Raw genomic sequence first — 50,333 nt, forward strand, 5'->3', positions numbered from 1 at the left:
AAGAGTAGGTATGGAGGATGGTTGTACACCGGAAAAAATGGTCTCTTTCATGATCTTCCTCTTTCTAATGGCTTATATTTACATTAATAATTATAACCTATCTAAAATTAAATGCTAGCTTTTATGAAAAAAGATTGAGTGTTTTCACAAACTGGCAGTTTTTCATCAGTAATTCTAATAAATGTCACACACTAATCATTGATTATAGTTTGCTTTAAAGCATTTTTGTTGCTATAATTCTATATGTAGTACTAAATACTTTGTGAAACTCACTTATTGTATCGAATAGATTTGATTGTTAAATGATAAAATCTTAAGTTCAATAATTGAATATGTACGTGTCTTTAAGAGAGAAGAATGTTCACAAGAGAGGATGATCTTTTAATGGTAACATTATATGTAACTCCAAGTTGCACGTCATGTAGAAAAGCCCGTTCATGGCTAGAAGAAAATAATATTGCATTCGAAGAGCGCAATATTTTCACTGAACCTTTAACGATAAACGAAATAAAAGGTATTTTGCGAATGACAGAGGAAGGGACAGAGGATATCGTTTCAACTCGGTCAAAAGCCTATTCAGAATTAGATGTAGAAATCAGCGAATTACCTTTAAATGATTTTTTTGAGTTAGTTCAAAATCAACCAGGTTTGTTGCGTCGACCAATTATTTTAGATGATAAACGCATTCAGATTGGTTACAACGAGGATGAAATCAGACGTTTCTTGCCTCGAGAAGTAAGAGCTCGCGCATTGCGTCACGCTCGTGCTTTGGTAAATGAATAAACAAAAATTTGAGCCTTCGGGCTCTTTTTTTGAATAAATAGAATTGCATTGGATAAGCTTGCATAGACAATGTATTTTTGCTAAAATTACGGAACATGACATAATGCTTGGTATGTCTGTTTGTAAGTAGTATAATGGATAAGAAGGTGGAGGTGAATTGCTATGGAAATGGAGCATATAAATGATAACCTAATTAAAGTTCTAATTGGATCTGAGGATCTAGAAGAACGGGGTATCGACTTTTTAGACCTAATAGGGGACCAATCACGGATTGAAAAATTCTTTTACTCAATTTTAGAAGAAGTGGATATTGACCATCATTTTCACGATTCAGAAGCTGTGACATTCCAAGTGATTCCTAACAGCGAAGGCTTAGAATTGTATATTAGCCGTGCCAATGTTGAGGAACTTGATGAGGTTTGGGAAGATGAACTAACGAAGCGTCTTAAAGAACGCAAAGAAATGTCCCTGAAGGAATCCTCTAGTGAAAATATGATCGATTCAACTGCTGAATCGAATCAACAAGTAAGCTCCTCTACTAATAAGAAAACTAAGAAGACGGCGATTGAGACGATGATGAATTTATTTAATCCTAAGTCTGAGTCAAAAGATGAAGACTTATCACAAGAGCAACCTATTGAAGGAGTCATTCGTTTTAGTTCATTGGATAATTTTTTAAGACTAGCTCGTGAAATACCAAGCGAATTGCTAGTTTCAGATCTATATTATATGAATTCGCATTATTTCTTGATTCTCTATGATTTAGAACGAACAGTAAGTAAAGATAAACTTGCAACTAAGTTATTGACTCTCTTCGAGTTTGGAGAAATATCAATGGTCACTGCATCTGTTCTAGCAGAACACGGTGAGTTATTAAGAAAAGAAGATGCACTCTTCTTCTTTGGAAATCAATTTTAAATCAATTAAACACCTAACCCCCTTTAGATCTGTATTTCAGATTAAAGGGGGGTTATTAATGTACGCGGCAATAAATCAATTTGGTGAGTTAATCTATGCAAAAGAAGCAAAAAAGGATCAGATTTATGTTTGTCCGTACTGCTTAACTAAAGTAGTTTTAATTAATAAAGAAAAAGGGCGTTCTTACTTCCGACATTTAAAAGCTTGTTCATTAGATATTAAAAATGAGGGTACTTATTTAAAATTTGGTTTAAAAGAGACTCACAGAGGAGAAAGTAAAGAACATAAGCAGGCCAAAAATTTATTACGAGATAATTTCCGAAACTTTGGCTATGAATGTGCGCAAGAGGTTATTTTTGAAAAAATAAATCAGATTGCTGATCTTATGGTCGAAGATAGCTCCTGCGCTTGGATAGTTGAGTATCAAAAATCAGTCATTTCATCAATTGATATGGATAAAAGACAAAAAAATTATCAAGCACTCGGTTTTCAAGTTCAATGGTTAATTGATGATTATTATTTTAAACAACGGGGCTTAAGTACATGGGTTCGACGTTGTATCGCATATTCAAAGAAACTTGGTTATCACGTTTGGACTTTAGATTTAAATCAGTACGAATTAAAATGTTATCACCATATACCTTTAGTTTATAGTTTAAATAATTTAGATATTAAGCTTACAAGCTATTCTTATAAAGAAAATTGGCTATTGGCACTTAATGGAAGCTTAAAAGCAAAGAGCGATGTAAAAAATATTTATTTGAAAAGAAGCGAGTCTAGGAGTATTTCTCTAATTGACTATTCTTTTATTATTCAATCAATAAAATCCAATCTTTCTTATCGTGTTTTCTTAAACCAGCTCTACAACTATCAAATTAACTTGGAAGAAATACCCAGATGGGTTTTTAATAATTGGCAGGTGCAAGCGATGAAAGAGCCTGGCTGGCTGATTTGGATTTGGGCCTTTGAATCAATGTTATGGCTGAATAGAAATTTGAAAATCAACCCTGAAGGAGAGGGGTTAAACTTTTCTTCCTTTTCCTCGAGGATGAATGAACATTTAGATAACAACCACTTTAGTATGTTTCACTTTCCTTTAATGGGCCAATCTAAAACTATATTAGAAGAAACTTTATATATTCTTTATTATGTTCTAAAAAGATTAATGGAGTAAAAACGATTTGTTAGAGAGTCAGAAAAATTTTTTTAAATCATCTAATTAATTAATGATACCGTTCCCATTTAGGATCTAATTATGATAAACTAAGATTATCATAAGAAAAGGGAGTAATGTTATGTCTACACATAAAGCACGTAAGCGTTCTGAGATAGAAGAAAAATATACCTGGGATTTGTCATCCATGTATAAAGACCAAGAAGCTTTTGAATCGGATTTTACAAAGGCTCAACAAATGATTGGTGATTTGAAGGACTTAGAGGGCACGCTAGGTCGAAGTGCAGATCAGCTTGTTAAAGCGATTGAAACGATGAAAGAAACTGAGAGAATCGTTGAAAACTTATATGTTTATAGTCACTTAATCAGTGATCAAGATCAAACCGTTTCTGCTTCACAAAGCTTACAAGCGCGTACATTGCAATTAATTACTGAATTTGATGGAGCTACAGCTTTCTTTGATCCTGAGCTTTTAGCGATTGATGAGGAGAAACTACAGGAATTTATTAAGACCAATGAGTCATTAAAAAAATACCGTCAGTTTCTAGATAATGCAGTACGTTTTCGCCCACACACTTTAAGCCATGCAGAAGAGCTTTTGTTGGCTAAAGCGGGTGAAATTTTTGCCACACCAAGCAAAACATTTGGCTTATTGACTGATGCCGATTTGAGGTTTCCTACTATCAAGGATGAAGAAGGCCATGAAGTAGAGTTAACGCACTCGGTTTATGGAAAGATGCTTGAATCTTCTGACCGTCGCGTTAGAAAAGAAACTTTCCAAAAATATTATAGTATTTTCGACCAATTTAAAAATACATATGCTAGCTTAATTTCTAGTCAAATGAAAGCTCATAATTATCAAGCAAAAGTACGTCACTTTGACTCTGCTCGACAAGCTGCTCTTTTCCAAAACAATGTGCCAGAGTCAGTGTATGATACATTGTTAGAGGCTGTTCATTCACGTTTAAATCTTTTACATCGTTATGTAGCACTTCGTAAAGACTTACTAGGTGTTGAAGATTTAGAAATGTACGATATGTATACACCTTTATTAGGTGAAGCTCCAATTAAAGTGACTTATGAAGAGGCGCAGTCGATTATTTTGGAAGCTGTAAAACCAATGGGTGAAGACTATGTGGCAATAATGAAGGAAGCTTTTGCTGACCGTTGGATTGACCTTTATGAAAATATCGGTAAACGATCAGGAGCTTATTCTTCAGGAACCTATGATTCTAAGCCATATATTTTAATGAACTGGCAAGACTCAATTAATCACCTTTATACCTTAATTCATGAGCTAGGGCATTCTGCACACTCATACTTAAGTCGCAATAACCAAGAGCATATCTATTCTGGTTATTCTATTTTCTTAGCAGAAATTGCGTCGACTACTAATGAAAACTTATTAACTTATTACTTATTAGACAAATATAAAGATCCCGAAATTCGTCTATTCATCTTAAATCATTTCTTAGACGGAGCTAAAGGTACCGTCTTCCGACAAACACAGTTTGCTGAATTTGAACACTTTATGCATACTGCAGATGCTGAAGGCACACCTTTAACACAGGAGTTTCTTTCAGAAAATTATCGTGAGTTAAATGCTAAATACTACGGGGAGGCAGTTAATTCAGATTCTGAGATTGTGCTAGAGTGGTCACGTATTCCTCACTTCTACTATAATTATTATGTTTTTCAATATGCCACAGGATTCTCGGCAGCAACTTACTTTGCAGCTAAAATCTATCAAGGAGATAAAGAAGCTTTAGAGAATTACAAAGGTTTCTTAAAGTCAGGGTCTTCTAAATATGCTGTAGATACTATGAAAGACGCTGGCTTAGATATGACTCAAGCAAATTATATTTTAGCGACGCTTGATGTTTTTGAAGAAAGGCTCGATGAGTTTGAGTCAATCTTGAAAGAACACCGTTCATAATCAGAAAAGTTTTAAATAAATACCCCCCTCAATAGACGAATACCTATTGAGGGGGTTGTGTGTTTAGCAAGCTATTATTTTTTTGTGGGAAATAGGCCTCTAAGCGATAGATTGGGTGACCTTTGGCTGAGAATTTTTCCTCGTATTCAGTTTGTATGTTTCCTTGAAAATCGCTATGATGAAGATCTAACCATACTTGACGAAAAACGAAACCATATTGACTCATAGAAGCTAAAGAATACTGAAAGAGACTCATATTATCTGTCTTGAAATGAATATCCCCATCAAGTTTTAAAATTGTTTGGTATTGGCTTAAAAATTTAGGGGAAGTTAAACGTCGTTTAGTATGACGAGCCTTGGGCCAAGGATCAGAAAAGTTAAGATATACACGGTTGACTTCTCCATCACTAAAGAAATGGTTCAAATCGCCACCGTGGGCATTAATAATTTGTAAATTTTCTAGTTGGGTATTTAGTTGTAAATCCAGAATAGAAACAGCTACTGAAGTTTGTAATTCGATGGCAATATAGTTGATGTTAGGATGGGCTTTAGCCATTTCAACTATAAATTGTCCTTTACCTGATCCAACTTCAATATGAATGGGTTGATTTTTAGCAAAACGCTTTTGCCATTCCCCCTTAAAGTCTTGGGGATTTTGAGTAACATATTTTGGATAGGCCTTTAATTTATCAGCGGCCCATGGTTTATGACGTAATCTCATAGTCTCTCCTTTTTAATTTTCATAGATGTTTTTTAGCAAAACAACAGTTTCATTGACTTGATAATGACGATCTTCTGCATAATATTCTTTAATCAGATTAAGGCAAGCTAGGAGACTGTACCATTTTACCCGTTTTTGAAAGGAGTCAGTAATAGGAAATTCATAGAGATTAAACCATTGCATCCATTCTGTAGGTGAAAAATAATGACAAAGTAGATAGCAGATATCAAATAGTGGATCAGCAATTTTAACATTATCCCAATCGACTAAGTATAAATGTTGGTCATTTGTTAACAAAAAGTTATTATGATTAAGATCTCCGTGACAGATGCAGTAGTCTATCTCTAAAAAATCTCGATCAATCATGTGCTCCATCTGCTGGATAATATGATTAAAATAGCTGTGAAACTTTAATGAATGGGGTAGACCTTGATAATAATCCTTTATTAAATCTAGAGGAGACGACTCCTGAGCTTTTGCGCGTTTGAGTAGATTCAAAAGAGAATCGTTTTGGTGGATAGAGCGGATCAAACCAATGACTTCTTGGTTAGCCATATCCTGTTTATTTAATAATTGACCCTCCTCCCATTCTTGAGCAGTTAATATGTCTCCCGTATAAGTTCTTTGAGTCCATTTTAGTTTAGGGGTAATACCTTCAGCAGCTAAAGCAGCGATAAAGGGCGAGGTGTTACGTTTAAAAAAGACTTTTTCGTCTTTACTGACGCCCATATAAGCTTGACCAGTGTTTCCGCTCAATGGGGTTATTTGCCATTCTTCACTATCATGGTACATAACCTCGCTCCTTTCATTAAAGTGATACTCTTTATTCTAACATGCTAATCTTTTAGGTCAACAGCTTTTATTTTTGATTATAAATAATAATATATAGATTATTTTAAAAGTATAAATGGATTAGTAAAATTTGAACATAAGAAAAAGCACCTTAAAGTGCTTAGAAAATGTATGTAAGTTAAGCTTCGAAGGTATTTAAAATTTCTCCAGTATAGATATCTGCAACAAAGTGGTAGTGAACGATCTGGTCATTTTCCTTACGTGAGATGCCTCCTGTGTATACCAATGGACGGGAATTGTAGGTAGTATATTCAATAGGGTCATAATCGATCCAAGAACCTGTGATTTCTCCTTCAAGCGCGAAGGCTTCACGAATACTTTCTAATACCTTACCAGCGTTTAAGGGGCGATTTTCCTTATATAATAGCGTACCTGCAGCACCAATAACAATTCCAGATATCAACACAATTGTTCCTAGTAAGCTGTAATTTTTGTTTTGAGACATATCTTTCCTCCTATTTGTGATAAGTAATCTAATTTCTTATCGCTTTTGAAACTTATCTTGATCATACCATAAATTTTATTTAAAGAATACTTTTCAAACTTGTACGCCAATTGCTTTTAAAGTATTTTTGTGACAGAATAAAAGGAGAATAATAAGTCAAATAAAGATGAGGAGGGTGTGGCTTAGCCACAAATTTTATGAACGATCAAACTTTTGCCTTAATAAAAAAGTTAACTGAATTACAAGGAATCTCAGGTCACGAAAAACGTGTTAGAGACTTCATGCATCAAGAAATGTCTCCGCTTGTTGATGAAATACATCAGTCTAGTTTAGGAAATATCTTTGGTATCAAACATAGTAAGAAAGAGGGAGCACCTCGTTTAATGGTGGCAGCGCATATGGATGAAGTGGGCTTTATGGTTCGTGAAATTACCGATCGAGGCCTTTTCAGAGTAGTCCCAATTGGTGGATGGAACCCTTATGTGATTTCAGCCCAACGCTTTACGTTGCAAACTAAAAAAGGCGATTATCCGGTTGTATCTGGAGCAGTTCCTCCTCATCTCTTAAGAGAAAAAGGCGCTAAATCACAGCTTAAGGCTGATTCTATTCTTTTTGATGCAGGATTTACTTCTAAGGAAGAAGCAGAAGAATTTGGAGTGAGATTAGGCGATCCAATTGTACCCCAAGTGGAAACTATTAAGACAGCAAACGGTAAATCAATTCTGTCTAAAGCATGGGATAACCGTTATGGATGTACAGTTGTATTAGAAACGCTTCGTGAAATTCAAAATGAAGAACTCAATAATGAATTAATTATTGGAGCAAGTGTTCAAGAAGAAGTTGGTTTAAGAGGTATTAGAGGGGGCGTTCATGAATTCCAACCGGATCTTTTTGTAGCGGTGGACTGTTCACCAGCAAATGATATTGAAAAAGCGACTCAAAGTGAAGGGCAATTAGGTGGAGGGTTCTTACTGAGAATCCAAGATCCTGGTATGATTACTCACAAGGGCTTGCGCGAGTATATTGAAGATACTGCAAGCACCCATAATATTCCCTACCAATGTTTCTTCTCTAAAGGTGGTACTGATGCTGGAGCTGCTCATACTATGAATAAGGGTGTTCCTAGTGCAGTGATTGGAGTTCCAGCACGTTATATTCACGGCCATCAAACTTTATTTACTATCTCAGATTATGAAGCAGCCAAAGCAATGCTCTTGCATTTAGTACGTAATTTTGATCGCACGACTTATGAAACGATTATTAAATCATAAAAGGAGCAATTAAATGAAAAGTTTAGCATTTTATAATAAAGAAGGAATTGGCGATGTGCTTCTTTTAACTAATGGAATAACGGATGAAGATCATCTTAGCTACGAACGCAAAGGGGATGTTACCATAATTAGAGATCGGACAAATGATCAAGTGATGGGTATTAATATTCATCGTTTATCTAAGCATTTTAAAGTGGAGGGTCAAGGTCTTGTTAAATTAAATAAAGAACAAGAAATGCTGGTTAAAAACCTCATTAAAGAGGCAGGCTTTGATTTAGAGGTCGAAATCGATCGAGAAGAAAAATTTGTGGTTGGATTCGTTGAAGAATGTCAAGCTCACGAAGATTCTGACCATTTAAATATTACTCAAACACGAGTGAGCGAAGATGAAGTCTTACAAATTGTTTGTGGAGCAGCTAATATTGCGCAGGGTCAAAAAGTTTTAGTGGCCAAATCAGGTGCAGTGATGCCTTCGGGCGCAATTATATGGCCTGGTGAATTACGAGGCGTTCCTTCTAGAGGTATGATTTGTTCTACCCGAGAGCTTGGTTTAGAAGATATTCAAAATGATCCAGGCATCTGGGTATTGCCGAATCATTTTGAAGTAGGAACAAGTTTAGCAGAAGTAATTCAAAGCTATTAATTTAGAGAAAAATCACAAAGGAGATCGCTATGACTTCTGAATATAAAGGTCCAGCTTTCAAAAAAGGTCATCACTTAGCTGGAAACAAGAAAAGAAAATTTCATCTTGGTATGGGGAGTCATCGTAGTTCTGAACACGCTTTAGAAGAGCCCGCTTTTAAAAAGGTTCAAAAGAAGATAGAATCTAATAGAATGTCAGATAGACCTTCTGATCGGTGGTTTGAATCCGGTTCAGGAATATTAGAAAGCTTTTCAGACAAACCACTATCATCCTCTTATCAAACAGCTTATGGACGGGAAGCAAAGCATTACCGACTTGAAAAAGCTAGTCAAGCCATGCAAAGCAAGAAAACTTTAGATGAACAGTTTGAAAATGAGCCAAATGAGACAAAGTTTTCTTATGCTTATGATATTCCTTTCTTGCATAATAAAGATTATCGTAGGAATAATATGGAAAACAAATTGCAAAAGGATTATAATAACTCATTGTCTACAAGCGAAAGAGAAAAAACTAAACAAGGCAATCAAGTAATAGAAGAACGTTTAGCCAATATTGATCATTCCTTGAAAGCTGTTCAACGGATGCAAGAAGGGCAGCAAGAGTGTTGGACTATGAAAAAAGTTGACCGTCAGATACTCAAACGTTTAGTGAAAGACAAGCAATCCTTTCTCTTGTTTACTAAGGAGGATAATGAATAATGTTAGATAAAAATACTGTTTATCACTTTGTGGGAATAAAAGGCTCTGGTATGTCTGCCCTTGCTTTGGTTTTACATGGTGAAGGATACCATGTACAAGGTAGTGATGTAGCTACTTATTTCTTTACACAACAAGAATTAGAAAATCAATCCATCAAAATTCTAGAATTTTCAGCCGATAATATCCAAGCGAGGCAAACGATTATAGCAGGCAATGCATTTAATGATGAACACCCTGAGTTAGTGAAAGCGAGAGAATTAGGTCTACCTATTTATCGCTACCATACCTTTATTGGTGACTTATTAAAACAATACACTTCAATTGCTGTCACAGGTTCACACGGTAAGACTTCTACGACTGGTTTGCTGGCCCATACTTTAAAAAAACTAGCTCCTCTTTCTTATCTCATTGGTGATGGTACGGGTTTTGGCGATGAAGAATCTACCTACTTTGCCTTAGAGGCTTGTGAATATCGCCGTCATTTCATGGCCTATCAACCTGATTATGCGATTATCACCAATATTGATTTCGACCATCCAGACTATTATCAATCCATTGAAGATGTCTTTTCGGCCTTTAATGACTTTAGCCACCAAGCAAAAAAAGGAATTATCGCTTGGGGGGATGACCCATTTTTATCTAAATTGCAATCAAATGTTCCTGTCTATCGCTATGGCCTCAATGATAACCAAGAGTTTTATACTGATAATATTCAACGTACGCCAAAAGGCTCTGATTTTGACGTATATATTAAAGGAGAAAAATTTGGACACTTTCACCTTCCTGCTTATGGCGAGCATAATATTTTAAATGCCTTAGCGGTTATTACCTTACTCTATTTAGAAGGATTTAAGGCTAAAGACATTGCTGAACAAATGGCAAGCTTTCAGGGGGTAAAGCGTCGTTTTTCAGTAAGACAAGTTGAAGATTTAATTATTATTGATGACTATGCCCACCATCCAAGTGAGATAAAAGCAACAATTGATGCGGCTCAACAAAAATATCCTAATCGACGGGTAGTAGCAATCTTTCAACCCCATACTTTCAGTCGTACCGTAGCTTTGCTTAATGAATTTGCTGAAGCTTTATCAATTGCAGATCATGTTCATTTAGTTGATATTTTTACTTCAGCTAGAGAACAATCAGGTGATGTCAAAATTGAAGATTTAGCTAGAATGATTAATGAAAAAGTTGAAATTATTTCGAAAGATCATCTTTCACCGCTTATGGATTACAAAGATGAAGTCCTTTTATTCATGGGAGCGGGAGATATCGACCATTTAGCTCGTCAATTTGAAACAGCCTATGCGAGTCTTCATGTAAAAAATTTATAATGTAATTTGATTCTTAAAGCCAGCGAATTCGTTGGCTTTTTGCATAAATAAAGGAGTGACATAATGTCAAAACGTACCATACTTTTAATTGATGGATCGAGTTTAGCCTTTCGTTCTTTCTTTTCAATCCTTGATATTGAACGTTTTAAAAATCGATCAGGTCTTCATACTAATGCTCTTTTCACTTTTAAGAGAATGTTAGATAATGTCTTGAGTCAATTTAAGCCAACCCATGTTTTAGTGGCATTTGATAAGAGTGGTGGCACTTTTCGGACAGAAAAATATCAAGACTATAAAAGTGGACGCCAAAAGACACCTACTGAATTCAAAGAGCAGATGCCATATTTTCGTGTGCTGTTAGAAGCCTATGGGATTAAACATTATTCTTTAAGTAATTATGAAGCGGATGATATTATAGGAACTCTTGCTTATCAAGCAAACCAAGCAGATCAAGTTATTGTCCTATCTGGAGATAAAGATTTAACTCAATTAGCCAGTGATAAAACAACTGTGTATATTACGCGTAAAGGTGTTTCTGACCTAGAAGCATACACCCCTCAATCAATCCAAGAAAAATGGGGGATTGAGCCTTTACAAATTATTGACATGAAAGGTCTTATGGGGGATTCATCTGATAATTACCCAGGTATTACTAGAGTGGGTGAGAAGACAGCACTTAAATTACTTCATCAGTTTGGTTCAGTAGAAGCCATGTATGATCGCTTAGATGAGTTAAAAGCTTCTAAAATGAAAGAAAACATTATTAATGATGAAGCTAATGCAAGGATGAGTAAAGATTTAGCTCGTATTCTTCATGATGCACCGATAGAATTGACAATTGAGGAGACTCTTTTGCCCCAACCAGATTATCAAGCTTTAGCTGAGTTCTATCGTCAAATGGACTTTCAATCCTTCTTGAAAGACTTGCAAGTTGAGCAAGGGGAGTCGAGTACGATTAATCAAGCAGCAGAAGATTTACCTGAAATTTCCATCCAAGTAATCGATTCAGCAGACCGGATTGAACCCACTATCTTACCTGATCAAGCAGTGTATTACAGTGAAATCTTACAGGACAATTATCACTTTGCCCCTATTAAAGCGGTCGCTTGGTTAGACTTTAAACAGAATCAATTGTACATCCTTCCTGAAGACTTAGCTTTTAGCAGTCAAGTTTTTAAAGAGTGGTTAACTAACGAAGACAAGCAAAAAATCTTTTTTGATTATAAACGTGAAGCGGTCATAGCTTCCCGTTACGATACACAAATTAATGGCATAATGATGGATGTTTTGATTGCCACTTATTTAATTGATACAAAAAACAACCAAGAACTTGCGGATGTGGCTAATCTTTTAAATCTGCCAGTGACAGTGCAATACGATGAAACGATCTATGGTAAGGGAGCAAAAAGAGCTTTACCTGAAAATAAGGATCAGTTTTACCAACATTTAGCCAATAAATTACAAACTCTAAAAGCAGTTCAACAACCATTAGAAAATCGTTTAGAAGAACTAGAGATGACAGACCTCTATCATGAAATAGAGTTACCTTTGGCTCAAACCTTAGCCAAGATTGAAATCGGTGGCATAAAGGTTGATCGTTCAACTTTAGATGAAAAAAATGAGCAAGTTCTAATTCGTATGCAAAAAATGGAAGAAGAAATTCATAACATGGCTGGCTCAACTTTCAATGTGAATTCTCCTAAACAATTGGGTATTGTTCTTTTTGAAGATTTAGGCTTGCCTATTATCAAGAAAACTAAAACCGGGTATTCTACAGCAGCTGATGTTTTGGAAAAGTTGAAAGACAAGCATCCTATTGTCCCAGCTATTTTAGCCTATCGACAGATTGCAAAATTACAGTCGACCTATTTAGCAGGGCTTCCACCCTATATTAAAGAAGATGGTAAGATTCACACACGCTTTGTCCAAACTTTAACTCAAACAGGACGTCTTTCATCCACTGATCCTAACTTACAAAACATACCAATCCGAATCGAAGAAGGACGGCTAGTGCGTCAAGCTTTTGTACCAAGCAAGAAGGGCTGGAAGTTATTTGGGGCGGATTATTCACAAATTGAATTACGCGTTTTAGCTCATATTTCGCAAGATCAACACATGCAAGAAGCGTTTAGAAATAATGAAGATATCCACTCTGCTACGGCTAGAAGAGTCTTTAACCTAGAAGATGATCAGGCAGTAGGTGCAGACCACCGTCGCCAAGCCAAGGCAGTTAACTTTGGAATAGTATATGGAATTTCTGATTATGGTTTATCACAAAATTTAAACATTACCCGTAAAAAAGCCAAGGCTTTTATTGATCGTTACTTTGAAATGTTTCCGGGCATCAAAACATTTATGGAAACGATTGTGGAAGAAGCTAAAGAAAGAGGCTATGTAAAAACACTCTTCAATCGCCGACGTTATTTACCGGATATTCACGCTACCAATTTTAATGTTCGTTCCTTTGCAGAACGAACTGCTATGAACTCGCCAATTCAAGGAAGTGCGGCTGATATTATTAAAGTTGCCATGGTTAATTTAGATCAGCGCTTGAAAGAGGAAGACCTTCAATCACGCATGATTTTACAGATACATGACGAATTGATCCTTGAAGGACCAGAAGAAGAAATGTCGATCTTAGAAAAAATAGTTCCACAAGTGATGGAGGAGGCTGCTGATTTGAGTGTTCCACTAAAAGTAGACTATCATTATGGAGATTCTTGGTTAGAGCTTAAATAAATAGAAATAAACTCACAACAAAATGTCTTAGAACTTGAAAATTCTTAAGAATTTAACTTGTGAGTTTTTGATTTATCATATGTAAAAGTTTACTAATTTTTGTTATATTGAGAAACTTAAATTTTTCATTGACGCACTTTTAAAATTAATATAAAATAAAACTAGCCACTTTGAAAGCGTTATCAAACAGTGGTAAAATAAAAGGAGGTTTTTTATGATTACGAATGGATTTCACTTTATCGCCTTCATGTTACTTTTCATAGGTGTAATGGTTTGGCTTGAAAGCAAGTATAAGGATTCGAAGTTCTTTACTTATGTACCAGCACTGATAATAGTTTATTTTGGAACGATGTTATTTTCAACCTTTGGTTTTTGGCAAGGGGAGGAAGTCTTGGGTGCAAGGGGAGCGATTAAGGATGCTATTCTTCCAGCTATGATCTTTCTAATGCTTCTAAGAGCTGATTTAAGAGATATTGCCAAGTTAGGCTGGAAAATGATCCTATCATTTTTCTCAGCAACAATCACGATTACAATAGGTTTTGTAATCGCTTTCACCCTGTTCAAAGGCATCCTATCGCCGGATGCTCCGCTCACGCTTGGTGCCTTAGCAGGTAGTTGGGTAGGTGGCGTCCAAAATATGTCTGCTGTTATGGAATCATTAAATCTTAATAGTGAAAGTATGGGATACACTCTTTTGATTGATTCGATTGATTATTCAATGTGGATAATGTTCTTGTTAGCTATGGTACCTTTTGCTAAAAAGTTTAATAAATGGACCAAGGCTGACACCTCTGTCATAGATAAAGTGAATGAAAATTTAACTATTAAATTTGATAAAATTAGCACAGCCATTGAGCATCATCATATTCTACTGTTATTAGGTTTAGCTTTTAGTTTTACTGCCCTAGCACAAACGATAGCTGGCTACTTACCTGGTAACTTTGAAACAGGCTGGACAATCATTATCGTTACTTTTATTGGTTTAGCGTGCGCTATGACACCTTTAGGTAAGATTCCGGGTGCCCCACAGCTATCTAATGTTTTGTTATATTTATTAATTGGTTTAATTGCAGCTACTTCAAATTTTGCCGAATTAACCCAAGCCCCAGCTTATATTTTAACTGGTTTTGTTATTTTGTTAGTTCACGGCATATTAATGTTAATTATAGCTAAGCTTTTTAAGTTGGATTTATTCACATGTGGGGTGGCTTCATTAGCTAATATAGGTGGAGTAGCATCTGCACCAGTTTTAGCAGCGGCTTATTCTCAATCTTTAGTGCCTATTGCTGTATTAATGGCCTTAATAGGTGTAAGTACGGGAACATTTATTGGAATACTAATTTCAAATCTTTTAGCATTTTTAGCTTAAAATCTTTAAAAACTGTATCTTTTAAGATGTGACAACAATAGACGATTGTTTGAATGATATTTTATCTGTCTACTTGACAGGGGGCATATCAGAAATTCAATCGTCTTTTTTGTGTCCTTATTAAGACAAAATCTTTAAAATAGCTTGAAGCTTCTAAGCTAGGATGAAAGTCCCCCCCTCTTAGTATATAATAATTGGTGTACATAAAAGAAAAGGACGGAAATTATGATAAAATTAATGAAGCAAATCACTCGTTTTGTTTTTGTTGGAGGGACAGCGACCCTACTAGATATGGGGATCCTCTATTTGCTTAATTATCAATTTGGTGTTAATCACCATATTGCCGCAACCATTGCTTTTGTAGTAGCTACCTTTTATAACTATTACCTGTCTATGAAATTTGTTTTTAAAAGTAAGTTTGAAGCAGGAGAACGACATAAAGAATTCCTGGCTTTTTTCATTTTAAGTGTTATCGGATTGCTAATCACCCTAATCGGCTTGGTGATCTTTGTAGATTGGCTCAAGTGGGATGTAATGATTTCTAAGGTACTGATCGGTATTGTTGTGATGATTTTTAATTTCGTGACACGTAAAATTTATTTTGAAGGGGAGGCAGACCTACATTGAAAATAACAATTTTGATTCCCTTTTATAATGAAGAAGAAATGATCGAAAAGACTCACCAAGTTTTAAGTAAAGAATTGAAAACAATGGTTGAGTTCGAATTTGAATTACTTTATGTGAATGATGGCTCCTCCGATCACACCTTAGAATTGATGCGAAAAATTGCTGAACAAGATGAGCGAGTTAAATACCTTTCATTTAGTCGCAATTTTGGTAAGGAGGCTGGAATGTTAGCGGGCTTTGATCATGCCAGTGGCGAAGCAGTTATTATTATGGATGGAGATTTACAAAATCCGCCATATTTAATTAAAGAAATGATTGCTAAATATCAAGAAGGCTATGATGTGGTGAATGCCAAGCGAAGTCGAGATGGCGAACGAAAAACAACCAGTTTTTTTGCAAAAATCTTTTATAAAGTTGCCAACACCATGATGGATGTCGAATTGACGGATGGTGTTTCGGATTTTCGTCTGTTATCACGGCCAGCCATTAATGCTATTACCTCATTAAGAGAGTATAATCGTTTTTCTAAAGGATTATTTTCTTGGATAGGTTTTAAGGAAACGGTCATTGAATATGAAAATGAATTACGACAAGCAGGACAAACAAAATGGTCATTCAAAAAGTCTTTAAACTACGCTTTAGATGGAATCCTATCCTTTTCTAATCATCCCTTAAGAATGATTTTTGGCTTAGGTTTAACTTGTATTGCAATTGCCGGACTCTATATTATATGGTTACTTTTTAACTACTTTAGTGATCCGAGTCAAGCAGTATCAGGTTACTTCACCACTATTTTTACAATTGTATTTTTTGGAGGCGTTCAATTAGTCTCCATTGGGGTTTTAGGTGAATATATTGGTAAAATATTCTATGAGGTAAAGGGAAGGCCTCATTATATTATTGAAGAAAGCAATATTAAGAAGGGGGACCAGGAATGAAGAAAAAAACATGGATTTATGGAATGAGCGGCTTGGCTCCTTTGGCCTTAATGCTGGTAGGGTGGTTTATTAATGATTTCTTTCCTTTTGGAGAAAAGTCTTTCTTAGCTATCGACTTTAATCAGCAATTTATTGATTTATATATATTTATGCGAAATTCTTTTTATTCAGGTGATTTTGGCGCTTTGTTTTATTCTTTTACCAAATCAATTGGAGGAAATATGATTGGGGCTTGGGCTTATTACTTAATGAGTCCTTTCAATATATTTTATTTAATTTTACCCATGAAATGGATAACCTATGCTATATTTTTATCGGTATGGTTGCGGTATGGGGCTATGGGCTTATCTATGGCTTATTATCTTATTAAACGCCATGGTGGCCAAAAAAGACCTTATTTGACTTTGATTTTGGCTACCACCTATGCCTTGAATGGTTTCGCTGTGTCTTATCAAATGACACCTATTTTTATGGATGCATTATGGCTAATGCCTCTGCTACTTGTAGCGCTAGAAAATGTACTGGATGGTAAAAAGCCTTACACCTACATTTTTCTTTTGGCTTCGACTATGATCATTCAATATTATATGGGCTATATGATTTGCTTGTTTATTTTATTCTATAGTTTTTATTATTTGTTTGTTCAATATTACCAAGTACATAAAGACCATTATTTTAAATTTTTAGGACAAAATGTTGTTCGCTTAGGTATGTTTTCTCTAATAGGAATTGGACTGTCAGCTCTATTATTAGTGCCTAACATTTATAACTTACTCTTTTCAAAAGCTGCTTTGGAATCGACTCTATCTTTTGATTGGGAATTACAAATAAATCCATTAGATATCTTTGCTAAGTTAATGATAGGGGCTTTTGATAATGAGTCATGGTCTGCGGGACCGAACTTACCCAACATATATGTTGGGTCCTTAGCTATGGTGGGGGTAATCAGTTATTTCCTATCGAAAACAATTAAAACCAGCCATAAATGGGCGAGCGCTACTGTTTTAACTATCTTCTTCTTTTCTATGACCCATGAATTCACTAGCAAGATTTGGCATATGGGACAAAATCCAGCAGGCTTTTTCTATCGTTTTTCTTGGATTCTAGTCTTTTTCCTTATTTTATTAGCTTATCAAGGACTCAAGGATAAAGTGATTGAAAGCCAGGAAGTTTTCATTGGAATAGCTATTGCCCTCTTAATTCAGTCTGTAGTGATGGTCAAGGAATATTCTTTCCTGACTCCTGAACAAAGACAAGCTTCCGCCTTTATTTTTGGGCTAATGTGGTTGGTTCTTTATTTAGTAAAACAGCCTCACTTTAAATGGCTGCTAGTTTTATTATTAAGTTTTGGAGAGTTAAGTGCCAATGCCTATCTTTCCCAGGGAAGACTAAATCATAACAATGCTTTTAAATTTGAAAATGCACTGGATGTCATTGACGAATCTATTGATAAAATTCGTCCAGACAAAAGCGATTTTTACCGTATCTCTAAAACATTCTATCGGTCTAAAAATGATCCGATGACTTTTAGTTATCCTGGAATGACAACCTTCACCTCTAGTTTAGAAGGCTCTACACGAGATTTGTTCGAAGAACTAGGAAATTCAGCGATTGATGCATCTATTTATTATTATGGTACTCCTTTAACTGATGCTCTATTCGGAGTGAAGTATTTTGTAAATAATGAACCCTTTTCAAGTGATGATCAAGCTGTTATTGATCAGACTTATATTTTTCCAACGGATGTGACACGCCTAGATATTACTAATGAGGCGAATAAGGTAGATGAAACCGATCGATTTACCATTTTCCAAACTCCTAAAACATTGCCGATTGCTTTTGGAGTAAGTAATCAGTTAGCTCAATTGAATTTAATTGAAAACCGACCGATCGCTAACCAAAATGCGATTGCTCAAGCTCTCCTATCAGATGATACAGAAATTTTCAAACTGGTTGAGACCGAGGTGACTTTAACCAACTTAATTCATGGAGCGACACAATCAGGAGGTCAAATCTTTTCTCGTGAAGATAATACACTGGATGGTTCAATGAAGTTGATTTTTACGCCAACTACTGATGATTCCTACTTTGTCGATATTCCGCGCAGTTTATCAACCTATAAGGGAGAAGTCGACATTTTATTAAATGGACAGAATTACGATTATCGCTCTAAATTCGGAGCCAATCAAGTCTTTAATATTGCCCATCAAGCCAAAGGTCAAGAACAAGAGTTGGAGATCATTATTAAGGCTGACCGACAATTCAATTTGACAGATCTGAAGATTTACCAAATGGATCAAAATAAGGTTAACCAAATAATCGAAGACCGGCAGTCAGAGGCCATACAAATAGAAGAGTGGGGCTCCAACTATGTGAGAGGTTCGATTACAATTAAAGATAGCCCTTGGGTGTTTACTTCTATTCCGTACGACCAAGGATGGCAAGTGAAGGTCGATGGAGAACTTGTAGAAGACGAAAAAATATGGGATTCTCTTTTGGCCTTTCAAGTAGAAGCTGGCGAACATCAACTTGAAATGATCTTTCAGCCGAGAGGCCTTTTATTGGGAGCATGCATTACTAGTTTGTCTGCCTTAAGTTTAATTGCTTGGGCTCTTCTAGAGCAAAAGTACGGCAAGTTCTTAATGTTTCATCTAAATGGTGAGTCGTTAAATAAACGACAAATTGGTCGCTCAGCCAAAAAGTCTCCTACTGACCAGCAGGTTGAAAGGTTCAAAATTACAAAAGACCCAACGAATGACATTAAAGTAGAGGAGTAAATTTCAAGATGAGTCAGAAAAAATCTTTAATTATTTCTTGGTCACTTGGCTTTCACTTTCTATCAGCTTATCTAATAACGGCGATTTTAAACATTATGATGTGTCCTGAACTCAATGTTTTGGTCATTCTGGATAATCAAGTGTCCATATTTTCTTTTTTAAGTATGCTTGTTTTAGTTTTTTCACTTTTATTAGCGGGCGATTTTCATTTTTCAAGAGAAGATTTAAGAGGAGAATTTTTTACTATTGTCTTAGTAATATTTTGTCTATTCTTTACATGGCAAAACTCATCCTTAGTAATCGTCTTGGGTGTGTTTTTTCTTTTAATGACCTACTATTGCTATCTCTTTTTCAATAGACTTAAGAAACAATTCATTGTATTGGGAGGAGCTTTTATCTTAGCGATACGCTTCATTTATCTGGCTGTTTTTTTGAATGAAGAAACATTTGTAACAAATAGTTCATCAATGGATAAAAAATTATTAATCTTATTTATTTTAAGTGCTATTTTAGCTTACTTCTTAACTCGTGGAAGTCTTCTGGAACGATTAAATTTAAGAATGAGGTCAGGGAGTTTATGGGCAATATTCTTTCTGTCCATTATATTGTATGCATCAACAGTTGGCTTATGGGTAATTGCTAGAGTTTTAGTCTATGCTTCACCGACTTATGATATGGGCATTTTTTCGCAGATGTTTGAGAGTATGGCGAATGGGATGGGGCCTATTACAACTTTAGAAAGAGGAGAAAAGTTGTCACATTTTGCAGTGCATCTCTCTCCTATTCATTATTTAATTCTGCCTGTTTATTGTCTATTACCGAGTCCTTTGACTATTCAAGCGCTTCAAGTTCTCATTGTAATGTCAGGAGTCATACCTTTATATTTAATACTTAATCAGTTAAAGTGGAGTGTGAAGTATCGAATTGTCTTTCTTTTGCTCTATTTATGGATGCCATCATTGACTAGTGGTCAATTCTATGACTATCATGAAAATTGTTTTTTAGCACCATTAGTTTTATGGTTAATTTATGCCGACCTCAGTCAATCGAGCTGGAAGATGGCGGTAGCAACCCTATTATTATTAGCAGTCAAAGAAGATGCGATTGTTTATGTAATAAGTATCGGGGCTTTCTTTTTATTACAAAATCTTTGGCCCCAAACGTCTAAAGTAAAAAAAGTAATACTGGGGCTTCAGATTATTATACCAATAGCTTATTTTTTCTTTGCTATTACTTGGTTAAGACACTTTGGCACTGGGGCAATGACTAGTCGCTTTGCCAATTTTATGCTGACAGACCAAGAGGGTTTAATCCATGCGGTCTTTAATGCCATAAAAAACCCCGCATTCACATTAGCAAGTATTTTTACTTATGAAAAGTTAAAGTATCTCTTGATTATTTTTGCAAGCCAGGCCTTCTTACCCTTGCTACAAGTTTCATGGCGCCCGTATATTTTATTGTTACCCCTTTTGGTCATCAATCTTGTCAGTGACTGGCCTTATCAAGTCGACTTATTTAAACAATATCACTTTGGGTCGAGCACGCTTATTCTTTTTATGTCTATCATAACCATTGAACATTGGCAAAGAAGAAAAGTGTATCTGTTTCGAACCAAAAAAATCTCATTTGAACAATTATCTAGCTTTTTCATCACCTTATCAATATTAGCAAGCCTTTCGTTTTTTGTAACAATGATAGGCCCTAGAAAGTATGATTATCAATCCTATCAAAACGACACTGAATTTTATCAATCGATTCAAAAGACCTTAGCTAAAATACCAAAAAATAGTAGAGTTGTGACGGTATCCTCATATACGACACCTTTATCAAAAAATTCAGAACTTTATGATCTTTTCTATCATAATAATCGAGAAGTAGACCTTACTATTGATTATGTTGTTTTTAATCGCTCAATTTTAGAAGGTCAATCAGAAGAAAAACAAGTAATTGAAAAATATCTTGCTTCAGGCTATATTGAAAGTGATCTTTCAGGTAGGGATGTTGCTATTTTAGAAGCTAGATAAATTTTTGAACCACCTAATCCTAGGTGGTTTTTAAAATAAGACGATATCATCTTTACTATTCGACATAACCGACAAAGTTCTTCTTTCATGATAAAATAAAAATAGATTTCAGTTTAGGAGTGGGTTAAATGCCAGAATTACCAGAAGTAAATGCTGTCATGATTGGATTGAATCAGTTGGTTCAAGGAAAGACCATAAAAAAAGTAAATGTTTATTGGCCTAGAATAGTAGGGGCTGAAAATGCTGAAGAAGTAAAATTGTTTGCTAATCAGTTAATCGACCAACAAATCATTGAAGTCAAACGAAGAGGAAAATATTTAATATTTATTCTTAGCGATAAGGTTATGATTTCGCATTTGCGAATGGAAGGTAAATATCAATACACTCCTCAAGATCAATTGACATCCTATCAAAAAGATAAGCACACTCATGTCGAATTTATGTTCACTGATGAAACTTTATTGAACTATCATGACGTTAGAAAGTTTGGTCGGATTGAAGTAATAGCGAAAAATGAGCTAGAAAATTATTTTCTCGCCAAGGACTTAGGTCCAGAACCCACAGAAAATGAGTTTGATTTAGCAAGTTTTCAAAAAGACCTATCCAAAATTAATCGTATGATTAAACCTGTTCTCTTAGATCAAAAAACAGTGGCAGGTTTAGGAAATATTTATGTTGATGAATCCTTATTTAGAGCAGGAATCCATCCAGCTAGTTTGGCCAGGTCTGTTCCACTAAGTAATATGCAAGATCTACATCAATCAATCATTGAGGTGATTGATGAAGCGGTCAAGGCAGGAGGCTCATCCGTTCGAACTTACCGCAACAGTTTAGGACAAGCAGGAGAATTTCAACAACAATTGCAAGTGTATGGGCGCAAGGGACAGCCTTGTTTTCGTTGTAATACTACCGTAGAAAAAACTCAGTTGGCTCAACGAGGCACACATTACTGTCCAAGGTGTCAGAGATATTTTACTTAGTAAAAACAAACATGATCGACTAAACAGGAGGTATAGTATGACGTTTTTGATAGCATTAACAGGAGGAATAGCAACCGGTAAATCAACTGTGGCTCAAATAATTAAAAATTTAAACTATCCAGTTATTGATACGGATCTAATTGCAAGGAAAGTAGTTAAGCCTGGTAGTAAGGGATTAAATAGACTGGTTGAAAGATTTTCTGAAAAAATCCTATTGGGCTCAGGTCATTTAAACCGTCCACTTTTATCGGCAATAGTCTTCAATGATTCTCAAGCTTTAGAAGCCCTTAATCAAATTTTACACCCTTTGATTCTTGAAGAGCTAAGACGTCAAATTAAAACGTTATCTGAACCATTGGTATTCGTTGAAGTGCCCTTGTTATATGAAGTGGGTTGGCAAGCTTTCTTTGATCAGGTGTGGGTGATCTATGCGCCTTATCATAAGCAATTAGAACGCTTGACTCAAAGAGATCAAATCGATCTAGAAATGGCTCAAAGAAAAATTTCTAGTCAAATCCCCACTATCGAAAAAATTGAGCAAGCTGATTTTGTCATTGATACTGAGTTTGACAAAGAGACAGTTGCTGAACAAGTTAATCAAGCATTACAAGACTTATTAAATAAGCTATAATAGAATTAGGAATTACTTTAATATATTTATATAGAAAGGGGGAGCTTTGATGGAATGTCCAAAGTGTCATCAGCAACAATCCAAAGTAATTGATTCCCGACCCGCAGAAGATGGTGCATCTATCCGACGTAGAAGAGAGTGTATGACTTGTGGTTTTCGTTTTAATACTTATGAACGTATTGAGAGAACACCTTTATTAGTAGTTAAACGTGATGGAACACGTGAAGAGTTTAATCGTGATAAACTCTTGCGTGGTATTGTTAGAGCGGCAGAAAAACGACCGATTAGTCGTGAGCAAATGGAAGAAGTGGTCGGTCACGTTGAAAATAAAATTCGAGAAATTTGTGAACAAGAAATTGCTAGTAAAGATATCGGTGAATTTGTAATGCCTTTATTAATGGAATTAGATGAAGTGGCCTATATTCGTTTTGCTTCGGTATACCGTGAATTCCAATCACGTGAAATGTTTATTAAAGAACTTGAAGCCCTAACGCTACAATCAAAATCATCGGAGCAAGAGGACCATGGTCTTACAGATTAATCCTTATCAACCTTATCAAGTCAAATTAGGCCTTCCTTTATCATTTCAGCAACTTCAATGTTTAACTCAACTTTATCAACCGATTATTGGGGCCGATGCAGTCAGTTTATATTTAACTTTGGCTCACCAACCGAGAGAAAAACTTAATTGGACCTATCGGACGATGCACTCTCGATTATTACCTGTTCTTAATATGGGTATAGGGGATTTCAATCAAGCACGCATTCATTTAGAAGCTGTGAATCTTATAAGGACTTATCGAGATGAAAAGTCACATGATGACTATACACGGCAAACTATTTTCTATGAAATGCAAATGCCTTTGTCAGTGGAACATTTTTTTAAACATCCCCAATTATCATTAGCTCTTTTTAATCAAATAGGTGATGAGTCTTATTATGGCTTGATTCGTCTGTGGAAAAAAGAAGACCTAGGGCAGACAGCATTAAGCGAAATCACCTTACCTTTCGCTGAGGTTATCAATGCTAAAAGCGAAAACTTTCGTCGTAGTGAATTATTTGAAGCGACCGAAGGCATACAATTCCAAGACCAATACTCAAATTTTGAGCTTGATGAAGACAACTTTCAAGATAGATTTGATTTATCTTTCTTTTATCAGATACTAGCCAGTAAACAAGTTGCTAAAGAATTGATAAGCCAAGCTGTCTTGAACCAAATAGCTAGCTTAAGTCAGTTTTATGAACTGGATGAGGAAGCTATGGCGCAAGTTGTTAAACTCGCTCAAAGTCCAGTCACACAACAAATTGATCTTGAATTGTTAAGAACTTATGCAGCAAAATATCAGTATTTTAAGAAACGCGAATATTATGATCAATTAGTCGACCAGTCAGTCAAAGCAAGTCACGAAGAACTTGCTAATTTGAAAAATGATTTAAGAACGAACTATCCAAGCTTTACCGATCAAGAAATTGAAATTATACTTATCTGTCAGCAAATGAATCCAAGTGAATTTTTAAATCAAATTAAAGAAGAAGCAGGCGGATTTGCGACGAGTTCTGAACATTATTATTTAAAAGAACTAATTGAGAAATCACGTCTGCCACAAGCTGTCTTGAACTTTTTAGTTTATTATTTAATCGTTATGGAAGGGCACGCCAATTTTGAAAAAGGAAGATCGAATCGATTGGCTAATGAGTGGCAACAAGTGGGACTATCCAATCCTGCAGAGGCCTTGGAGTTCTTACATAAGCAGAGACTCTTTAAAGAGAAACAAAGTAAAATTAAAGACAAGCAAAAAGCACAATCATCAAAGAACAATTGGACTAACAAAAAAAAATATCAAGAGTTGGTGCCTAGTTGGTTGAAGGAACAACAAAATCCAAAAGCCACTTCTCAAGAAAATGCTAGCAGTAAACCAGTTGAGACAAATGGTAAGAACGCATTGTCAAAGGAGATAGATGATGACTCTATAGACAAAGGCGCAAAACCTTCGTCACAATTAAAAGAAGAAGAAATTCGCAAACGACTAGAGAACTTATTAAATAAGGGGGAAGATTAAGATGCAATCCATCAAACAGCTGATGAAAGATTTTGAAAATCAAACACCCCAATCTGCTTCAAGTCAAGAAATGACAAAAGTGCTTCTCAATTATCCTGCTATTAAGGATTTTATCAATGCTAATCAGGACAAAATTTCACTAGAAATGATCATGAATTCTCTATCCAAACTCAACGAGTATCGGATGGAAAAAGAAGCCATGGCAGCAGGTAAAGAAGGGCAAAACCCTGGTTTTACACCGGAACTTTTTATCAACTATAACTATATAGATGTTACCTATGTGCCCACTCAAAGTTATTTACATCAACAGGCCCAAAGAAAAACAGCTGCTTTAATTGATAATCGGATGATGGCTCTAGATGTTCAAAAAGCAAGGCTTGAAGATTACGACTTAACCAGTCCGCAACGTTTAGTGTTGATGGAAGCTGTCACAACTTTTATTGAAGAGATTAAAGTGAATATTCGTCAAGCCAGAGGTATGTATATCGCTGGACCGTTTGGTGTTGGAAAGACCTATTTATTAGGGGCCTTAGCCAATGCTCTAGCCAGTTTGGGTTATCAAGTATCGATGATTCATTACCCAACCTTTACGATGGAAATGAAGGCTGTGATTGGGCAAGACAATCAATTATTTATGATGTTAGAGCAAATTAAGAAGAAAACAGTTCTAATTATTGATGATATTGGGGCGGAATCGAATTCAGCTTGGTTAAGAGATGATTTATTAGGGGTTATACTCGAACATCGGATGAAGGAATCCTTACCAACATTTTTCACTTCCAACTTCACAATGGCAGAGTTAGAAGTTCATTTAGCTTCTAGTCGTAATGCTTCCGACGTGACGAAAGCGGCAAGAATCATGGAAAGAATTAAATTTTTAACTAAGGAATGGCAATTGACGGGAGAAAATCGCCGCTTATCTAACCGTTAATTTATTAAAGAGAGGAAATCGATGTATGAGAGATGGATTCAAATCAACAGATTTTAAAAAAGAGCAAAGGTTTATATTGCTAGTCCTTGCTATTGCACTGATTATTCAAATAACGGTGGCAGGGTTGTATTTCTTTGTGGAAAAGCAAACTGTTTTATTATTTCCTATGTTTTTAGGGATTTTAGCTAATTTGACTGGCATTGGCAGATTAATGCAATTATGAAACTAATTCTTGCATTTTTTTAAGATTGATGGTTTAATGAATTTAACTCAAGATAAGAAATTAATGAGAAGTCACGAAGTTTAATTCCCTCATTTCAAGAGAGAGGTCGTTTGCTGGAAGACCTTAATGATAATTAGCTTTACCCCTTCTTGAATGCTCGACCCAAGCATGAGTTGTAAGTCGAGACGTCGGAGGCGTTAACTCTATGAGATTATCTTATAAAAGATAATGAACTTGGGTGGAACCACGTCGAATACACGTCCCATTGGTTAGTAATAGCCAATGGGACGTTTTGTTTTAAGTTTCAGTAGTACGGAGGAGGAATCTTATATGTCAACAATTCATTTAACATTACCGGATGGTGCTGTAAGAGAATATCAATCAGGCATCACACCCATGCAAGTAGCAGAATCTATCTCTCGTTCTTTAGCTAAAGCAACCTTAGCAGGTAAATTTGAAGGAGAGATTATTGACCATAATCGACCAATTGAAAAGGATGGGTCAATTGAGATTATCACTAATAAAAGTGACGAAGCTTTACAAATTATGCGTCACTCAACCGCTCACTTAATGGCTCATGCTATGACTCGTTTGTATCCAGGTATTCACTTTGGTGTAGGACCTGCCATTGATTCAGGATTCTATTATGATACTGACAAACCAGATCCAATTACCGAAGAAGAATTGCCAAAAATTGAAAAGGAAATGAAAAAAATTATTTCAGCCAATTATCCAATTGAACGGCGAGTGGTATCGCGTCAAGAGGCTTTAGAGATTTTTAAGGATGATCCTTACAAGCAAGAGTTAATCAATGATTTACCTGAAGACGAAATTATCACCGTCTATACGCAAGAAGATTTTACTGATTTATGTCGTGGAATTCATGTGCCTTCAACTGGTAAGATTAAGACTTTTAAACTCTTGTCACTCGCTGGAGCTTATTGGCGTGGCAATTCTGATAATAAGATGATGCAAAGGGTTTATGGAACAGCATTCTTTAAACAAGAAGATCTAAATGAATTCTTAAGATTACGTGAAGAGGCCAAGGAGCGCGACCACCGTAAATTAGGTAAAGAATTGAACATATTCATGATTAGTCCGGAAGCGGGATCAGGTTTACCTTTCTGGCTACCTAATGGAGCAACTATCCGTCGTACCATCGAACGCTATATTACTGATAAGGAAATTTCATTGGGTTATCAACATGTTTACACTCCAATCATGGCCAAGACGGATCTTTATAAGACCTCGGGACACTGGGATCATTATCAAGATGATATGTTCCCGCCTATGGATATGGGTGACGGTGAGATGCTTGTTCTAAGACCGATGAACTGTCCACACCATATGATGATTTATAAAGATGATATTCATTCCTATCGTGAACTACCTATTCGAATTGCAGAATTAGGGATGATGCATCGTTATGAAAAATCAGGTGCTTTATCAGGCTTGCAGCGTGTTCGTGAAATGACACTTAATGATGCGCATATTTTCGTTCGTCCTGACCAAATTAAAGAGGAATTTAAGCGTGTGTTACAGTTGATTTCTGAGGTATATCAGGACTTTGGCATTACAGATTATCGTTATCGTTTATCATACCGTGATCCTGAGGATACTAAGAAATACTTTGATGATGATGAGATGTGGGAAAAAGCCCAAGCTATGCTTAAAGAAGCTATGGATGAATTAGAATTGGATTACTTTGAAGCGGAAGGGGAAGCAGCTTTCTATGGGCCTAAGTTAGATGTTCAATTCAAAACAGCTATTGGCTTAGAAGAAACCATGTCCACAGTACAATTAGACTTCCTACTTCCAGAACGCTTTGACCTAACTTATGTAGGTGAGGATGGTCAAAATGACCATCGTCCGGTTGTTATCCACCGTGGTGTAGTTTCAACTATGGAACGATTCGTTGCCTACTTAATTGAAGAGTACAAGGGATCCTTCCCTACTTGGTTAGCTCCAGTTCAAGTTGTTCTTTTACCAGTTAATCTCGCAGCCCATGGTGAAAAAGTAGAAGAAATCTATCATGCTTTGAGAAATGTTGGTGTTCGCGTTGAAATGGACTTGCGTAATGAAAAACTTGGCTATAAGATTCGTTCAGCTCAAACTTCTAAAGTTCCTTACCAATTAGTAATTGGGGACAAAGAAGTTGAATCTGGTAATGTGAATGTTCGTCGTTACGGTCAAGAAAATTCAGAATCAGTTTCGGTTGAAGATTTCATTGCAATGATTTTAGCGGATATTAATAATAAATCGAAAAAATAAAAAATTATAATTCTAAACACTTATCGCCCAAATTGTCTTTATTAACTACTTAAAGGCAAATTTGAGACTAAGTGTTTTTTTTATTCACAAAAATTATTTTCTAATAAGGCGGCAGTTATTAGCAATGATCATAGCAGTCTTGTATAGGTGTCATGAAGGCACAGGGTATTTCAAGCTTTTTTATCGGCAGCTCAGTCGTCTACCAAACTTTACTAATGGCGGTTATAGGAGCCACGCTCGGTTTGATATTTACTCTTTTAACAGCCCTTTATTTACCAGCAAAAGTACCTTTTGCTTTTTCATGGGAATTAATTGGAATTACAATGGTCTTAATGATTGTCTTTGCGGTTTTAGGTGGATTGCTTTCAGTTAGACAAATTGTACGCATTGATCCAAGTCAAGCGATATCTTAGGAGATAAACGTGAAAGCCATAGAAATTAAAAATATTGAAAAAGTTTTAAAGATGGTGACAAAACAATTCAAGCTTTGAAACAGACTAATTTTGAGATTGAACCAAGCGAATTTGTGGCCATAATTGGCCCAGCTGGTTCTGGTAAAAGTACTTTATTATCGATTATTGGAGGGCTCCAAAGTCCTTCAAAAGGTCAAGTCTACTTAAAAGAAGATTTTTCCGCTTTAAGTGATAAAGAACGTACTAAACGCCGCTTTGATAAAATAGGTTTAATTTTACAAGCCTCGAATCTTATTCCTTTTTAAAAGTTAAAGATCAATTCCGCTTAGCTGATGAACCGACGGCTAGTTTAGATAGTGAACGTGCTTTCGAGGTAGTGGATCTTTTAGCAAAAATGACTAAGGAAATAGCATAAGCAACAATTATGGTGACGCATGACACGCGGCTAATATCTAAATGTGACCGATTTTTTAAAATGATAGATGGAAAATTAGAAGAAGCCGATAGCAATGAATATTTAAAAAGCAGATTTCCTTTTTAAAGGAGATCTGCTTTTTAATCATCTAAAATTGTCAAATATTCTTTTAATAAAGTTAGTTATTGGATTATCTCTTCGATTTTCTAAAGTGTTTTTTTCTTGTTCGGTTTGAGACTCATTATCTTCTTCACCATCTATGGAAGTTTCATTAAGCTCTTCTTCAACTTTGGATTGAGTGACTTGATTAAGGGGTAAGTTTTCATTTTGATATAAATCAGGATGTTCAGCTAAAGCATCAAGAATCAAGGTTAATTGATCATAAGAAGAAGAATAACTTCCATCTTCTTGGATAAAGTTCCCCATGGATAAGGCAATAATTTCACGCCCATTTTCCTTGCCTGTCGCTACAAAACTATCTCCTGCACCATCTGTGAGACCGGATTTAAGGCCATTAATTCCTTCTCTTCCTAATGATTGACCAGGTAAAAGAGGGTTAGGGGTATTAAAAACTTGGCTAAAGTCGCCATCTTCCTGGAAAACATAAGTTTTAGCAGAAGAAATATTTAAAATTTCTGGAAATTCTTTAATGACATTTTGAGTCATCAAAGCTAGGTCCTGAGCAGACATTGCGTTTTCATTACTAGCTAGAGACCCAGCCATACGCCAATCTTCAGGTATAAATTCATTAGGGACACCAGAAGTTGTGTATAAATCGAAATCTACAAAGCCCCAATTATTAAGTTGGTCGATCATCGCTTGAACAGCTGCAGTTTCTGAACCATAGATTTCTCGCATCAGTAAAGAGGCTGCATCATTCCCTGAACGCATAATTAAAGCATGAAGTAAATCATCTACAGTATATTTTTGACCAGCTATTAAAGGGGTGCTAGTTAACTCAGGGTTATCAGAGAGTGCTTGAGTTAGATCACTGGGAGCTTCAATTTCACTTGTAATTTTTATTTTCCCATCTTCAATTGCTTTATAAGTAAGATAGGCTGTAAGAATTTTAGTTGTAGAAGCAATTGGATAGGGGATATTACTTCCTCTTTGAGCTAAAATTCGATTTGTTTCAACATCTACCACAATGAAGGATCTTGAACTAATTGAACTATCAAAAAAGCTGGTTAGCTCCTCTGGGTAATCATCTGGCATGACGACCGTCTTGAATTCTTTGGCCTTATTAATATCTCTAGACAGATCAGGTAATTTAGATAAATTTTCAACTTGGGCTGAAATAGCTTGATTGAATAAATTGCTAAAAAGCATGACTAAAACAAGTTTTTTAAAAAATTTTTGCCAATTTATTGAATGTATAGGCATAGGCTGTCCTCCTTAAAATGGGTGTGACTAACGTTAAAACTAGTCAATAAACTATTCTTTATTATAGCGAAATCTCAATTTAAGTCCAATTGAGATATGAAATTTAAAAAAATCAAAGAAGCATCAAATTTCGTTCACAGTTATGAAAAGCGCAATTTTAAATGTTGATTGGTAAAAATAAAAGAGATTACAACATAGTAATTTTTGATAAAATAGTTTTATTTATTGGGAGAAATTTAATAGAGAGACCACTCATTGATAATAAGGTTAAGTTTTCCCATAAATTGATCCACTGTCCCAATTTCTCTTTTCATTAGAACCAGAGCATAGATAGGGTGTCCATTTTCAAAATAAATAGCTGTACCGTGATAGGCATAATCCAGTTGTCCATATTTAGCAGCCATACCACCTTTGATATAAAGCTTAAAGTGTTGATCTTTTTCAGAAATGGATATGTATCTAACTAGAGGTAAATATTCTTTATCTTGGGCAATTTGTTTTAGTTAAACTAATAAAGTATTAGGAGTAGCATAGTTATATTGATCATAAAGACTTTCTGTTTTTTGACTAGCCCCTGATTTTTCAACCAAATCACGTTTAAAGTCTCCAAAATTGTTTTGATAATAATTAATCAGAATGTTTCAAGCGATGTTATTTGAATACACTAATAAATTTTCAATCAGCTCTTCTAATTGGTATTCAGACTGAATGGGACTATGGGTATTTTTTTCTGCACCTGATTCAAAATCAACATTGCTGGCAGGCAATTGACTTTTCCAGTTAAGTTTTCCCTCTTCAATTAATTAGATGTAAAGAACAGCCGTTCCAACTTTATTGCTAGAAGGAGCATATTGGCCGATAATTTCGTTTAAAAAGTGAGATTCTTTAGTGAAAAATTATAGTAGGAAATGCCTAGACGAGAAGATGGGGAATTATAGTCATTTATTAAATCATTCACTAAATCAGTAACTGAACGATAGGAATCATAATTTCTTGAATAGGATGTAACTTGATGTTCTTCAATCCGATTTTTTCATCCATGCTGGTTTCTTGAGTCTCAATAGTTGTACTTAGTCTTTCTGACGCAGTTGTAATAGATTCTTCGCTATCAGAAGGAGAATGAGAGTCCTGCTGACAGTCAACTAGAAATATCATAAAAAAGCTAATAAAAAGTTTTTTATCGACATGAGCATTTCCTAAGATAATGTAAGAAATACGGTGTCAACCACATAAACATTGAACTTATTTCTAAATAACGAGTCCATTTAAGCTTTGAGATGAACTGTATTTGGTTAATAATAACTACTTTATGAATAATCTTCAAGATAAAATCTGTTTTTACTTAATGAATATATGGAGCATCTTTTGCTATAATAATAAATATTAGTCATGGAGGTGGATGGTAGTGAATTTGAAATCTTTGACTCAAAGTGAAAATCTTGAAGGTAATTTATTCTTATTGGTGTCAGTTTCAGTCTTATTACCTTTTTATGTTGGTAGCGCTGTTATTTTTTTAACAACCTTATATCTTCTATTTCAACACCGTCGAGACTTGAGACAGATAATGCGCAAACAGAGTTGGTTATTTATCTTTTTGATATATAGTTTAATCATATCAATCTACTTTAGGAATTATATCGGAGTTGCCGTCACATTTGTTCTTTTTTTACTTTTTTTACTATTTAATTTTTATTTTCAAATAATGACTCCTCAGCTTTTTTTAAAACAGATAAAAATTTTCACATGGGGGTCTATCCCGTTAGCTTTGCTAGCGTTTGTAAGATATACTTACTATGTTTTTATGAATGGTTACGATTTATTTTATATTTTTAAGTATCATAATCCGCAAATTCGTGCAGAAGCAACGTTTTTTAATCCTAATTATTATGGACTATATATTGCCATGGTTTTAGTAATGGCTATTTATTTAATGGCGAAAACAAAGCGACCACTTGATCGTTGGTTATCGATGATAGTCATCTTCTTAAATTTAATTAGTTTATTTTTAACTGCTTCGAGATGGTCTATTCCTACTTGTATTGTAGGGATTGTCCTTATGGTATTTTTCTTAAAGCCTAAAATAGCATGGGGGATTGGTTTTGCTTTAGCAGGAGGTTTTTTAACTTTGTTTATAAAACCTGAATTATTACCTAGGTTTACTACTTTGGCGCATGCTTTTGATGACCGTTTTGCAATTTGGTATACTGGATGGCAAATATTTATAACAAGCCCCTTAATCGGAAGAGGGCCTATGGCTTATGTTACCTTTTATTATTTGTTTGCAGATCAAGGAAAAATGCATGCCCACCAGTTATTGATTGATACACTAGCTAATTACGGTATTGTAGGTCTAATGGTTTTAACAATGGCTTTTAGTCATTACTTTAGGAATGTAGTTGAACGAGTCTTCCAACCTAAAATTAGACTAGAATTAGGTCTCATTGTGTCAATATTAGTAATCGTTCTTTTTCACGGTATGATGGATGTGGGAATTTTTTGGATACAAACAGGCTATATCTTACTAAGTATTCTAGTGGTCCCTTTTTGTGTTCTCGAACAATTGGAAAATGAAGTTTAAAAGTATGTTGATCAAATAATTTTGAATACAAAATTCACCCACGCAACTTTTGTTGAAGAAGTTGCGTGGGTGATGTGATTATTATTGAATCTGTTGGTAATGGTACCATTCATTTACGCGTAAATTTAAATCCCCCATAAAATTATCGAGTGTACCCAGATCGTTGGTCATTAGCACTAGACTATATATAGGCTTTCCATCTTCGAAGTATATACCTGTATCGTGATAACCATTACCATACTGACCATATTTAGTAGCCATTCCTTTATCAACGTACAGCTTGAATCGTTGTCCTTTTTGTGCGATTAACATGTAGTTTATAATAGGTTGATAGCTATCATCGAAAGCAATTTTATTAAGATAACCGATTAGCATATTGGGTGTCGCATAGTTCATATTTTGAGTTAAAGCAATCGGTTTATTATTAATGCCTGATAGTTCGATTAAGTCATTGCGATAATCACCATAATTTTCGTAATAATAATCGATTAAAATGTTCCAGGCAGTATTATCTGAATAGACTAGAAGGTTAGAAATCAATTCCTCTAAGCTATAATATGAGCGCAAGGGATTATTGGTGATTCTACCATCACCTTCTTCTAAATCCTTTTCGCTAGCAGGCAGTTGACTATCCCAACTTAGGACACCTGCTTCAATTAGGTCGAGATATAGGACGGAGGTTCCCACTTTGTTGGTAGAAGCTGCATGACGTGCTTCATTTTCGTTTAAGTAATAGGATTCTTCACTTACAAAATTTTGATAAGCAATACCTAGCTTAGAAGAATCAAAGCCATATTCATCAATTAAATCTTCGATAATTTCTTGAACGGAGTCATATTGATCGTAATCTAAGGAAAATGATGAAGCGGCTGGTTGTTGTTCGGTATCATCTTCTTGTGTAGTTTCAATAGTTGTTTTTCCACCACTTGCAGAGGTGGTTTCTTCCTTATCGGTTGTTCCGTCATCTTCAACTATTGGTTTATCTTCTTTAACTGTTTCGGTACTTTCGTTAGGCTCTATGGAAGAAACTTCTAAGTCTTCGTTTGTCTCTTCTTTATCATCGTTTGACTTGTTTTGCTTTTTTATAATTGCTTTTCTTAATTTGTCAGTTTTGGATAAAGTTGTTTCTCTACTCTCTTCTTTAGTAGAAGATATTTGATCATCTTCATCAGCAACTGACTTTTCAAGTGAGGAAGAAGGTTGACTTTGTAATGATTGTGAATCCTCTAATGAAGCTTGATTGTTAGATGAGTCAACTGAAGAGCTTTTCACTTCAGGGGATGAGGTATTTTGGCAAGCTGTTAACAGCCCTATCATAATCGTTCCTATTATAAATTTTTTTAAGTCCATTAAAAAACTCCTAATATTTAGATTTCTGCAGTATTATATCATCAATTATGATTAATAGCTAAAGGAAATTTGCGCTCTAAGAATTTGAGGACGAGACGTTAAGACATAAGCATGCCCATTTAGAAGCACCTTGTGTAACATATGTTTGACAACTCTAGAACACTCTAGAATGCTCTAAGAATTTTAACTTGATTTATCAAATGAAGCGTGATACACTGTATAAGTTGAGAAAACAAGTAGAAACAAACCGTTTCTCGCCGGGCATTAGAAGATGTAGGGCAAATCATTTATGGAGCAGAAAATTCTGTTTTTGTAAATTGATAGAGACGGCACGTATACAAACGGGCTGTTTTTTGTTTTTATTTGTCACTCATAAAAATTATGGAGGTGGACTCATATCGCTAAAGAAGCATTGATTAATGGGCAAATTCGCGCTAAGGAATTGCGCGTCATCGGTGATAATGGAGAACAAATTGGAGTTAAATCGCTACAAGACGCTTTAACGATTGCTGAATCTTTTGATTTGGACCTCGTGCTCGTTTCACCGCAAGCTAATCCGCCAGTTGCACGGATTATGGATTACGGTAAATATCGCTACGAGTTACAGAAAAAAGAAAAAGAACAACGTAAGAATACAAAAGTAGTCAGTGTTAAAGAAGTACGTCTCAGTCCTTCAATTGATGACCATGATTACCAGACGAAATTACGTCAAGCAATCAAGTTCTTGGAAAAAGGCGATAAAGTGAAAGCAAGTATCCGGTTTAGAGGACGGTCAATTACCCATAAGGATTTAGGTTTAGATGTTTTGGAAGACTTTATTGAAGATACAAAAGAAGTTTCGACCGTTGAGTCAAAACCTAAAATGGAAGGCCGTAGTATGTTTACCATACTCGCACCCTCGTCAGAATCATAATACGATTAATAAGTAGGAATATAGGAGGATTATTATGCCAAAACAAAAAACTCACCGCGGTTTAGCAAAACGCGTTAAGAAAACAGGTACAGGTAAATTGAAACGTTCACGTGCATTTACTTCCCACCGTTTCCACGGTAAAACTAAAAAGCAACGTCGTCAACTACGTAAATCAGCTTTAGTTTCTGCTTCAGATATGAAACGTATTAAGCAACAAATTTCAGCTTTATAGGAATAAAGGAGGAAGAAAATCATGGCACGCGTAAAAGGTGGATATGTTACACGTCAACGTCGTAAACGTACATTAAAATTAGCTAAAGGTTATTACGGAGCAAAGTCAAAATTATTTAAGACAGCTAAGCAGCAAGTTATGAAGTCATACATGTATGCTTTTCGTGACCGTCGTCAAACCAAACGTAATTTCCGTCGTTTGTGGATTACACGTATTAATGCAGCAGCTCGTCAAAATGATATGAGTTACTCTGTATTAATGAATGGTTTGAAAAAAGCCGGAATCGAAATTAACCGTAAAATGTTAGCAGATATTGCTATCAATGATGCAGCAGCATTTACTGCTTTGGTTGAGGAAGCCAAAAAAGCATTAGTTTAAAAAATAGACTCTATATCAAATAGGGCTGATGATAAATTAAGGAGACTAAGCAGTTAATATCTGTTTGGTCTCTTTTTCTTTTTCTTCGGATACAAATTGTCTCGCGTTAAAAGATTTTATCTTTAAAATGACAATAGTTTCGGGAGTCATGGACATTGCGCTTAAGCACTTTAAATTTATTGATCACCCCTTAGTTAGTTCAGGATGGTTGAAGGTAATCTCAAGAAAGTTGTTGGGATTCCGAAGGTTCTTCTTAACCTAGATGATAGCCGGGAGGTTGAATTGTCACGGAGTAAGACCTTAAATGCTTTGTGACTAAATTTTTCTAAGGGATAGTGTAGCTTTTGTATCATTTGATAGGTGCTTTTAAACACTTGCTTCTGATTTTATAGGTCATTGTCCCTATTGTCGGTATTGTTCAAAAACAGTCCCCCAATATCTTTTGATTTATTGTAGAGCGCCTGTCTCTATGATGTACTTGATTTATCCAATGAATGTGCAACCGATTTAATTCAGGATTAAGGGATTGAACAACGATATGAAACCGTTCAATAATAATCAAAGTATTAGGGCTCAATTGGCAAGTTAAGGCAATGTAGACTGTGTATCAGTCAATGAAAATAGTTTTTACCTTATTTTATTCATGATGACTATAACGGTAAAAGTACTTTTTTAGATATTTTAAGTGACATCTTCTACAACATCTATGACTTGATGGGGAATGACATTGCACTAGCAAAGCTTACAGCCCCCTTCACTGTTGGAATTGACTTAAACTTATCAAACAAATCTTTTAAGGGAAGGTCGGTGGCCGTTTATGAGAAACGGAAGCGAAGGCAATTATGACATGATGCACTTATAGATAGATATGTTTGATAAGCAATCATCTTTTTTGAGGGCGTGTGAATTGTTAAACACGCTATTTTTGTTTGGTAGCACTAGAGATGAAGCAATGTATCTACAAGGGCTTATTCTGAGCAGGAAAGTGTGGTGATCAAAGCTTGTTTGTTCAGACAAAAACAGACCTTTCCTAAGCCTTATAAGGAGCTAATAATAGGTAAATAGTTAGCCTTTTAATGACAGTCTTTTCCTTATGATAGTAGGAGCAAGGATGAAAAGGGTGAACAGGAGAACTTAAGGCGCAAGAAATATAGTGATTATTTTTGACTTGTGCGACTCAATTATGAGAGAAATTAATGTTTGGGTCTTTAGTATTGAGGACTGTTCTATCTTATTAGTCATGTACAGACTTCTTTCTATATAGTAGAACATGCTTTTAATACATTAAATGTCTGTGTTTTTGTGAATGATCCCTATAATTTATAGAATCATAATATGTTGAAGCCAAAATCAAGGGAATCTTGATTTTGGTTTTTTGTTTTATATGGAAGTAAACATTTTGAAACATAATTAAATTTAAAAAGAATAGTTTCTTGATACTAATAGAAAAGTTATTTTTCTTTTACGTTCAATTAGTTAAAAGTTAATTAGTAGGAAATTTTTAATCTGAAATTTAACCATAACACTACTACAATTCACATTATTGTGGTAATATAGGATAAAGTCCATGTAATTGTGTAGATTATGAAAGTCCATATAAAGCCCCTTTTACGGCGCGATGTTTTTGCTATAAAACATACCTAGTAGATTTTTATAGAGGCTAAGAACATCTTACATTGAATAATGAAGAGTTTAAAGCATTATTAAATAAGCGATAAAGGGGAATGTCTCTAAAACATTTAATAACCATGTTTAAAAAAAGTAATGAATAATTGACAAAAACAATTTATTCAAGCTGATGGTTACAGGTGATTCGAAGGGTGTCAGAGTCAAAGGATATATATGACAATGGCTCAGTTCGATAAGAAAGCGTATTAAATTTGATCAACAAGAGACTGTTAAAACATTGCAGTGTAATTCACACAGGATTATGGGCTTGACTTAATATTATGGGTATAAAGACACTAATGTGAGAGATTTTATGAATTAGAAAGGAGTTATATGAAGAAATTATCAGCAAGGATAAAGTGAGTTTGAGCAAAAGTTAATAAGGAGGCGAATTGTAATGAATAAAAAAATAATGGTTAATTTAGTGTTGACAATGATGCTTGTGTTGAATATCGTTTTCTCACCACAAACGATGTACGCAGTTTCGCAGGTGTTTGATACAGATACTACTACCATGGTAAAGAATGAAAAAATTGTCGATGGCCAAGTGCTCGAAACTAGGACTAAGAATAAAGCTGGCGAACAAAAAGATGTGGATAATAACATTTTAAAGGATGAAACCCTTCTGGAAGAGATAGGAGATGATAATCTAAACGAAGAGACACAAGTGGATAATTCAAACAACTCAGAAGATGATGCAGAACATCTTCCTCAAAAGAAAACAGAAGTCCCAGTGGATAAAGCGCCAGAAGGCATCAACAATATTGATCCTCCGATAGATGAAACGGCTGTAGAGAATGAAATGGTTCCTGAAAACGCTACTTTTAGTGTCCTTCAAGGTAACTGGGTGAAAAATGTTGTTATGACTGTCACCACAACAGACAATAACACATTCATTTTACCTGATGGGGAATCGATAACTTTTACTCCATCAGAATTAAATGCTTTAATACTTGATTATACTCTAGTTAGTCCTCCTAATACGGTAATAAATGCTGGGGACACTTATACTATTGTTTTGCCAGAAATTTTTGAAGGAAGTTCCGCAGCTGTTTCACTTCTGGTGGAAGGTACAGAAGTGGGTACTTATACTGTAACTAATGGGGAAGTTGCCATTCTTTTTAATGATAAGGCTAAGGAATTTGATGATTTAAATATAAACATAAAGATTTCTGGACAGTTCGATACAACACAATTGATTGAAGAAGAAGTTATTGAGGTTGTCATTCCATACGGTGAAGGAGGTTTTTTTACAACAACTATCATTGCTGAGGAAATACCTTATGACGGGGAAGATAAAAAAATAGCAGGACAACCCTATATTATTGATGAAAACGGAGAAAAAGTATATAAAGATGTAACTGGACAACCAGTGACAAACCCTACACATATAGATTGGACCGTTCGATTAAATGATAGTATGGCCACCGTTTCAGAGGCTACATATACCGATTATTTTGGTGATGATTTAGAGCTTTTACCAGAAAGTATCTTAGTTGAAAAGCTCATTCGTAATTACGAAAACCAAGTGATAGGCCAAGAAGAAGTAGTGGTTGCACCGTTAATAAGTGATTCGCGCTTTGAAATTGACTTAGGGTCAATTGAAGATGCCTATGATATTAGCTATACTACATTAATTAATCGACCGAATGGGGGAGGAGCTAAAACTATCAGTAATACTGGATTAATTTTCCTAGATGGTTCAGAAACTCCTGTTTCTGATAGTTTTGAGGGAACGTGGTATGAAGATCTACCGACTATTACTAAACAAGGTTCAATCTCAGAGCAAGATCCCTCGATAATTGATTGGGAAGTTACTTATAATTATGGCCAGGAAGATCTTGGGACAGTAATTTTAGAAGATTTAATAAGTGGAGTGGACTCTCAAACGAAGAATATTACAGAAAAAATTAAACTTTTAAAAGATACGATTAAAGTGCGTAAGGTTGTTCCTGATAGTAACGGCAATGTTTTAAACCCAGAAGATTTCACACCAGTTAGTGGAAGCTTTCCTTTAGAACTTAATGCTCAAGGACAAGCCTATTATATTACTTTTTCGACAGAAGTAGAATTGGGTGTTCAGGGGACAGTCACTAATATTATCTCTGATAATCTAGATCCACAAAATAGTGCAACCGACTCGGTTGTTATAAATACTATTCCAACTTTTGGTAAAGCTGGGGAGCAATTGGTAGATGATGAAGGTAAGCCATATATTGAATGGAAAATTACCCTTAATTCGCAAAGAATCAATATGGGTAGCATGACAATTCGAGATGTGTTTGATCAAAGTTTATTAGACTTTAATGTTGCAGATTTATCTTCATATGAATTATACCAAGATGAGATAACAACAGAAAAGTTAATTGGTAATAGTAATTACTACATTCGTAATTATACACATAGCGATAATCGAGAAGGATTTGCTCTGACTGTCCAGAATGCAGGACCTCATAAGTATATATTTGTTTATCGAACATATTACACGACAGCAGGACTGCAAGAACCTAATATAGCTAATAATGCTGAACTCGTTTACTTATTCGGTGAGGAAAGTGGACCTGGAATTTCTTTTGATGTTAACTTAGCAGGTCCTAAAGCAGGAATAAAAAAAGTTGGTTCTTATGTAACTAGCGAAGATAAAACTGAGCAATTTATTGAATGGAAGATTACTTTTAATGAAAGTAATATTAATCTTACTAAACCAATAATTGAAGATAGTTTTAGTAGTGGCAATTATAAGTATGTAAATGATTCTTTTGAATTAACTTCTACAAATGAAGGTGCTTTGGCTTTTGATCCTACTGCATTAATAATGAATCCAAGTCAAGGATTTACCTATCAATTTGGTACTGATACCAATGCTACTTATACTATTAAATATCTTACAACCGTAGATGACGCCAATAACCTCGACCAAATAAATAAAGTTACTTTAGATTGGCAAGGTGGTAAGGAAGAAGCAACAGCTAATGTTTATAAACGTCAAGCAGGTATTAATAAGAAAGCTAACATTGTGATTGATGCTGAAGGTAATAAACACATTAATTGGATTATTAATTTCAATACAAAAAAAGCCGTTTTAGCTAATGTAGTAATCACTGATCAATATTCTCCGTCAACAGCAGACATGTCTAATATTCTTCTATATAGAGACGGAGAGGAAGTTGATCCTAGCCAATACCAGGTCATTGAAGAAAGTCAAGGATCATTTGAACTTATATTAGGAGACATTGATGCAGTTCCGTATACGCTCACATATACAACTAGTCTTTCGTCAGGAGAAGAAGTAAATCTTATTCAAAACAAAGCGTTATTAACTTATACAAACGGGAGTGAGCTAGCCTTTATAAAAGTTCCGAGCCCTGCTTTATCGGTTAACAAAGAAGCAGTGAGCCTAGACAAGACTCCAGATAATCCTGTTATCTCATGGGAAATAACTGCGAATGCGAACACATCAAATCTCATTAACTTAGTAGATCCTGTTTTAACAGACACAATACCAGGCGATCAAGCTTTAATTCAAGATAGCATTAAAGTTTATGATCAAAGTGGCACCCTTATTACCGACAATCTTAATGTGACAATTAACACTGATTCCAATAGTTTCGTCATTCAACTACCAAACGGATCTTATCAATACAAAGTACAATATGACACGGAAATTTTGCAATTCCCATCATTCCATGAAAGTGTTTTGGACAGATATACTAATTCAACTACTTTATCAATGATATACGAAAAAGAAGATGTTGTCGCTAGTGTATCAGATACAGCCTACTTGGATTATTTTGCAAATAACAACAGTGGATTGGTTGCTAAAACAGGGACACAGAACCAATTAACCGAAAACATTGATTGGACAGTTACCGTGAATGAGGAAGGTCTGACAATCAAGAATCCAATAATAGAAGATCAACTTTCGGATAAACATAGTTATCTAACTGATTCATTTAAAGTTAGAGATAGCGCAAATAATCTTTTGAATATTAATGAAGACTATTCAATTACTTTCGCTGAAGATGACAGAAGTTTCAAGTTGACTTTAAACGATACAATAACGCAAGCTATTACAATTTCTTACTCCACACGATTAAATGATAATTTAATTGGTACTTATCAGGTTACTAATACCATTACATTAAAGGGCGGAGAAGAGAGAAAAATTATTAAAGAAACAGTTACTGAAACAACTGCTCAACAGTATCAATTTGGTGGAGGCGGAACAGGGAGAAAACTTGATTTTAAAATTCTCAAAAAGGCTAAAAGTGGAAAAGCTATACGAGATGTTGGATTTAAGATTGAAAACATAGACATTCATGGAAATGTCGATACGGTAGTATCGGAAGTATTTACAAGCGAGGAAGGTATTTATATTTCAGATAAATTGAGAGCTGGAAAATATATTCTCACTGAGACATCAACTCCTGAAGGTTTTAAAACACTTGCATCATCAATTTATTTTACAATTAACTATTCGGTTGACAATCCACAGTCTTACGAATTACAATTACTTAATTCAAATGGAGAAGTTGCCGAGATACCTAATGTATCAACCAATGGTAATGTAATAACAATCATCAATGAACCCAAAGAGGTTAAGACTCCGTTAAAAGCAAAGAAGATTTTAAGAGGTCTAAATTTAGCTGACGGACAGTTTCATTTTGAATTACTAAATGAGGATGGAGAGATTATTTCTCGAGCTAAGAACGATGTTAATGGTAATATAGTGTTTGAAGCGCTCACTTTTGACACAGTAGGTGATTACCAATATATGATACGTGAAAAAATAGATCAACAGGCAGGGGTAACTTATGATACAAATCAATATAATGTATTAATATCAGTCACCTACGATGAACAAGGGCACTTAGCAACTAATATCCAATACGAAGAGGATGATCTACCTACCTTTAAAAACTCTTATACGCCTAAAGTTGGAAAACTATCATTATTGGCTGAAAAAAAAATAGAGGGTCTTTCTCTAGAAAAAGACCAGTTTAATTTCCAAGTATTTAATGAAAATGAAGAAGTTGTTGCAACAGGTACGAATGATAGCAATGGAAAAGTTGTTTTCAGTGAATTAACCTTTGATAAAATTGGAGTATATAGGTATAAAATTGGTGAAAAGAAAGATAACCAGCTAGGTATTGCGTATGATCAAACAACCTATGATGTGATCGTTAAGGTAACCGATGACGAGAAGGGTCAATTACAATTGGTTGTAGAATATCCTAACAATAAGGTTCCTGTCTTTACCAATGTATATACTACTCAACCAGGAAAAGCTTCATTAATTGCTAAAAAAGAATTAACAGGTCTTGATTTAATAGCTGGTCAATTCAATTTTGAAGTCCTAAATTCTGATGGTGAAATTATTTCGACAGCATCGAATGATATAGATGGGAAAGTAGCATTTACTGATATATCTTACGAAAATGTTGGAGAATATAATTACACTATTCGTGAAACCCAGGATGATCAAGCAGGTATCACTTATGATGATTCAACATATGATGTTACAATTATAGTAACTGATAATGGAGCAGGACAACTTGTTCATGAAGTGGTTTATCCTGATCAAGCTATCCCTGTCTTTAAAAATAGTTACACAGCAGCAAAGGGTGTACTTTCATTAGTCGCAGAGAAAAAATTAGAAGGATTAGACTTAGTAGCGGGTCAATTTAACTTTGAAGTTGTGGATACCAACAATGCAGTCGTAGCAACAGGTACGAATGATAGCAATGGAAAAGTAGTCTTTAGTGAATTATCATTTGATACGGTAGGCGAGTATGCGTATACCTTACGTGAAGTGTCAGACAATCAAGCAGGAATTACCTACGATGATTCAGTGCATGAAGTAGTAGTTACCGTAACCGATGATGGGACAGGTTTATTAAGGTTAAGTGTCACCTATCAAAATGATGCAATAGCTGTTTTCAAAAATATTTATACTGAAATTTCAGAAAACCCTAAAGATCCTGAAAAACCTCAGGAACCAGAAAACCCTAAAGACCCTGAAAAACCTCAGGAACCAGAAAACCCTAAAGATCCTGAAAAACCTCAGGAATCAGAAAATCCTAAAGACCCAGAAAAACCAGAAAAACCAGAAAAACCGAAAAACCCGGATAACCCTAAAAATCAAGAAAACACTAAGGATACTTTACCTATAACCGGTGAAGAAACTACTTATTCATTATTAGCTCTGACAGTTTTGATTATTGGTTTGATGATTTATCTTTTGGGTAAAAAAGGTTTAAGTAAGAAATTTTAGGAATAGATACCCTTAAGACATTTGTAGATTATAATTTACCGAACAAATGAACGTTATGGAATCACTTTTAAGGTAAGTAAAACAGACGAATCGCTTGATTCGTCTGTTTTATTCTTATAAAAGGGTGAATTTTTATGAAAAATAGCCTCCCAAAAGGTCTACTCTGTGAGACTTGAGAGGAAAATTTTAGGAGGGAAATAATTGTTGATAGTTAAGTATTATAATAAAAGTCATTCAAAAAACTATTGAAAGAAATAAGCGGTCAATCTCTGAAACGAAAGCCTCTCGACCTCTTATTTCAATAAATTAAAATGGGTAGAACATTTAACAGAGTGATCTAAATGTTGTGAATGTAATAAATCTAGATGATCAATAACGGATTCATAAGTAACATTATCCTCGAGCAAAATCCCTTCATCTTCACGGGTAGAATCAAATATCACAAGACTAGGGGTTGAATGAACACCCATGGCTTTAGCAATTTTAAGGTCATTAAAATATAATTCTCGTGTGAAATCGGAATAGAAATCCTCATAGAATAAATCTGAATCTAAACCATTGCTTGCAGCAAGGTCCATAATTAAGTTTTCGTTCAAAAGAGATAGATCGTGATAAATTTTTTGTTGTAAATCTTTTAAAAAGCATCTGCCTTTACGTTTGCCTTGAAAGTGTGCAGCTTTTACGGCTAAAGCAGCTTTATAAAGTTTGCAGTAGAGGTCATTACGGACTGCTAAACTAGGTTGAATAATGCCTAAACGCTGCATAAAGTCATTTAAAATCTCTTCATTATGTATACAAAGAATATTAATGTCAATCTTTGAAGAAATTAATTTACTAGCCTTATTAATCTCTTGCTCGGAATAGTAGCATTTTCGCCCTAAAGGATTGACAAACAAATAAAAGTCAAAATACTTTGCCTGACCATTAAAGTGATAATCAATCATATAATTTTCCACACTATTCCTCCTTCGTATTACTTTTTCTTAGTATAAGCTTATCATAAACATAGTGTAATCTATAATAATACGCCTAGAGTGAAAAACCTCACAAATAAATAGTATGCCGTAAAATGATAGATATTTCAACTAATGAACAGTTATATACGAAAACCCTTTGACTTATGGTAAAATATTTTCTGGATGATATTAATCAATTAGACTGATATGGGTTGAATATTTTGAAAACTTGTAGAGGGCTAGAAAGGGGGAAATCATGGAAAATAAATATGTATATGAAGAACCTTTTGTCGACAATTGGGCATTGTTCTTAGCCCCTTATGGTCAGGCTGTTGAAGAATTGAAGCTAAAATTAAAAAGTATTCGCCAAGAATATATTGATTTGGATAGACACGCACCGATCGAATTCGTTACCGGACGAGTAAAATCACCTGAAAGTATTATGGAAAAAATGGCTGTTAGACAAATCAAAGCCAAAGATTTCCTTTGTGGTGTTCAGGACATAGCTGGGGTTCGAGTGATGTGCCAGTTTGTTGAGGATATCTATGAAGTAGCAGATTTACTATTAAGACGGTCTGATTTTAAAGTCATTATGATTAGGGACTATATTAAAAATCATAAGCCGAGTGGGTATCGTTCTTATCATATGATCTTAGAGTATCCGGTGGAAAGAATTGAAGGAAACATTTCGGTTATTGTGGAAGTACAAATTAGAACTTTAGCGATGAATTTTTGGGCAACCATCGAACATTCGTTAAATTATAAGTATGATGGCAAGTATCCTGTTGAAATATTAGAAAGACTTCAACGAGCTTCTGAGGCTGCCTTTCTACTTGATGAAGAAATGAGTCAGATTCGTGAAGAGATTCATGAAGCAACCAAACTGTTTGACTCGCGTTAAGAGCAAGAGTAAGGAGAAACTATGAAAAAGATTGGATTAGTATATAATAAAAAAGCTTTATCAGTTGCCTATGCTCAACGACTTAAAACTAAACTCCATCACTATCAATTAAAAGAGCTCTCTAACGGGGAAACTCCTGACTATGTAATATCAATTGGTGGAGATGGCACACTTTTATCAGCCTTTCACCAGTACCAGGCATTTATCAATCATACTCAATTTATAGGGATTCATACGGGACATTTAGGGTTTTATACGGACTGGTTAGGCGAACAGATGGATCAAGTTTTACAGAGTATTGTTGAAAATGACGCTGAATCCATTTCATATCCCTTACTATCGGTAGCTATTACTCTCGGTAATGGAAAAAAGAGACATGTTCTAGCCCTCAATGAATGCAGTATTCGTTCGCATCGTAAAACAATGGTGTGTGATGTGGAAATAAAAGACCAATTCTTTGAAACATTTCGTGGGGATGGATTGTGTATTGCGACACCAACCGGGTCTACGGGGTTAAACAAATCTTTAGGTGGAGCGGTAATGCATCCACGAATTGAAGCAATACAGATGACAGAGATGGCTTCGGTTAATAATCGTGTTTATCGATCCTTGGCCTCGCCTATTATTTTACCGGCTGATGAATGGCTCACTTTAAAACCAGATCCATCCAATGAATGGATGGATATCACGACTGACCATCTATTTTGGGCGGACCAGACAATTGATACGGTGCGCTTGCAATTGGCTAAGGAGAGAATTCATTTCGCTAGCTTTAAGCATATGCATTATTGGAATCGTGTAGAATCCTCTTTTATCGCTAATCAAGTGAGAAAATAAGTTTAATCAATAAAAGGTGAGGTTTATAATGGAGTTGAAGTGGTTTTATGATCAATCGGAAGAAATAACGATTAAAGAATTTTTAAGACAACAACAGTTACCAAAGGCCTTTTTAAGAAAGGTTAAGCTTGAAGGTCAACTGTTATTGAACCATTTAAAAGTACCTGTTCGTTTTAAAATCCGTAAAGGAGACTGTCTTCATTTATTAGCTCCCATCGAGCGAGGGCATGAAACAGTTCCACCTTCAGATGACCCAATTGAAATCGTCTATGAAGATGATGATCTACTTATTTTAAATAAACAAGTGGGAGTAGTTTCAATTCCTTCTTTAGCAAATCCTTCGAGTTCAATTGCTAATCGAGTGAGAGGTTACTACCAAAAGCAAGGCTACTCGGATCAAGTAATCCATATAGTAACAAGGTTAGATCGTGATACATCAGGCTTAATGTTAATTGCTAAGCATCGATTAGCTCATGCATTGATGGATCGTCAAGTAAGAGCAGGTCAAGTGGTTAAATATTACCATGCTCTAAGCAGTCGCAGTCAATGGTCAGACCATGGTATAATTGAAGCACCTATTGCACGTACGGAGTCTTCAATTATAACCCGGCGTGTTCATGAAAGTGGAAAATATGCCAAGACCGAATATTGGTGTCAGCAAACTTATCCTAATGGAGCGCACTTAAGAATAAGGCTTCATACAGGACGAACACATCAAATTCGGGTACACTTAATGCATATGGGAGGTCCTTTAATTGGCGATGATTTATATGGAGGTCCTTTGACCGAAACGATCAGACGTCAAGCGCTTCACTGTGGCCAATTGGAGTTTAACCACCCCATGACTCAACAGCCCTTACATTTTGAGATGAATCTACCAGAAGATATGCAAGATTGGATTCAAGCCCAGCAAGTTAACTAAGAGAGGAATAGCAATGGAAGTATTTGAAAGAAGTTTTGAAGAAAGCGTCGCTAGTTTCAAAGCTATGCTGCAAAACAACCGTATGACACGCTTTCGTACTGAGTTTTTAGCGTTACATAATTATGATCAAGCCAAAATTTTTACTGAGTTTGTCAGTTCTGAGCGAAAAACAGTCTATCAATATCTTGCTCCCAGTGAACTCGCTGATGTCTTTGATGCCTTTGAATCAGATATTCTTCACTTGAGTGAAGAGTATTTCCTAGAGATGGAAAATGCCTATGCAGCTATTGTTTTAGGTGAAATGTACGCGGATAATGCGGTGGATATTTTAAATAATATTGATAATAAAGAAAAAGTAAATACGTACATGCATTTAATGCCTAATAGGTCTGCCCGTGAAATATCTCGTTTGATAAACTATATTGACGAAACAGCAGGATCCATCATGACGACTGAGTTTGTAACTGTCAAGGAAGAATATACAGTTAAACAAGCCTATGAACACTTAAAAACGGCAGCCGCTCAAGCAGAAACTATCTATTATGTGTATGTGATTGATGAAGATAGACGACTAAAGGGTGTTTTATCTTTAAGAGATCTCATTGTTCATGATGATCAAACCTTAATCTCAGAAATCCTTAATCCTCGTTTAATAACAGTTGAAGTAAATGATGATCAAGTAGAGGTAGCAAAAATGGTACAAGATTACGACTTATTGGCCCTACCAGTTGTAGGCTTTGATCGTGAATTACTTGGTATTATAACGGTAGATGATGTTTTAGACGTTATTCAAGAAGAAGCAGACAGTGACTACTCAGGTTTGGCTGCGGTTGATGTTAATGAAATTCATACTACTCCATTTAAGGCTTCTAAAAGTCGCTTGCCTTGGTTAGTTACACTGCTATTTATGGGGATGGGGACAGCCACTCTAATTTCTCAGTTTGAAGGTTTGATATCCTCAGTGCCTGTTTTATCTAGCTTTGTTACATTAATAACCGGTACAGCAGGTAACGCTGGAACTCAATCTTTAGCGGTTGCTGTTCGCAAGCTTACTAATAAATCAGAAGATGATAAATTTTTTGATTCTTTTAGTTTTGAATTACTAACAGGAGTAGTCACAGGATTGGTAGTTGGGTTAACCATAGCCCTAGTGGCAGGCTTTTGGAAAGGAAACCTCTTTTTGGGTATGATCATAGGGATTGCTATGGCTTGTGCAATCGTGGTGGCTAATATTGCCGGTGCTTTGATTCCTAAACTCATGATGAAGATAGGCTTTGACCCCGCTGTGGCTAGTGGTCCATTTATCTCAACTTTAAGTGACTTAACTTCAGTCTTCATTTATTTTACAATTGCCCGAGTTTTTTTAACCTATTTACCTTAATGATAAGAAAAGCCTCTAGCTATAGACACCCACTTGTTTTAGAATTTCAATTTTCAAACTCTGGTCCAAGTATAAAAATCTAAAGGATTGTTATTTTTTCATAATTTGCTTTTGAATTTAAGGCTAATTGTTGTATAGTAGAATCAAGTGATTACAATGATTTATCTTTTAAGATGGATCAATATAAAGGAGAGAACAGAATGGTAGAATTGAACTATCAATTATCAGAATCAGATCGTGCACGTTTAGAACGTGTGAAAGAATTAACCGAGATTCCTTCACCAACTGGTTATACTGGTGAAATTGTGTCGCATTTAATGAAAAAATTTGACCAGGATAAAGTGGAGTATACTAAGACACCAAAAGGAGGTTTACTAGTAACTTTAGAAGGAAAAAATAAAGAACGTCAGCGTTTTATTACAGCTCACGTGGATACTTTAGGAGCGATGGTTCGTGCGGTAAAAGCTGATGGTCGTTTGAAATTAGATCTAATCGGTGGGTTTGTTTACAATTCGCTAGAAGGAGTATATTGCAAAATCCATTCTGCAAAAACAGGTAAAACTTTTGATGGAACGATTTTAATGCATCAGACTTCTGTTCACGTTTACCGTAACGCAGGGTCATTAGAACGCAATCAAGACAATATGGAAGTTCGTTTAGACCACCCTGTTTTTAACCCAGAAGATGTAGCAGAATTAGGTATCGAAGTAGGAGATTTTATTTCTTTCCATCCACGTGCAGAAATTACTGACTCCGGTTATTTAAAATCACGCCACTTAGATGATAAAGTGAGTGTTTCCCTTTTATTAGAAGCTATTGAAGCAATTAAAGCTGGAGAACTTAAATTAGCACATACTACTCATTTCTATATTTCTAATAACGAAGAAATTGGCTACGGTGGAAACTCTAACATTGCTCCAGAAGTTGAAGAATATATTGCTGTCGATATGGGAGCATTAGGAGATGATCAAACTTCAGATGAGTATACAGTGTCTATCTGTGCTAAAGATGCTTCTGGCCCTTATCATGTTGGCTTACGTAATCAATTAGTTGGATTATGTGATGAAAATAAGATTCCTTATAAAGTAGATATCTATCCATACTATGGTTCAGATGCTTCTGCAGCTATGCGTGCCGGAGCAGATGTACGTCACGGATTGTTTGGTGCTGGAATTGATGCTAGTCATGCCTTTGAAAGAACACACATCACCTCAGTAATTGCCACATATGACTTAATTCATAAATACTTAGAAGCAGAGATGGTAGATTAATCGTTTTTAGGTAATAGACCTAGTCATTTCTTATAGATGAGAAATGACAGGTCTTTTTTTGTTGACGAATTGTCCAATCAAATGCAACACCGATAGTAAGAATCCAAAAAGTTCTT

General features: G+C 35.2%; 41 protein-coding genes and 1 pseudogene (1 of these 42 only partly in view). 33 read left to right on the forward strand and 9 right to left on the reverse strand.

Annotated elements, in window-relative coordinates; translation table 11 throughout:
- Positions 1-51, reverse strand: the 5' end (the start) of a protein-coding gene (gene trpS / locus ACQV2Q_RS06940; protein WP_428874862.1) for a tryptophan--tRNA ligase. 939 nt of this gene lie to the left of the window's left edge; the window shows 51 of its 990 coding nt (coding positions 1-51); it begins with the start codon at positions 49-51; its stop codon lies off the left edge, out of view.
- 333 nt (positions 52-384) lie between these two features.
- Between trpS and spxA the strand changes: the two genes are divergently transcribed.
- The 4 genes from spxA (at position 385) to pepF (ending at position 4,811) form a co-directional block, all read left to right on the forward strand.
- Positions 385-783, forward strand: coding sequence for a transcriptional regulator SpxA (gene spxA / locus ACQV2Q_RS06945; protein WP_428873603.1), 399 nt, complete (start codon positions 385-387; stop codon positions 781-783).
- A gap of 162 nt (positions 784-945) precedes the next feature.
- Positions 946-1,701 carry an adaptor protein MecA gene (locus ACQV2Q_RS06950; RefSeq protein ID WP_428874861.1) on the forward strand — a complete coding sequence of 252 codons (756 nt, stop codon included), beginning with the start codon at positions 946-948 and terminating at the stop codon, positions 1,699-1,701.
- Positions 1,702-1,759: 58 nt separating this feature from the next.
- Positions 1,760-2,875 (forward strand): competence protein CoiA, encoded by a 1,116-nt coding sequence (locus tag ACQV2Q_RS06955; RefSeq protein WP_428874860.1) that lies wholly within the window; start codon positions 1,760-1,762, stop codon positions 2,873-2,875.
- 121 nt (positions 2,876-2,996) lie between these two features.
- Positions 2,997-4,811 (forward strand): oligoendopeptidase F, encoded by a 1,815-nt coding sequence (gene pepF, locus ACQV2Q_RS06960; RefSeq protein ID WP_428874859.1) that lies wholly within the window; start codon positions 2,997-2,999, stop codon positions 4,809-4,811.
- A 43-nt stretch (positions 4,812-4,854) separates the two neighbouring features.
- On the opposite strand, the gene trmB is transcribed toward pepF, so the two are convergent.
- From trmB to ACQV2Q_RS06975, 3 genes are all read right to left on the reverse strand, one after another.
- A complete protein-coding gene (gene trmB, locus ACQV2Q_RS06965) occupies positions 4,855-5,532 on the reverse strand; it encodes a tRNA (guanosine(46)-N7)-methyltransferase TrmB (protein ID WP_428874857.1) in 678 nt (225 codons plus the stop codon).
- A 12-nt stretch (positions 5,533-5,544) separates the two neighbouring features.
- Positions 5,545-6,324: a phosphotransferase gene (locus ACQV2Q_RS06970; protein ID WP_428876493.1), complete on the reverse strand. Its 780-nt coding sequence runs from the start codon at positions 6,322-6,324 to the stop codon at positions 5,545-5,547.
- Positions 6,325-6,502: 178 nt separating this feature from the next.
- Positions 6,503-6,829 (reverse strand): hypothetical protein, encoded by a 327-nt coding sequence (locus ACQV2Q_RS06975; RefSeq protein ID WP_428873609.1) that lies wholly within the window; start codon positions 6,827-6,829, stop codon positions 6,503-6,505.
- A gap of 197 nt (positions 6,830-7,026) precedes the next feature.
- Between ACQV2Q_RS06975 and pepA the strand changes: the two genes are divergently transcribed.
- The 19 genes and pseudogenes from pepA (at position 7,027) to ACQV2Q_RS07070 (ending at position 29,299) form a co-directional block, all read left to right on the forward strand.
- Positions 7,027-8,100, forward strand: a complete 1,074-nt coding sequence (gene pepA / locus ACQV2Q_RS06980) for a glutamyl aminopeptidase (protein ID WP_428882365.1) — start codon at positions 7,027-7,029, stop codon at positions 8,098-8,100.
- 13 nt (positions 8,101-8,113) lie between these two features.
- Positions 8,114-8,743 (forward strand): YtpR family tRNA-binding protein, encoded by a 630-nt coding sequence (gene ytpR / locus ACQV2Q_RS06985; protein WP_428876496.1) that lies wholly within the window; start codon positions 8,114-8,116, stop codon positions 8,741-8,743.
- A gap of 29 nt (positions 8,744-8,772) precedes the next feature.
- Complete coding sequence (locus ACQV2Q_RS06990; protein ID WP_428876497.1) at positions 8,773-9,441, forward strand: hypothetical protein; 669 nt, start codon at positions 8,773-8,775, stop codon at positions 9,439-9,441.
- Positions 9,441-10,775 carry a UDP-N-acetylmuramate--L-alanine ligase gene (gene murC / locus ACQV2Q_RS06995; RefSeq protein ID WP_428873613.1) on the forward strand — a complete coding sequence of 445 codons (1,335 nt, stop codon included), beginning with the start codon at positions 9,441-9,443 and terminating at the stop codon, positions 10,773-10,775. The genes ACQV2Q_RS06990 and murC overlap by 1 nt, the downstream gene beginning before the upstream one ends.
- Before the next feature lie 63 nt (positions 10,776-10,838).
- The gene (gene polA / locus ACQV2Q_RS07000; protein WP_428882367.1) at positions 10,839-13,514 is read left to right on the forward strand and encodes a DNA polymerase I; all 2,676 of its coding nucleotides are present in this window, start codon (positions 10,839-10,841) and stop codon (positions 13,512-13,514) included.
- Between the two features lie 214 nt (positions 13,515-13,728).
- On the forward strand, positions 13,729-14,883 hold the full coding sequence (locus tag ACQV2Q_RS07005) for a DUF819 domain-containing protein (RefSeq protein ID WP_428874854.1): 1,155 nt from the start codon (positions 13,729-13,731) through the stop codon (positions 14,881-14,883).
- Positions 14,884-15,108: 225 nt separating this feature from the next.
- On the forward strand, positions 15,109-15,510 hold the full coding sequence (locus tag ACQV2Q_RS07010) for a GtrA family protein (protein ID WP_428873616.1): 402 nt from the start codon (positions 15,109-15,111) through the stop codon (positions 15,508-15,510).
- The gene (gene pgfS / locus ACQV2Q_RS07015) at positions 15,507-16,448 is read left to right on the forward strand and encodes a glycosyltransferase PgfS (RefSeq protein WP_428874853.1); all 942 of its coding nucleotides are present in this window, start codon (positions 15,507-15,509) and stop codon (positions 16,446-16,448) included. Before ACQV2Q_RS07010 ends, pgfS begins: the two co-directional genes overlap by 4 nt.
- Positions 16,445-19,225 carry a YfhO family protein gene (locus ACQV2Q_RS07020; RefSeq protein WP_428874852.1) on the forward strand — a complete coding sequence of 927 codons (2,781 nt, stop codon included), beginning with the start codon at positions 16,445-16,447 and terminating at the stop codon, positions 19,223-19,225. Before pgfS ends, ACQV2Q_RS07020 begins: the two co-directional genes overlap by 4 nt.
- Positions 19,226-19,233: 8 nt before the next feature.
- Positions 19,234-21,249, forward strand: coding sequence for a DUF2079 domain-containing protein (locus ACQV2Q_RS07025; RefSeq protein WP_428882369.1), 2,016 nt, complete (start codon positions 19,234-19,236; stop codon positions 21,247-21,249).
- A 128-nt stretch (positions 21,250-21,377) separates the two neighbouring features.
- On the forward strand, positions 21,378-22,229 hold the full coding sequence (mutM, locus tag ACQV2Q_RS07030) for a DNA-formamidopyrimidine glycosylase (protein WP_428882371.1): 852 nt from the start codon (positions 21,378-21,380) through the stop codon (positions 22,227-22,229).
- A 37-nt stretch (positions 22,230-22,266) separates the two neighbouring features.
- Positions 22,267-22,860 carry a dephospho-CoA kinase gene (coaE, locus tag ACQV2Q_RS07035; protein WP_428873621.1) on the forward strand — a complete coding sequence of 198 codons (594 nt, stop codon included), beginning with the start codon at positions 22,267-22,269 and terminating at the stop codon, positions 22,858-22,860.
- A 49-nt stretch (positions 22,861-22,909) separates the two neighbouring features.
- On the forward strand, positions 22,910-23,401 hold the full coding sequence (nrdR, locus tag ACQV2Q_RS07040; RefSeq protein WP_428873622.1) for a transcriptional regulator NrdR: 492 nt from the start codon (positions 22,910-22,912) through the stop codon (positions 23,399-23,401).
- On the forward strand, positions 23,385-24,920 hold the full coding sequence (locus ACQV2Q_RS07045) for a DnaD domain protein (protein ID WP_428876503.1): 1,536 nt from the start codon (positions 23,385-23,387) through the stop codon (positions 24,918-24,920). The genes nrdR and ACQV2Q_RS07045 overlap by 17 nt, the downstream gene beginning before the upstream one ends.
- Before the next feature lies 1 nt (position 24,921).
- Positions 24,922-25,851 (forward strand): primosomal protein DnaI, encoded by a 930-nt coding sequence (gene dnaI, locus ACQV2Q_RS07050; protein ID WP_428873624.1) that lies wholly within the window; start codon positions 24,922-24,924, stop codon positions 25,849-25,851.
- 25 nt (positions 25,852-25,876) lie between these two features.
- Positions 25,877-26,074, forward strand: a complete 198-nt coding sequence (locus ACQV2Q_RS07055; protein WP_428873625.1) for a hypothetical protein — start codon at positions 25,877-25,879, stop codon at positions 26,072-26,074.
- A gap of 330 nt (positions 26,075-26,404) precedes the next feature.
- Positions 26,405-28,345, forward strand: coding sequence for a threonine--tRNA ligase (gene thrS, locus ACQV2Q_RS07060; RefSeq protein ID WP_428882372.1), 1,941 nt, complete (start codon positions 26,405-26,407; stop codon positions 28,343-28,345).
- A 152-nt stretch (positions 28,346-28,497) separates the two neighbouring features.
- Positions 28,498-28,758, forward strand: a complete 261-nt coding sequence (locus ACQV2Q_RS07065) for an FtsX-like permease family protein (protein ID WP_428882373.1) — start codon at positions 28,498-28,500, stop codon at positions 28,756-28,758.
- A 9-nt stretch (positions 28,759-28,767) separates the two neighbouring features.
- Positions 28,768-29,299 (forward strand): annotated as a pseudogene (locus ACQV2Q_RS07070) (ABC transporter ATP-binding protein).
- 18 nt (positions 29,300-29,317) lie between these two features.
- Here the strand turns inward: ACQV2Q_RS07070 and ACQV2Q_RS07075 are convergent.
- The 3 genes from ACQV2Q_RS07075 to ACQV2Q_RS07085 form a co-directional block, all read right to left on the reverse strand.
- A complete protein-coding gene (locus ACQV2Q_RS07075; protein ID WP_428882374.1) occupies positions 29,318-30,556 on the reverse strand; it encodes a D-alanyl-D-alanine carboxypeptidase family protein in 1,239 nt (412 codons plus the stop codon).
- A gap of 236 nt (positions 30,557-30,792) precedes the next feature.
- The gene (locus ACQV2Q_RS07080; protein ID WP_428874550.1) at positions 30,793-30,960 is read right to left on the reverse strand and encodes a hypothetical protein; all 168 of its coding nucleotides are present in this window, start codon (positions 30,958-30,960) and stop codon (positions 30,793-30,795) included.
- A gap of 237 nt (positions 30,961-31,197) precedes the next feature.
- Complete coding sequence (locus ACQV2Q_RS07085; protein ID WP_428874555.1) at positions 31,198-31,356, reverse strand: serine hydrolase; 159 nt, start codon at positions 31,354-31,356, stop codon at positions 31,198-31,200.
- Positions 31,357-32,357: 1,001 nt separating this feature from the next.
- On the opposite strand from ACQV2Q_RS07085, the gene ACQV2Q_RS07090 reads away from it, so the two are divergent.
- Positions 32,358-33,134 carry an O-antigen ligase family protein gene (locus tag ACQV2Q_RS07090; protein WP_428882376.1) on the forward strand — a complete coding sequence of 259 codons (777 nt, stop codon included), beginning with the start codon at positions 32,358-32,360 and terminating at the stop codon, positions 33,132-33,134.
- An 81-nt stretch (positions 33,135-33,215) separates the two neighbouring features.
- Here ACQV2Q_RS07090 and ACQV2Q_RS07095 read toward each other — a convergent pair whose 3' ends face one another.
- A complete protein-coding gene (locus ACQV2Q_RS07095; protein WP_428882377.1) occupies positions 33,216-34,484 on the reverse strand; it encodes a serine hydrolase in 1,269 nt (422 codons plus the stop codon).
- Positions 34,485-34,896: 412 nt separating this feature from the next.
- On the opposite strand from ACQV2Q_RS07095, the gene infC reads away from it, so the two are divergent.
- From infC to ACQV2Q_RS07115, 4 genes are all read left to right on the forward strand, one after another.
- Complete coding sequence (infC, locus tag ACQV2Q_RS07100) at positions 34,897-35,397, forward strand: translation initiation factor IF-3 (RefSeq protein WP_258436502.1); 501 nt, start codon at positions 34,897-34,899, stop codon at positions 35,395-35,397.
- Between the two features lie 34 nt (positions 35,398-35,431).
- Complete coding sequence (gene rpmI, locus ACQV2Q_RS07105) at positions 35,432-35,629, forward strand: 50S ribosomal protein L35 (RefSeq protein WP_258436501.1); 198 nt, start codon at positions 35,432-35,434, stop codon at positions 35,627-35,629.
- 21 nt (positions 35,630-35,650) lie between these two features.
- Positions 35,651-36,007 carry a 50S ribosomal protein L20 gene (rplT, locus tag ACQV2Q_RS07110; RefSeq protein ID WP_428874468.1) on the forward strand — a complete coding sequence of 119 codons (357 nt, stop codon included), beginning with the start codon at positions 35,651-35,653 and terminating at the stop codon, positions 36,005-36,007.
- 2,065 nt (positions 36,008-38,072) lie between these two features.
- Positions 38,073-43,949 carry a Spy0128 family protein gene (locus ACQV2Q_RS07115; RefSeq protein WP_428882378.1) on the forward strand — a complete coding sequence of 1,959 codons (5,877 nt, stop codon included), beginning with the start codon at positions 38,073-38,075 and terminating at the stop codon, positions 43,947-43,949.
- A gap of 293 nt (positions 43,950-44,242) precedes the next feature.
- Here ACQV2Q_RS07115 and ACQV2Q_RS07120 read toward each other — a convergent pair whose 3' ends face one another.
- Positions 44,243-44,905, reverse strand: a complete 663-nt coding sequence (locus tag ACQV2Q_RS07120) for a DsbA family protein (protein WP_428874466.1) — start codon at positions 44,903-44,905, stop codon at positions 44,243-44,245.
- Positions 44,906-45,161: 256 nt separating this feature from the next.
- On the opposite strand from ACQV2Q_RS07120, the gene ACQV2Q_RS07125 reads away from it, so the two are divergent.
- The 5 genes from ACQV2Q_RS07125 to ACQV2Q_RS07145 all read left to right on the forward strand — a co-directional run bounded on the left by ACQV2Q_RS07125 (position 45,162) and on the right by ACQV2Q_RS07145 (position 50,217).
- A complete protein-coding gene (locus ACQV2Q_RS07125; RefSeq protein WP_428874465.1) occupies positions 45,162-45,806 on the forward strand; it encodes a GTP pyrophosphokinase in 645 nt (214 codons plus the stop codon).
- A 21-nt stretch (positions 45,807-45,827) separates the two neighbouring features.
- Positions 45,828-46,643 (forward strand): NAD kinase, encoded by an 816-nt coding sequence (locus ACQV2Q_RS07130; RefSeq protein ID WP_428874464.1) that lies wholly within the window; start codon positions 45,828-45,830, stop codon positions 46,641-46,643.
- A 28-nt stretch (positions 46,644-46,671) separates the two neighbouring features.
- Positions 46,672-47,565 (forward strand): RluA family pseudouridine synthase, encoded by an 894-nt coding sequence (locus ACQV2Q_RS07135; protein WP_428874463.1) that lies wholly within the window; start codon positions 46,672-46,674, stop codon positions 47,563-47,565.
- A 13-nt stretch (positions 47,566-47,578) separates the two neighbouring features.
- Complete coding sequence (gene mgtE, locus ACQV2Q_RS07140; protein ID WP_428874462.1) at positions 47,579-48,946, forward strand: magnesium transporter; 1,368 nt, start codon at positions 47,579-47,581, stop codon at positions 48,944-48,946.
- A gap of 200 nt (positions 48,947-49,146) precedes the next feature.
- Positions 49,147-50,217, forward strand: coding sequence for a M42 family metallopeptidase (locus ACQV2Q_RS07145; protein WP_428874840.1), 1,071 nt, complete (start codon positions 49,147-49,149; stop codon positions 50,215-50,217).
- The last annotated feature ends 116 nt before the right edge of the window (positions 50,218-50,333 follow it).

Origin of the sequence: Facklamia sp. P12950 (genome assembly GCF_050409465.1) — a bacterium.
In the GTDB taxonomy this organism is placed as follows: domain Bacteria; phylum Bacillota; class Bacilli; order Lactobacillales; family Aerococcaceae; genus Facklamia.

What these genes read in the sequence shown, in the direction of transcription:
- dnaI (WP_428873624.1), top strand. Translation starts at nt 24,922, where the DNA reads ATGCAATCCATCAAACAGCTGATGAAAGATTTTGAAAATCAAACACCC.
- ACQV2Q_RS07145 (WP_428874840.1), top strand. Translation starts at nt 49,147, where the DNA reads ATGGTAGAATTGAACTATCAATTATCAGAATCAGATCGTGCACGTTTA.
- coaE (WP_428873621.1), top strand. Translation starts at nt 22,267, where the DNA reads ATGACGTTTTTGATAGCATTAACAGGAGGAATAGCAACCGGTAAATCA.
- ACQV2Q_RS07005 (WP_428874854.1), top strand. Translation starts at nt 13,729, where the DNA reads ATGATTACGAATGGATTTCACTTTATCGCCTTCATGTTACTTTTCATA.
- ACQV2Q_RS07065 (WP_428882373.1), top strand. Translation starts at nt 28,498, where the DNA reads ATGAAGGCACAGGGTATTTCAAGCTTTTTTATCGGCAGCTCAGTCGTC.
- ACQV2Q_RS07130 (WP_428874464.1), top strand. Translation starts at nt 45,828, where the DNA reads ATGAAAAAGATTGGATTAGTATATAATAAAAAAGCTTTATCAGTTGCC.
- ACQV2Q_RS06955 (WP_428874860.1), top strand. Translation starts at nt 1,760, where the DNA reads ATGTACGCGGCAATAAATCAATTTGGTGAGTTAATCTATGCAAAAGAA.
- ytpR (WP_428876496.1), top strand. Translation starts at nt 8,114, where the DNA reads ATGAAAAGTTTAGCATTTTATAATAAAGAAGGAATTGGCGATGTGCTT.
- ACQV2Q_RS06970 (WP_428876493.1), bottom strand. Translation starts at nt 6,324, where the DNA reads ATGTACCATGATAGTGAAGAATGGCAAATAACCCCATTGAGCGGAAAC.
- ACQV2Q_RS07095 (WP_428882377.1), bottom strand. Translation starts at nt 34,484, where the DNA reads ATGGACTTAAAAAAATTTATAATAGGAACGATTATGATAGGGCTGTTA.
- ACQV2Q_RS07125 (WP_428874465.1), top strand. Translation starts at nt 45,162, where the DNA reads ATGGAAAATAAATATGTATATGAAGAACCTTTTGTCGACAATTGGGCA.
- ACQV2Q_RS07055 (WP_428873625.1), top strand. Translation starts at nt 25,877, where the DNA reads ATGAGAGATGGATTCAAATCAACAGATTTTAAAAAAGAGCAAAGGTTT.
- murC (WP_428873613.1), top strand. Translation starts at nt 9,441, where the DNA reads ATGTTAGATAAAAATACTGTTTATCACTTTGTGGGAATAAAAGGCTCT.
- ACQV2Q_RS07135 (WP_428874463.1), top strand. Translation starts at nt 46,672, where the DNA reads ATGGAGTTGAAGTGGTTTTATGATCAATCGGAAGAAATAACGATTAAA.
- rplT (WP_428874468.1), top strand. Translation starts at nt 35,651, where the DNA reads ATGGCACGCGTAAAAGGTGGATATGTTACACGTCAACGTCGTAAACGT.
- pepF (WP_428874859.1), top strand. Translation starts at nt 2,997, where the DNA reads ATGTCTACACATAAAGCACGTAAGCGTTCTGAGATAGAAGAAAAATAT.
- ACQV2Q_RS06975 (WP_428873609.1), bottom strand. Translation starts at nt 6,829, where the DNA reads ATGTCTCAAAACAAAAATTACAGCTTACTAGGAACAATTGTGTTGATA.
- rpmI (WP_258436501.1), top strand. Translation starts at nt 35,432, where the DNA reads ATGCCAAAACAAAAAACTCACCGCGGTTTAGCAAAACGCGTTAAGAAA.
- ACQV2Q_RS07075 (WP_428882374.1), bottom strand. Translation starts at nt 30,556, where the DNA reads ATGCCTATACATTCAATAAATTGGCAAAAATTTTTTAAAAAACTTGTT.
- ACQV2Q_RS07025 (WP_428882369.1), top strand. Translation starts at nt 19,234, where the DNA reads ATGAGTCAGAAAAAATCTTTAATTATTTCTTGGTCACTTGGCTTTCAC.
- ACQV2Q_RS07090 (WP_428882376.1), top strand. Translation starts at nt 32,358, where the DNA reads ATGAATGGTTACGATTTATTTTATATTTTTAAGTATCATAATCCGCAA.
- ACQV2Q_RS07010 (WP_428873616.1), top strand. Translation starts at nt 15,109, where the DNA reads ATGATAAAATTAATGAAGCAAATCACTCGTTTTGTTTTTGTTGGAGGG.
- ACQV2Q_RS06950 (WP_428874861.1), top strand. Translation starts at nt 946, where the DNA reads ATGGAAATGGAGCATATAAATGATAACCTAATTAAAGTTCTAATTGGA.
- ACQV2Q_RS07115 (WP_428882378.1), top strand. Translation starts at nt 38,073, where the DNA reads ATGAATAAAAAAATAATGGTTAATTTAGTGTTGACAATGATGCTTGTG.
- mgtE (WP_428874462.1), top strand. Translation starts at nt 47,579, where the DNA reads ATGGAAGTATTTGAAAGAAGTTTTGAAGAAAGCGTCGCTAGTTTCAAA.
- pepA (WP_428882365.1), top strand. Translation starts at nt 7,027, where the DNA reads ATGAACGATCAAACTTTTGCCTTAATAAAAAAGTTAACTGAATTACAA.
- spxA (WP_428873603.1), top strand. Translation starts at nt 385, where the DNA reads ATGGTAACATTATATGTAACTCCAAGTTGCACGTCATGTAGAAAAGCC.
- ACQV2Q_RS06990 (WP_428876497.1), top strand. Translation starts at nt 8,773, where the DNA reads ATGACTTCTGAATATAAAGGTCCAGCTTTCAAAAAAGGTCATCACTTA.
- ACQV2Q_RS07080 (WP_428874550.1), bottom strand. Translation starts at nt 30,960, where the DNA reads ATGGCTGCTAAATATGGACAACTGGATTATGCCTATCACGGTACAGCT.
- thrS (WP_428882372.1), top strand. Translation starts at nt 26,405, where the DNA reads ATGTCAACAATTCATTTAACATTACCGGATGGTGCTGTAAGAGAATAT.
- trmB (WP_428874857.1), bottom strand. Translation starts at nt 5,532, where the DNA reads ATGAGATTACGTCATAAACCATGGGCCGCTGATAAATTAAAGGCCTAT.
- mutM (WP_428882371.1), top strand. Translation starts at nt 21,378, where the DNA reads ATGCCAGAATTACCAGAAGTAAATGCTGTCATGATTGGATTGAATCAG.
- nrdR (WP_428873622.1), top strand. Translation starts at nt 22,910, where the DNA reads ATGGAATGTCCAAAGTGTCATCAGCAACAATCCAAAGTAATTGATTCC.
- polA (WP_428882367.1), top strand. Translation starts at nt 10,839, where the DNA reads ATGTCAAAACGTACCATACTTTTAATTGATGGATCGAGTTTAGCCTTT.
- ACQV2Q_RS07020 (WP_428874852.1), top strand. Translation starts at nt 16,445, where the DNA reads ATGAAGAAAAAAACATGGATTTATGGAATGAGCGGCTTGGCTCCTTTG.
- ACQV2Q_RS07045 (WP_428876503.1), top strand. Translation starts at nt 23,385, where the DNA reads ATGGTCTTACAGATTAATCCTTATCAACCTTATCAAGTCAAATTAGGC.